Origin of the sequence: uncultured Microbacterium sp. (assembly GCF_913776565.1) — a bacterium.
Lineage (GTDB): Bacteria > Actinomycetota > Actinomycetes > Actinomycetales > Microbacteriaceae > Microbacterium.
Map to the genome: position 1 here is coordinate 1 of NZ_CAJYPF010000164.1, position 44,213 is coordinate 44,213.

Sequence of the window (44,213 nt, forward strand, 5' to 3'; positions counted from 1 at the left end):
AGCTCGCGGGTGAGGGTGCGGGAGTGGTCGAGCAGGTACAGCCGCACGAGGGTCGCAATCTGATCGTTGCGGCTGCGGCCGGCGCGCAGCTTGCCGCCCACCGCGGGGCCCACGGTCTCGATGAGCACGCGCTCGAGCGCACCGTGGACGTCCTCGTCGCTCGGAGCGGCGACGAGCGAGCCGTCCTGCACGCGCCGGGCGACCTCGTCGAGGCCGGCGTGCATCGTCGCCGCCTCGTCGGCGGTCAGATAACCGGCGGCCTCGAGGGCTGCGGCGTGGGCGTGCGAGCCCTGGATGTCGTAGAGCGCGAGATCCCAGTCGAAGTGCGTCGAGCGGCTCAGAGCGGCCAGCTCGGGAGAGGGCCCGCCCGAGAAACGGGCTCCCCACAGGGCGCCCTCGTTGGTCGACGAACCGTTCTCTTCGCTCATGCGACCAGCCTAGCGAGGGCCGCCGACGTCGCCGGATGCCACCGCACCCGCCGCCCCCGCCCCGGGCTCGACCGGGCCGCCCGGGCGGGCGACGGCATCCCGCCCCACAACGGCGCGCACGACCGCATCGACGATCGCCTCGAGCGGACCCCGACCGATCGTGAGGGCCCAGACGGTGCACCCGACGATCAGGCCCAGGGTGAGGGGGCCGAACAGGCCCAGCTCGCGGACGCCGTACAGGTCGGAGGTGTCGCCGAGAACGGCGAGCGCGACGATCGCCCACACCACCAGCTGCAGCACGTACGCCGTCAGCGGCATCGACCCCACGGCCCGCAGCGGGACCGCGAGCCACCGCAGCGGCGTCCGGCACAGCAGCAGACACAGGCCGATCGTCGCGATCGCGAAGCCGCCCGAGCCGATGACCTCCCACAGCCCCGAGGAGTGGTCCTCGGCGGTCAGCACGGCGGCGAGGTAGCCCCCATCGGAGACGAGCGGTGCGGTCGCGAGGGCGAACCCGTACCCCGCCAGCATCAGCGAGACGCCGCCGAGGACGAGGAGCGCCTGCTCGGGTGCGCGCCGCAGATCGAGGCGGCCGACACCCATCCCCGCGAGCAGGAAGGCGATCCACACCGTGAAGGGGTAGTTCCACCCCACCAGGGCGGCCAGCTCCTCACCGCCCAGACCGGACCAGATCGGGGCGGCATCGAGGATCGGCTGGACCCAGGGCATGACCAGCGCGAGCGCCCCCGCGGTCAGGAACAGCCCGCGCGCGCCCATGCCCAGGAACGGCAGGGCGAGGACGAACAGCAGCGCGTACGCGGGCAGGATGACGTACACGGGCACACCGGTGAGCACGAGCAGCAGCCCGATGACCCACAGCAGCGCCCCGCGCATCGCCAGGCGTGCGGCCGCGCGAGGCCGGCGGGCGGGGTCGAGCGGTCGCGGGCCACCCGTCACGAGCGCGATGGACACACCGGCCAGGGTGGCGAACAGGATCGACGAGCGTCCGTTGACCACCGTGATCCAGGTCGCGGGATCGGGCGTGAGCACCCGCTCGGTGTCGAGCAGGTGCGCCGCGAGCATGCCGATGACCGCGAGGCCCCGCGCCAGGTCCACGCCGACCAGCCGCCCCGGCCCGTCGAAACGGGTCCAGGAGCGGCCGAGTCGGGCGATCAGTCCTGACGCAGGAGCCACACCAGCAGCGCCTTCTGCGCGTGGAGGCGGTTCTCGGCCTCGTCCCACACGACGCTCTGCGGACCGTCGATCACCTCGGCGTCGACCTCGTAGCCGCGGTCGGCGGGAAGGCAGTGGATGAAGATCGCGTCCGACGCCGCGCGCTGCATCAGCGCAGTGGTGACCTTGAAGCCGCCCAGGTCGCGGATGCGCGCGATCTTCTCCTCTTCCTTACCCATCGACACCCACGTGTCGGTGACGATCACGTCGGCTCCGGATGCCGCGGCCTCGGGGTCGGCGACCAGGGTCACCGAGCCCCCTGTCGCGGCGGCGATGCGTTCGGCATCCGCGATCACATCGCCGCGGGGCGCATACGCCTCGGGCGCGGCGACACGGACGTGCATGCCCGCGGTGACCCCCGCGAGGACGTAGGAATGCGCCATGTTGCTCCGGCCGTCGCCGAAGAACGACAGGGTCAGGCCCTTCAGCTCACCCTTGTGCTCACGGATCGTCAGCAGGTCGGCGAGCAGCTGGCACGGGTGGAAGTCGTCGCTGAGCGCGTTGACCACCGGGACGCGCGTCCCGCGCGCCATCTCTTCGAGCCCGGCCTGCGCGTAGGTGCGCCACACGATGGCCGCCACCTGACGCTCGAGCACGCGAGCGGTGTCGGAGGGGGTCTCCTTGCCGCCCAGCTGGCTGTTCGCCGTCGAGATGATCAGCGGCGAGCCGCCCAGGTCGGCGATGCCGACCGCGAACGACACGCGCGTGCGCGTCGAGGACTTGTCGAAGATCACCGCGACCGTCTGGGGGCCTTCGAGCGGCTTCTGCGCCCACCGGTCCTTCTTCAGCTCGATCGCGAGGTCGAGGATCTCGGCCTGCTCGGCCGGGCTGAGGTCATCGTCGCGCAGCAGGTGGCGGGTCACGCGGGGGCTCCTTCGAGGATGAGGGCGTCCGAGACGGTGGCGAGCGCGGCGCCGAACAGGCGCAGGAACTCCTGGACCTCGGCATCCCCGATCGTCAGCGGCGGGGCGATGCGGATGGTGTCGTCGTTCGCGGCGTTGACGATGAGACCGTGCTCCTGCGCGGCGGACACGACGGCCTTCGCGACCGGGCTGGTCAGCGCGATGCCGAGCAGCAGCCCCTTGCCGCGCACGCCGCCGATGAGCGGCGAACCGAGGGCGGCGATCCCGTCGCGCAGCTGGGTCTCGCGCCGGGCGGCGTTGTCGACGAGTCCGGCGGACTCGATCTCGGCCAGCACGGCCCCGCCGACGGCGGTGCCCAGGGCGTTGCCGCCGAAGGTCGACCCGTGCGTGCCGGGGAAGAACAGCTCGCTCGCGGCACCGAAGGTGACGAGCGCACCGATCGGGAAGCCGCCGCCGATCCCCTTGGCGACCGTGATCGCGTCGGGGACGATGCCGGCGTGCTGGAACCCGAACCACGCGCCGGTGCGACCCGCACCGGTCTGGATCTCGTCGACGATCAGCAGGGCGCCGTGGCGCGCGGTGATCTCCCGCGCCGCCGCGAGGTACCCCTCGGGCAGCTCGACGACGCCCGCCTCGCCCTGGATGGGCTCGACCATGAGGGCGGCGACGCGCTCGTCCATCGCGGCCTCGAGGGCCTCGACGGTCGCGTCGATGTGCTCGACGCCCGGCACCATCGGCAGGAAGTCCGCCTGCAGGGCGGGCTTGCCCGTCAGTGCGAGGGCGCCCATGGTGCGGCCGTGGAAGCCGCCCTTGAGGGTCAGGATGCGCGTGCGGTCGGTTCCGCGGCCGTGCAGGCGCGCGAGCTTGAGCGCGGCCTCGTTGGCCTCGGCCCCCGAGTTGCCGAAGTAGACGCGACCGGACTCGCCGGTACCGGCGAGGCGCTTGAGCCGCGCGGCCATCGCCAGCTGCGGCGGCGTCGCGAAGTAGTTCGACACGTGCGCCAAGGTCGCGGCCTGCGCCGTGATCGCCTCGACGAAGACCGGGTGGGCGTGCCCGAGGGCGTTCACCGCGATACCGGCGAGGAAGTCGAGGTACTTCTTGTCGTCGCCGTCCCAGACGTAGGCGCCCTCACCGCGCACGAACAGCGCCATGCGGTCGCCGAAGCTGCGGACGAGGTCGCGTCCGGCGTCGTCCTGCCACGCGGCGCGCGTCGCGGCGGGTTCCTGAGTCGTGTCCGCGTTCACGCGACCACCTCCGTTCCGATTCCCTTGCTGGTGAACAGCTCCACGAGCACCGAGTGCGGCACCCGTCCGTCGATGATGGCCGCCGTCGGCACTCCCCCGTCGACCGCGTCCAGGCACGCCTGCATCTTGGGGATCATGCCCGACTCGAGCGAGGGCACCATCCGGCGCAGCTCGCTCGAGGTCAGGTGCGACACGAGCGAGTCCCGGTTGGGCCAGTCGGCGTACAGGCCCGGAACGTCGGTGAGCACGACGAGCTTCTTGGCGTTGAGGGCCACCGCGAGGGCGGCCGCGGCGGCATCCGCGTTGACGTTCAGCGACGCCCCCGGGTGGTCGAGGTCGGGGGCGATGCTCGACACGATCGGCACGCGGCCCGCCGCGAGGTGGTCCAGCACCGGCTGCGGGTCGACGGTGACGACGTCGCCGACGCGGCCCAGATCGTGCTCCACCCCGTCGACGACGACGCCGCGGCGGCGGCCGCCGAACAGACCGGCGTCCTCACCGCTCAGGCCCGTGGCCAGGGGCCCGTGCGCGTTGACCTTGGCCACCAGTTGAGGGTTGATCTGGCCCGTGAGCACCATGCGGACGACGCCGATCGCCTCGGTCGAGGTGACGCGGTACCCGCCGCGGAACTCGCTGGGGATGTCGAGACGGTTCAGCATCGACGAGATCTGGGGGCCTCCGCCGTGCACCACGACCGGCTTCACGCCGACGTAGCGCAGGTAGGCGATGTCGGCCGCGAAGGCGTCCTGCAGCTCGTCGCTGACCATCGCGTTGCCGCCGTACTTCACCACCACCACCTGGTCGCGGTACTTGCGCACCCAGGGCAGCGACTCGACGAGCGTGACCGCCCGTTCGCTGGCCGCGGCGGGATCGGTGTCTTGCAGATCGACGTGGGTCATGAGGAGTAGGCGCTGTTCTCGTGGACGTAATCGTGCGTGAGGTCGTTGGTGCGGATCGTCGCGGTGGCTTCGCCGACGCGGAGGTCGATGACGAGGTCGGTCGCCCGGGGCGTGAGATCGACGTCCTCGCGGGGGCGGTCGGGACCGCCGGCGGTGCACACGCGCACGCCGTTCATCCACACGTCCACGTCGTAGGGGTCGAAGGCGGCATCCGTCGTGCCGATCGCGGCCAGAACGCGCCCCCAGTTCGGGTCGTTGCCGAAGATCGCGGCTTTGAAGAGGTTGTTGCGCGCCACCGAGCGTCCCACCTCGACGGCGTCGTCCTCGGTCGCCGCGTTCGTCACGCGGATGGTGATGTCGTGGCTCGCGCCCTCGGCATCGCCCTGCAACTGGGCGGCCAGGTCGTCGCAGACGCCGGCGAGGGCGGCCGCGAACTCCTCGGCATCCACCCGGATGCCGCTCGCCCCGCTGACCAGCAGGGTCACCTGGTCGTTGGTCGACATGCAGCCGTCGGAGTCGAGGCGGTCGAAGCTGGTGCGGGTGGCCGCGCGCAGGGCCGCGTCGGCCTCACCGGCGTCGAGGACGACGTCGGTGGTGATCACCACGAGCATGGTGGCCAGGCCGGGCGCGAGCATCCCCGCGCCCTTGGCCATGCCGCCGATGCTCCAGCCCGCACCGACGTGCGCGGCGCGCTTGGGTCGCGAGTCCGTCGTCATGATGGCGAGCGAGGCGTCCTCACCGCCCTCGACCGACAGGGCGGCGACACCCTTCTGGACCCCGTCGAGCACCTTGGCGCGGAAGACGTCGTCGCCCGTTCCGATCAGGCCGGTGGAGCACACGACCACGTCGCCCGCGCCCACGCCCAGCAGTTCGGCGGCGCGCTCGGCGGTCTGGTGGGTGGTCTGGAAGCCGAAGCTACCCGTGAAGCAGTTGGCCCCGCCCGAGTTGAGCACGACCGCTTCGATGACGCCGTCCTTCACGACCTGCTCCGACCACAGGATGGGATTGGCCTTGGCGCGGTTCGAGGTGAACACGGCAGCGCCGACCTTGAGCGGGCCGCGGTTGACCACCACGGCCACGTCGCGCGCGCCGGTGGACTTCAGACCGACGGCGACGCCGGCCGCCTCGAAACCTGCGGGGGTGGTCACGCTCACGGAGCGACTCCGTTCAGGGGAAGGGCGGTGGTCTCGGCGAGGCCCAGCGCGATGTTCATGGACTGCACGGCGGCACCGGCGGTGCCCTTGACGAGATTGTCGACGGCGGCGACGACCGTCACCCGGTTCGCGGCGCGATCCACGGCGACTCCCATCGAGGCGACATTGGCGCCCAGCACGTCGGCCACCCGGGGGAAGACGCCCTCGGGCAGCAGCTCGACGAAGGGTTCGTCGGCATAGGCCTCGACCCAGGCGGACCGGATCTCGGCATCCGTCGCATCGCCGCTGATCGGCGCCGACGAGGTGGCGAGGATACCCCGGGCCATCGGCACGAGCACGGGGGTGAAGGAGATGCGGATGCCGTCGCCCGGCGCGCCCGCCGCGGCCAGCGCCTGGCGGATCTCGGGGATGTGGCGATGCGTGCCGCCGACGGCGTAGGGGTTGGCCGTGCCAAGGATCTCGCTGGCGAGCAGGTTGGTCTTGGCCGCCTTGCCGGCGCCGCTGGGGCCGACGGCCAGCACCGAGACTACGTCGCCGGGGTCGATGACACCGGCCGCGACGCCCGGGGCGAGCGAGAGCGCGACGGTCGACGCATTGCACCCGGGGGCGGCGATGCGGCGCGCCCCGCGCAGCTTGTCGCGCTGCTTTCCGCCCGAGATCGGGAGCTCGGGAACGCCGTAGGCCCACGGCTCGGCGTGCGCTCCGCCGTAGAAGGCCGCCCAGTCCTCGGCGGACGTGAGGCGGTGGTCGGCCCCGGCGTCGATCACGAGGGCGGTGTCGGCGAGCGCCTCGGTGTACTGCGCCGACTGCCCGTGCGGCAGCGCGAGGAAGACGACGTCGTGCCCCGCCAGGACCTCGGGGGTCGTCGGCTGCAGCTCGAGGTGCCCGAGCGAACGCAGGTGCGGCTGGTGGGCGATGAGCCGCTGGCCCGCGCTGGAGTGCGCGGTGACCGTGCGGATCTCGACATCGGGATGGTCGGCGAGGAGGCGGAGGATCTCGCCGCCCGCGTAGCCGGAAGCGCCGGAAACGGCGACCGAGAGGGTCATACATCTACCTTACGAGTCGGGGCTGATGCTGCACGCAGCAGGAAGCGGGGCGGCGACGCCCGTATGCCCGACCGATGGCGGGTTACGAGGTCGCCGAGAATCGGCGCTCGACCCGACGTCGACGCGCAGCACCGGTGCTCACGGAGAGCTCCTCGGCGCGCACGGTGATCGACGACATGACGCGAGGGTATCGGCCGCGTCGCCGAAGGAGCAAATCGCGTGGTGCCGCGCGGCCCGTCATGCCCGGGGACGGCGCGTCCCGGGCTTGTCCCCCATTTGGGGGACACAGATCGCGTATGCTGTGGATCCTGCCCTCATCGCCGGGCACTTCCGACTGCCCCCCTTACCGGCGATGAGGGCAGACCTCTGCTCGCCGCTCGGTCGCCGCGAACGCGCGCCGTCGGTCCGCCCCGCGCAAGCGCCGACACGCGAAGAGCGCCGTACAGCATCGGCTGCGCGGCGCTCTTCGTCATCGAGGTCAGTCGCGGATCGCGGCCCCGAAGCGCTCCGCCGCGACGGCGACCCCGGCGAGCTTGGCCTCGGTCGCCTCGGCCGCGGTCAGCGTGCGGTCGGGCGCGCGGAAGCGCAGGGCGAACGTGAGGCTCTTCGTCCCCTGGGCCAGCCCCGGCCCGCGGTAATCGTCGACGAGTCGCGCCCACTCGAGCAGGGGCGCGCCCCCCTCGACGAGCGCCCGGCGCACGTCGCCCGCGGCGATCTCGGCGGGCACGGTCAGCGAGACGTCCTGCGTGGCGGCGGGGAATCCGGACAGGGATGCCGCGACCACACGCGACTGCGCCAGCTCGAGCATCGCGTCGAGATCGAGCTCGGCCACGAGCACGCGACCGGGCAGGTCCGCCGCGGCCGACACGGCGGGGAGCACCTCGCCCACGTAGCCGATGTCCTGACCCGCTGCGAGCACGCGTGCCGTGCGCCCGGGGTGCAGCGCGGCGCGCTGGGCCTGGACCAGCTCGATATCGAGACCCGCGGCCGCGGTCAGCACGCGCACCGCGTCGACGGCATCCGCGAGATCGGCGGCGAGCGCCGCCTGCCCGGGCTGCTTGGCGACGGAGTGACCGGCGAGCAGGATCGCCACGTGACGGCGCTGCGGCGGGATCGACGCATCGAGGGCGGTCAGCGTCGCCGCGTCAGGGCGCACCGCGAGCGGCGGCACCGACGGCGTGCCGTACGGCACGCCCGGCTTGGGCAGGAAGACCGTGCCCGTCTCGAAGAGGGCGAGGTCGACGATGCCGCGCGAGACGTTACGGTGCGCCACCTGCAGAAGCGCCGGGACGAGCGAGCGACGCAGGAAGGGCGACAGCCCGTCGAGCGGGTTGGCCAGTTTGACGCTCGGCAGCTTCTCGCCCGAGGGCGAGCCGTGCAGCGCGTTCTGCTCCTCGGTCGTGAAGGGGAACGACGGCGTCTCGACGAAACCGGCCGAGGCCAGGGCGTTCGCGACCCGACGTCGTCCCTGCTGCGCCGAGGTCAGGCCGCGGCCCGACGGCGGGCTCGGCAGCACCGAGGGGATGCGGTCGTATCCCTCGATGCGGGCCACCTCTTCGGCGAGCGTCCACTTGTCGGTGAGGTCGGGACGCCACGAGGGCGCGGTGACCGACCAGCCGGCGTCACGCTGCTGAACCGCGCACCCGATCAGCTCGAGCGCCGACACGGTCTCGTCGTCGGTGTAGTCCACGCCGATCAGACCCGAGACGAACCCCGCGGGCAGGGTGATCGCGTCGCGACGGTACTCGGCGGACAGCGATCCCCCCAGCTCGGTGTCGAGTGTGCCGCCGGCGAGTTCCACCATCAGCGAGGCGACGCGCTCCGCGGCCACGAAAGGAACGAGGGGGTCGACACCGCGCTCGAAGCGACGCGACGCCTCGGAGGGCAGCTTGTGCCGCCGCGCGGTGCGCGCGATCGAGACCTGGTCGAAGGTCGCCGCCTCGATGAGGACGTTGCGCGTGGCGTCGCTCATCTCGGTCGGGCCGCCGCCCATGACGCCGGCCAGGCCGATCGGCCCCGACTCGTCGGTGATCAGCAGATCTTCGGCGTTGAGCGTGCGCACCTGCCCGTCGAGGGTCTCGAGCTTCTCGCCCTGCTCGGCGCGCCGCACCGTGATGCCGCCCTGAAGGCGGTCGAGATCGTAACCGTGGATCGGCTGACCGAGTTCGAGCATCACGTAGTTGGTGATGTCGATCAGCACGCCCAGCGAGCGGATCCCGGCGAGCGACAGTCGCGTGATCATCCACGGCGGGGTCGGGCGCGAGGGGTCGACGTCGCGCACGATGCGCGCCACGAACTCACTGGCCCCCGCGCGCCCGCGGATGGGCGCGCGGTCGTCGACGGCGAGGGGGAAGCCCGTGGGCGTGCGCGAGGCCGCCTCGTCGTGTCCGGTCCCCGGGTCGCGGAACGCCGCGCCGGTGGCGTGGGAGTACTCGCGCGCGACGCCGCGCAGCGACAGGGCGTAGCCGCGGTCGGGCGTGACGTTGATCTCGACGGCGATGTCGTCGAGGCCCAGCAGCGCGATGGCATCCGTTCCCACGGGAGCGTCGATGCCGAGTTCGACCAGGCGCAGGATGCCGGAGTGCTCGCTGCCGAGGCCCAGCTCCTTCGCCGAGGCGATCATGCCGTCGGACACGTGCCCGTAGGTCTTGCGTGCGGCGATCGGGAAGGGGCCCGGCAGGACCGCGCCGGGCAGGGTCACGACGACCTTGTCACCGGCGAAGAAGTTGCCGGCGCCGCAGACGATGCCCCGCACTCCCCCGTGCTCCGCACCGACGTCGACCTGGCACCAGCGGATGGTCTTGCCGTTGGATTGCGGCTCGGGGGTGAACTCGATCACCTCACCGACGACGACGGGACCGGTGAGTTCGAAGCGGTGCACGTCTTCTTCTTCGAAGCCGACGGACACCAGGGCGGCGAGGACGTCCTCGGGGGTGGCCTCGGCGGGTACGTCGACGTACTCGCGCAACCAGGAGAGCGGGACGCGCATCAGACCACCATTCCGAACTGCTCGCTGAAGCGGACATCGCCCTCGGCCATGTCGCGCATGTCTTGCACGTCGCTGCGGAACATGAGCGTGCGCTCGATGCCCATGCCGAAGGCGAAGCCCGAGTACTCTTCGGGGTCGATACCCGCGGCACGCAGGACGTTGGGGTTCACCATTCCGCAGCCGCCCCACTCGATCCATCGCGCCCCGCCCTTGAAGGTCGGGTGCCACAGGTCGAGCTCGGCGCTCGGCTCGGTGAACGGGAAGAAGTTGGCGCGGAAGCGCGTCTTTGCCTCGGGTCCGAACAGCACGCGCGCGGCGTGGTCCAGGGTGCCCTTGAGATGGGCCATGGTGATGCCCTTGTCGACGACGAGGCCTTCGAACTGCGTGAACACCGGCAGGTGCGTCGCGTCGAACTCGTCCGTGCGGTACACCCGGCCCGGGCACAGCACGTAGATGGGCAGGTCGCGCTCGAGCATCGAGCGCACCTGCACGGGGCTGGTGTGGGTGCGCAGCACGAGGTGACGCGCGACCGGGTCGACGAAGAAGGTGTCCTGCATCTGACGCGCCGGGTGGTCGACGTCGAAGTTCAGCGCGTCGAAGTTGAACCACTCGTGCTCGAGCTCGGGACCCTCGGCGATCTCCCACCCCATGCCGACGAAGATGTCGGACACCTGCTCCTGCAGGAGGGAGATGGGATGCCGTGCCCCGACGCGGGCGCGCTGCGGCAGCGCGGTGACGTCGATGCGCTCGGCCTCGAGCTGCGCGGCCGTCTCGGCCTCGGCGAGTTCGGCCTCGCGTGCGGCGAGGGCCTGGTTCACCTGCCCGCGCGCCTGGCCGACGAGCTTGCCGAAGGAGGCCTTGTGCTCGGGGGCGACGTGGCGCATCTGGGCGTTCAGGCGCGCGAGCGGCGACTGGTCTCCCGTGTGCGCGGAGCGGGCGGCTTTCAGGTCGGCCGTGGTCGCGGCGGCGGCGATGGCGGCATGAGCCTCATCGACCGCGGCGGCGACGGCCTCGGGGGTGATCTCGGGTGCGTCGGACACGAGATGAGAGTCTACCGACGGGCGGGGACACTCCCCCGCCCGTCGATCGCTCACAGTCCGTGGGAGTCGTGCTTGCCGAGGCCGCGCTGGGCGACGATCAGCTCGGTGTCGGTGCCCGCCTGCCCCGTGGGCTCGGCGGGGGCGACGGCGCCCGCCTTCGGCGACGTGCGCAGGCGCACCTCGACGCGGTGCGCCGCGAACGACAGGGCGAGGCACATCGCGACGTAGATGACGCTCGCGATCATCGCGGCGGGGATGAGGGGCGAGCCGTACTCGCCGTTCGAGCCGAGCAGGCGAGCGAAGTAGAGCAGTTCGGGGTAGGTGATGATGAAGCCGAGCGCGGTGTCCTTGAGGGTCACCACGAGCTGGGCGATGATGACGGGGAGCATGGCGCGGATCGCCTGCGGCAGCAGGATCAGGCGCATGACGCCCGACTTGCGCAGCCCCACGGCGTAGCCCGCCTCGCTCTGGCCCCGAGGAAGGGCCTCCACACCGGCGCGGATGACCTCGGACAGCACGGAACCGTTGTAGAGGATGAGCGCGATCACCACGGCCCAGTAGGACGACATCTTGATGTCGATGACCGGCAGGCCGTAGTACAGCAGCAGCATGAACACGAGCACGGGGACGGCGCGCAGGATCTCGACGATCCACCCGACCGGCAGACGCACCCACCGGTGGTCCGAGAGGCGACCGATCGCGAGCACGAAGCCGAGGACGAGGGCTCCGACCGCGGCGACGACGAAGGCGGCGAGCGTCGCCAGCGTCGCTTCGCCGAAGCGCTGCCAGATGGCCGAGTAGGTGAAGACGTTCCACTTCGCCGCCGAGAACTGGCCGGTGTCGATGAAGCGCCAGATCACGAAGCCGATGACGGCCGCGACGAGCAGCAGCGTGACCACGCCGATGATGCGGTTGCGCAGCTGTGCGCGCGGGCCCGGAACGTCGTACAGGACGGAGGAGCTCATCGGGCGACCTTCCACTTCTTCTCGGCGGCGTTCTGCAAGGCGGCCAGCAGCAGCACGAGGATGACGAACACGACCATCACGAGCAGGATCGTGACGAGCTGGTTCTCGCCGTTCTCGCTCATGGCCGCGCGGATGTTGCCGAGATTGACCACCGAGAACCCGGCGGCGACCGTGGTGTTCTTGAGCAGGGCGATGAACACGCTCATCATCGGCGGGATGACCGAGCGGGTGGCCTGGGGCAGCACGACGAGCGACATCACCTGGCCGAAGCCCAGGCCGAGGGCGCGGGCCGCTTCGGCCTGGCCCACCGGGACGGTGTTGATGCCCGCTCGGATGGTCTCGGCCACGTACGTGGCCGTGTACACGCCGAGGCCGCACACGGCCAGGGGCAGGAAGCTGCCGCGCGGCACGTCGATCAGCAGCGGCACGCAGAACGCGAAGAAGAACAGCACCAGCGTCAGCGGGGTGTTGCGGATCCAGTTGACGTAGACCGCGCCCACGCCGCGCGCGATCGGGACCGGCGAGACCCGCATGGCCGCGACGATGAAGCCGAGCACGAGGGCGATGAGTCCGCCGCCCACGAAGAGCACGACGGTCCCCCACAGCGCCTGCGCCCACAGGTCGGGATAGTCGAAGATCTGATTCACCGGAAGCTTTCCGTTCTTTCGCGTCGTGCTCGGGAGAGTGCGGGCGGCGCCGGAGCGCCGCCCGCACGGGGATCAGCTGACGGGGTCGACCGCCGGCTGCTCGCCGGAGACGCCCGAGGCGCCGAGGTTCTTCTCGAAGATGGCCTGCCAGGTCTCGCCGCCGTCGGTGAACATCGTGTTCACGAACTCCTGGAAGGCGGTGTCGCCCTTGGCGAGGCCGACGCCGTAACGCTCCTCGCTGAAGGGCTCGCCCGCGATCTTGAGGTTGTCGGGATCCTGGGCCGCGTAGCCGAGGAGGATGGCCTCATCGGTGGTGACGGCATCCACTTCGCCGTTCTTCAGCTTCTCGACGCACTGCGAGTAGGTGTCGAACTCGACGACCTGGGCGGGAGTCTGCTCGCGGATGCGCTGGATCGGGGTCGACCCGGTCACCGAGCACACCGTGGTCTCGGCCGTCAGCGAATCCTTGCCCGTGATGGTGTCGTTGTCGGCGGCGACCAGCAGGCCCTGACCCGTCAGGAAGTACGGGCCGGCGAAGGAGATCTGCTCCTTGCGCTTGTCGGTGATGGAGTAGGTGCCGACGTAGTAGTCGATGTCGCCGTTGATGAGGGCCTGCTCGCGGTTGGCCGAAGCGATGGCCTTGTACTCGACCTTCGAGGTGTCGGCCGGGTCGTAACCGAGGGATGCCGCGATCCAGCGCGCCACGTCGACGTCGAAGCCCTTGCGCTCACCGGTCACGGGGTCGAGGTAACCCAGGCCCGGCTGGTCTTCCTTGACGCCGACGACGACCTTGCCCGCCGACTGGATCTTGTCGAACGTGGGGCTGTTCTCGATCGTGACGTCGGTCGCGACCGCGCCGTAGACGGGAGCGTCGCCGCTGCCGCCCTCGGAGCCGCCCTCGGCGCCGGGGGTGCCGCTGTTGCAGGCCGTCAGGGCCAGCAGGCCGGCGGCGATGATGCTCGCGCCGGCGAGAAAACGTGTCTTACGCATGTGATGTCTCCTTGGTTACGTGTGCTGTGCGGATGGATGAGTCGTCGGGACGGCGCGCAAGATCGACCGGGGGGAACGGTGGATGAGCGGTCGGCGGAGAACCTCCTCGTTCGGCGCCGTCGGGCAGGTCAGTGCGTGATGAGCTTCGAGAGGAAGTCCTTCGCGCGGTCGGATTCCGGACGGGTGAAGAAGTCCTCGGGCGCAGCCTGCTCGACGATCTGCCCGTCGGCCATGAACACCACGCGGTTGGCCGCCTTGCGGGCGAAGCCCATCTCGTGCGTGACGACGATCATCGTCATGCCGTCCTTGGCGAGGCCGATCATCACGTCGAGCACCTCGTTGATCATCTCGGGGTCGAGAGCCGACGTCGGCTCGTCGAACAGCATGACCTTGGGCTTCATGGCGAGGGCGCGGGCGATCGCGACGCGCTGCTGCTGCCCGCCCGAGAGCTGGGCGGGGAGCTTGTCGGCCTGGTGCCCCACTCCCACGCGCTCGAGAAGGGCGCGCGCCTCCTTCTCGGCATCCGCCTTCTTCATCTTGCGAACCTTGATCGGGCCGAGCGTGACGTTCTCGAGGATCGTCAGGTGCGCGAACAGGTTGAACGACTGGAACACCATGCCGACGTCGGCACGCAGCTCGGCCAGGCCCTTCCCCTCTTTGGGAAGCTCCTTGCCGTCGATCGTGATCGAGCCGCTCGTGATGGTCTCGAGACGGTTGATGGTGCGGCACAGGGTCGACTTGCCCGACCCCGAAGGACCGATCACGACGACCACCTCACCGCGGTCGACGGTGAGATCGATGTCTTTCAGCGCCTGGAACTGCCCGTAGTGCTTCTGCACATCGGAGACGACGACCAGGGGCTCGGAGAGCGTCGGAGGAACGGATGACATGGCTTCACCCTATGAGGGTGGCCGCCGTGCGACCACATTCCCGCGCAGGCCTTAACCGTTCTGTAACAGCCGCCCTCAGCCGGCGCGCTGCGCGAAAGCCGTCTCGTACAGGCACACGCTCGCGGCGGTGGCGAGGTTGAGGGACTCGGCGCGGCCGTAGATCGGCAAGCGCAGAGCCAGGTCGGCGTGCGCCAGCGCGGCCTCGTCGAGACCGCGCGCCTCGTTGCCGAACAACCACGCCGTGGGCTGGGCCAGAAGATCGCGGGATGCCAGGAAGTCCGCCCCGTCGACGTCGGCGGCGACCACGCGCAGGCCCGCCTCGTGCACCCGCTCGACGACGTCGGCCAGGTCGAGATCGACCGCCACCGGGACGTGGAACAGCGACCCGGTCGTGGAACGCACCACCTTGGGGTTGTAGGGGTCGACCGTGCGCCCCGTCAGGATCACGGCGTCGGCACCCGCGGCGTCGGCGGCGCGGATGATCGTGCCGAGATTGCCGGGATCGCGCACCTCTTCGCAGATGGCGATCAGCCGCGGCCCGCCGGACAGGATGTCCCTCAGGGCCGTGAGGGCCTGCCGGGCCACCGCGACGATCCCCTGCGGTGTGACGGTGTCGGCCATGGCATCCAGGACCGCCTCGGTCGTGAACTGCAGGTCGACGCCCGCTCGCTCGGCGGCGTCGCGCACGTCGGTGTGCTTCTCCATCGCGGTCGGCGTGGCGTACACCTCGAGGACCGTCTCGGGCGCCCACTCCAGCGCCTCTCGGGCGGCCTGCGGACCCTCGAGCAGGAACAGACCGGTCTCTTGCCGGGCGGCGCGCCGGCTGAGCTTGGCCACGGCGCGTACCCGCGGCGAACGGGGGTTCTCCAGCACGGTCCGAGTGTATGACGGCGCGGGAATGAAACCCGGCAGGCCGCGCGCGAATGACGGAACGGGCGCCCTCCGAGGAGGACGCCCGTTCCGGGAGAAGTCGCGACTTACGCGGACTTCGGAGCGTTGACGTCGCTGGGCAGGGCCGCCTTGGCGGTCTGCACGAGCGAGGCGAACACGGCCGGCTCGTTCACGGCGAGCTCGGCGAGCATGCGGCGGTCGACCTGCACGCCCGCGAGGCCGAGGCCCTGGATGAAGCGGTTGTACGTGAGGCCGTTCTGGCGCGACGCAGCGTTGATGCGCTGGATCCACAGACGACGGAAGTCGCCCTTGCGCTTGCGACGGTCGCGGTAGGCGTAGACCAGGGAGTGGGTGACCTGCTCCTTGGCCTTGCGGTACAGACGCGAACGCTGTCCGCGGTAACCGGAGGCGCGCTCGAGGATGACGCGACGCTTCTTGTGGGCGTTTACCGCCCGCTTGACTCTAGCCATTTCTGTTTCTTCCTAACGTGCGTCGGCGCTCAGAGACCGAGGAGCTTCTTGGCGACCTTCGAGTCGCCCTTGGCCAGGACCTGCTCCTGGTTCAGGCGACGGGTGCGCTTCGAGGCCTTGCCTTCGAGGTTGTGGCGCATACCGGCCTGCTGCTTCATGAGCTTGCCGCTACCGGTCAGCTTGAAGCGCTTCTTGGCACCCGAGTGGGTCTTCTGCTTCGGCATCTGTCTTCCTTCGTTGGTGTTCCCGGCGGAGCGGGAGTCTGGGGGCTTTACTCGGCGGGGGCCGAGGTGGGCTTTTCTTCCGGGGCCGCCTCGCCACGAGCGGCGTTACGCGCCGCCTCGCGGTTCGCCGCGCGCTGCGCGTTCTGCTCGGTCTTGACCTCGGACTTGTTCTTGTGAGGAGCGACCACCATCACCATGTTGCGGCCGTCGATCGTGGGGTTCGACTCGACGGTTCCGAACTCGGCGACGTCTTCGGCGAACTTGCGGAGCAGGCGCACACCCTGCTCGGGACGCGACTGCTCACGGCCGCGGAACAGGATCATGGCCTTGACCTTGTCACCCGCCTGCAGGAAGCCCTCGGCGCGCTTGAGCTTGGTGATGTAGTCGTGGGCTTCGATCTTCAGACGGAACCGGACCTCTTTGAGGACGGTGTTCGCCTGGTTACGACGCGTCTCTTTGGCCTTCTGAGCGGCCTCGTACTTGAACTTGCCGTAATCCATGATCTTGACCACGGGCGGCTTCGAGCTCGGCGCAACCTCGACCAGGTCGAGGTCCGCTTCCTGGGCCAGGCGCAGCGCAGCTTCGATTCGGACGATGCCGACCTGCTCGCCGTTGGGTCCGACGAGACGGACCTCCGGGACTCGGATGCGCTCGTTGGTGCGGGGATCGCTGATGCGGAACTCCTCTTGTGTGCGGGTGGTGGCCGCCGCGATCCGATCGGACCACGGGCGAAGAGGAGTACACACGCCACCCGGCACGGTGCTGTCAGCACCGGCTTCTGCACCCTGGCAACCCCGTACGACACGGAGCGGAGTGCGGGAACCCGGTAGCCTGGAACGGCAAGCGCGGGTGGGATGTGATCCTCTTTCGTACGGAGTGAATCACTCCGAAGCCCGCCATAGTCTAGCAGAGAGATTCACGTGGACACGATCCCCTCCGACCAGCCCGCCGACGACCACGCCCCGCACCGTCACGGAGCAGAAGACGAACGCCTCGCCCGCTGGGAGGAGCAGGAGCGCGCCTCCGCCTCGGCCACCCGCGACATCGCCGACGTCCCCGCCGTCGAGGTCATCACCACAGCCGCCGTCCATCTGATGAGTGCCGCCGCCGTCAAGACGGGTCTGGCCGACAACCCGGCCGAACAGCTCGACCTCGACGAGGCGCGCAAGCTCATCAACTCCCTCGCGGGGCTCATCACCGCCGGCGCCCCCGAGATCAGCGACATGCACGCTCGCTCCCTGCGCGACGGACTGCGCTCGCTTCAGCTCGCGTTCCGCGAGGCCTCTGTCATCCCCGATCCGATCGGCAAGGGCCCGGGCGAGAAGTGGACGGGTCCCGTCACCTGAGTCTGTCGTTCCGGGGTACCGGGCCCGGGACAGCTCCCCCGCGACAACCGCGGGCATCACGTGTCATGAGGACAGGGGATGCCGCGAGAACAGGCAGATCACGCGCAGATCGGCCTGTTGCCGTGGCATCCCCTGTTCTGATGGCCTCGAACGAGCGGCGGTCAGGCGTCGGCGCTGCGGTGCAGCTTGACCGTCAGGGAGTCGACGAGCACCGCGATGCGGTCGTCGGCGGCCCAGCGGCGCGCGATGCGGGCGAGCACGGCATCCAGTTCCTCCTGCCCCAGACCCGACATCAGCTGCAGGTGCACGACCAGCTCGGGACCGCGCAGCCGTCCGGTGGGGTCGCCGGGCTCGACGGCGAGGTCCAGCACGGCCAGCTCGCCCGAGATGCTCTGCTGCAGGCCGGTGAAGATCGTCGGCGAGATGTGGGCGGGTTCCCAGGGCTCGCCCTGCGCGATGGCCCACACGGCGGGACGACGGATGACGAACTCGGTCTCGGAGGCCGGATCGATCACGATGAGCTCGGTGTCTTCGGACGCCGCGGCGAGGGCCGTGCGTCGACCATCCGCGGGGACCGGGCGGGCCGTGGCATCCCATGCCTGCATCGCCGTGACCGAGGTGAAGACGGGCAGCACCTTGCGGCCGTCGGGAGCCGCGACGGTGACGATGGACAGCTCCTGCGTCTTGTCGACCTCGAGGCCGTGCGCGCCGACGCCGTGGTCGCCCTTCTCGGCGACGAGCGGGATCAGCAGCCGGGCTTCACGGTAGGCGTCGATCACCGCGCGCGCGTCGGCGTCCCCCGCACGGAACGCGACGAGAGCGGCGAGCAGGGCCGGGTCGGCGGAACCGTCGTCGCCCGCGTGCCGGTTCGACTCGAAGCGGCGCCCCTCCCAGGGCACGCCGGCCGAATCCGCGCCCACGCCGTGGTGCGCCGCGTCACGCGCATCGCGGGCGTGGTGCGCCGCGTCGTCCCGCGCCCCGCCGAGCGACCCCTGCGGATCGCCGTCAGTGTCCGGCGACATCCAGTGCCTCGGCGAGCGTGAACTGGCCCGCGTAGAGGGCCTTGCCCACGATCGCCCCCTCGACGCCGAGGGGCACGAGCTCGCGCAGAGCCGCGATGTCGTCGAGGTTCGACACGCCTCCCGACGCGACGATCGGCTTGGGGGTGCGCTGCGTCATCTCGCGCAGCAGTTCGATGTTGGGACCGCGCAGCGTGCCGTCCTTGGTGACGTCGGTCACGACGTACCGGCTGCACCCCGCGTCCTCGAGGCGCTCCAGCACCGTCCACAGGTCGCCGCCGTCGCGGGTCCATCCGCGTGCCGCGAGGGTCGTTCCGCGCACGTCCAGGCCGACGGCGATCGCCTCGCCGTAACGGTTGATGACGTCGGCGGCCCACTCCGGGTTCTCGAGAGCGGCGGTGCCCAGGTTGATGCGGCTCGCACCGCTCTCGAGCGCGGCCTCGAGCGAACGGTCGTCGCGGATCCCGCCCGACAGCTCGACCTGCACGCCTTTGACCTGCTTGATGACCTTGCGCATGACGCCCGCGTTGCTCCCGCGTCCGAAGGCCGCGTCGAGATCCACCAGGTGGATCCACTGCGCGCCCTGCCGGGCGAAGTCGGCGGCGGCATCGACCGGGTCGCCGTAACTGGTCTCGGTGCCGGCCTCGCCCTGGGTCAGACGGACGGCCTTGCCGTCGGCGACGTCGACCGCGGGAAGCAGCACCAGTTCGGGCGTGGACGCGAAATCGTTCATGGCTCCTCGCACCCCTCGGCGCATCTCGCCGAGCCGGGGCACGAGGTCACACAGTAGTCGCGCGCAGCCCGTCGATCCAATTGGACAACAGCCGGATGCCGGCTTCGCCCGACTTCTCGGGATGGAACTGCGTGGCCGCGAGGGGACCGTTCTCGACGGCGGCGATGAACGGAGCGCCGTACGTGCACCACGTCACCGCCGGCTGCGGGAACGGCGGCGTGACCTCGAGCGACCAGTCCTGTGCGGCGTAGGAGTGCACGAAGTAGAAGCGTTCGTCCTCGATGCCCTCGAACAGGCGGGAGCCCTCGCCGACGTCGACGGTGTTCCACCCCATGTGCGGCAGCACCGGGGCCTGCAGCTCAGCGACGGTACCGGGCCACTCCCCCAGTCCCTCGGTGTCGGTACCGCGTTCGATACCGCGGTCGAACATGACCTGCATGCCCACGCAGATGCCGAGCACCGGACGGCCGCCCGCGAGTCGGCGGTCGACGATCTCGCCTCCGCGGCTCGACGCGAGGGCGCCCATCACCGCGCTGAACGCGCCGACTCCCGGCACGAGCAGACCGTCGGCGTCGAGGAGCAGTGAACGATCCGAGGTCAGGCGCGCGTCGGCCCCCGCCTCGACGAGAGCCTTGACCGCGGAGTGGACGTTGCCCGACCCGTAGTCCAGAACCGCGACGACGGGCTTGCTCACAGGGCTCCCTTGGTGCTCGGGATGCCGTCGACCAGCGGATCGAGGGCCTTGGCCTGCCGGAAAGCCCGGGCGAGCGCCTTGTACTCGGCCTCGGCGATGTGGTGGGGATCACGCCCACCGACCACCCGTACGTGCACCGTGAGACCGGCGTGGATCGAGATGGCCTCGAACGAGTGACGTACGAGCGAGCCCGTGAAGTGGCCGCCGATGAGGTGGTGCTCGAAGCCCGCCGGCTCGCCCGTGTGCACGAGGTACGGACGACCGCTGATGTCGACGACGGCCTGCGCGAGGGCCTCGTCGAGGGGGACGAGCGCGTCACCGTACCGCGCGATGCCGGACTTGTCGCCCAGGGCCTGGCGGATCGCCTGTCCGAGCACGATCGAGGTGTCCTCGACGGTGTGGTGCGCATCGATGTGCGTGTCACCCGTCGCGCGCACGCGAAGGTCGGTCAGCGAGTGCTTGGCGAACGCCGTGAGCATGTGGTCGAAGAAGGGCACGCTCGTGGAGATCTCGCTCGCGCCGCGCCCGTCGAGGTCGAGCTCGAGTTCGACGCGCGACTCGCTCGTCTCACGCGTGATCGAGGCGGTGCGGGGAGTGGCGGGGCCGGTCATGCTCGGGATCCTATCGAGGCGAGGGCATCGAGGAAGGCGGTGGTCTCGTCGGCCGTCCCGGCCGAAACCCGCAAGTGGTGGGGGATGCCGACGTCGCGGATGAGCACTCCCCGGTCGTAGAGTGCCTTCCACGTCGCGGCCGGATCGTCGACTCCGCCGAAGAGGACGAAGTTGGTCCAGGATTCGTGCGCGGTGTAGCCGAGGGCGGCGACGGTCGCCGAGATCCGGTCGCGCTGCGCGACGATCTCGTCCACCATCGCGAGCATCGTGTCGGCGTGGCCGAGCGCGGCGGTGGCGGCGGCCTGCGTCAGCGCGCTCAGGTGATAGGGCAGGCGGACGAGACGGAGCGCGTCGACGAAGGCGGGGTCGGCGGCGAGGTATCCGACGCGGGCGCCCGCGAAGGCGAAGGCCTTGCTCATGGTGCGCGATACGACGAGCCGCGGTCGCCCCGGCAGCAGCGACAGAGCCGACGGCTCGTCACGGGGCGCGAACTCCTCGTAGGCCTCGTCGACGATGACGACGCCGTCGGTGGCGTCGTAGACCGCCTCGATCACATCGAGGTGCAGCGGGGTGCCGGTGGGGTTGTTGGGCGCGCAGAGGAAGACGATGTCGGGGCGTTTCTCGCGCACCTGCGCGGCGGCGGAGTCGGCGCTGAGGGTGAAGTCGTGCTCGCGCTCCCCCGCGATCCAGCGCGCGCCGGTGGCCCGCGTAAGGATGGGGTACATCGAGTAGGTGGGGGCGAAGCCCATCGCGGTGCGCCCCGGCCCCCCGAACGCCTGGAGGATGTGCTGCAGCACCTCGTTCGAGCCGTTGGCGGCCCAGATCTGCTCCGGCGACAGACCGTGACCGAGATAGGTCGCGAACGCCTCACGCAGCGGCGTGAACTCGCGGTCGGGGTAGCGGTTGACGTCACGCAGAGCACGGGCGACGGCATCGAGGATGTCGTCCGCGACCTCGGCGGGAACGGGGTGCGTGTTCTCGTTGACGTTGAGAGCAACAGGCAGGGCTGCCTGCGGGGCCCCATAGGGGGTCATTCCCCGGAGATCGTCACGAAGAGGGAGGTCGTCGAGGCGTACGGTCACCTCACCCATCGTAGGCGGCGACGCTCTCTCCGGATTGCGGCGGCATCCGTCGCCAGGCGGCGACCTCAGTCGGCGGGAGCGTACGCGACCGGGATGGCGATGCGCTGGCCGGCCGCGACCGATCCGCCCGGCAGGGCGTTCAGGCGCGTGATCTCGGCCACGACGTCGCGAGGATCGACCCCGGGGGCGAGGTCTTCGGCGATCGACCAGAGGGTCTCGCCGTCCATGACGGTGATCTCGGTGAAGGAGCCGGCGGGGGCGCCCGCCTCACTGGAGGCGAGAGCGGATCCGCCGCTCAAGGCGGCGATGCCGATCGCCGCGGCGACCGGGAGGGCGACCAGGAACGCCACGACGCGACGCCCGCGGGCGGTGATGCGCAGGCGGGTGGTCGGGGCGGTGAGGGCGATGCTGCTCATGGTGTGCTCCTTGACGGGGAGAGATTCGCACCCCGATCTCGGCCGGGAGGCCGGGGTGCGAATCTGTATTCCGAATCTATCTTCGATAGTGCAGGGGTGTCAACAATCCGTGAGTCGCAGAAGAATCGAACGCGACACGCGCGGAGGTCCGTGCGTTCCGCGTCGATCACCGGATACGGTTTCGACACGGAGACCTCATCACCAACCTCCGACATTCGAAGATCCGCCGTCTTTCCGCGGCGCGAGGGGAGCCCAGATGACCGACGCGACGACCGCCGCCGGCCGCGAACGACCGCAGACGCGGCGACGCAAGAACCTCAGCGACAAGCAGCTCGCGATCCTCGAGGTCATCCAGCGTTCGATCGCCCGGCACGGTTATCCGCCGAGCATGCGCGAGATCGGCGACGCGGTGGGGCTGAAGTCGCTGTCGAGCGTCACCCATCAGCTCAACCAGCTCGAACTCAGCGGCTACCTGCGACGTGATCCCGGCAAGACCCGCGCGATGGAAGTGCTGATCGACCTTCCGGGGGTCGCTGCCGAGAACCCCGCCGACACGGCACCTGCGCTGGGGGACGCCGCCCTGGTCCCCCTGGTCGGCCGCATCGCCGCGGGGGTGCCGATCACCGCCGATCAGCAGGTCGAGGAGATCTTCCCCCTCCCCCGACAGCTCGTCGGCAAGGGAGAGCTGTTCATGCTGAAGGTGTCGGGTGACTCCATGATCGACGCCGCGATCTGCGACGGCGACTGGGTCGTCGTGCGCTCGCAGGCGACGGCCGAGAACGGTGAGATCGTCGCCGCCATGCTCGACGGCGAGGCGACCGTCAAGACGTTCCGTCGTCGCGACGGTCACACCTGGCTGCTGCCGCGCAACAGCGCGTTCGAGCCCATCCTGGGCGACGAAGCGGTCGTCCTCGGTCGGATCGTCGCCGTCCTGCGCACGGTCTGAGGCGCGGCGGGGTATCGACTCGTCGGACCCGTAGCGCTGTCGGAGCCCCTGCGTAGGGTGGATGCCATGGCTCGCACGCTCCCCTTCGGATCCTGGCCCTCCCCCGTCACCGCCGAGGCGGTGGCCGAGTCCTCGCCGCGCATCGACGGCGCACTCCTGGTCGGCGACGAGGTGTGGTGGGGTGAGTCCGTCCCCAGCGAGGCCGGTCGCGTCGCGGTCAAGCGCCGCGGCGCCGACGGGCGGACCGAGACCGTCCTCCCCGCTCCCTTCAACGCCCGCTCGGCCGTGCACGAGTACGGCGGCGGTGCGTGGGCGGCGTCGCCCGACGGTGAGCTCTACTTCGTCGAGAAGAGCGATCAACGCGTCTACGCGCTGACCCCGGGCGGGCAGCCACGCCCGCTCACGGCCGTCGACGAAGCGGTGCGCCACGGCGGTCTGCGCTTCGATCGCGGCGTGCTCCTGGCGGTGCGAGAGACGCACGGCTCCGCCCGCGTTCCGGCGCGTGCGATCGTCCGCATCGCGGTCGACGGGTCGCCGACGGTCGACGTGCTCGCCGAGGGCAGCGATTTCCTCGCGCAGCCCTCCCTCTCGCCGGACGGTCGACGCCTCGCGTGGGTCGCGTGGGATCACCCGGCCATGCCGTGGGACCGCACGTCCATCCGCGTCGCCGACCTCGAGACCGGCGAGATCGTCCAGGTGGCCGGCGGCCCCGAGCGCGCTCCCCTGCAACCGGTGTGGATCGCCGACGACGAGCTCCTCTACGCCGACGACCCGGACGGCCGGTGGAACCTGTTCCGCCACCCGCTCGGCGGCGACGCGCAGCCCCTCGCTCCGGCGGACGCCGACACGGGAGGGGGCCTGTGGGTGCTCGGCACCCGGTGGTTCGGCGCCACCGACGACGGGCGCGTGGTCGCGGTCCGCACCCACGGCGCCGACGAGATCATCGAGATCTCGCCGTCCGGCGTGCGTCCTCTCGCCGTCCCCTCGGTCGCCACCTCGTCGGTCGACGACGTGCGGGGCACGCGAGCCCTGGTGTCGGGCGCGGACGCCGGTGGTCGTGCGGGCCTCTGGCTGGTCGACCTCGGTTCCGGCGAGGTCGATCTCGTCACCGGTGGCGCCGGCGCATGGTCCGCGGGGTGGATGCCCACGGCCCTCGCCCTCGAGACGGCCGGTCCGCACGGTCCCGTCCACGCTTTCGCCTACGCCCCCACCAATCCCGATGTCGTCGCGCCCGACGGCGAGCGTCCCCCGTACGTGGTGATGGTGCACGGCGGGCCGACCTCCCACGTGGGCCCGGCCCCGTCCGCCAAGACGGCGTTCTTCACCAGCCGGGGCATCGGCGTCCTCGACGTCAACTACGGCGGGTCGACCGGCTACGGCCGCACGTACCGCGAGCGGCTCGCGGGTCAGTGGGGCGTGGTCGATGTCGACGACGTCGCGGCCGCGGCATCCGCCCTCGCCCAGGCGGGACTCGCCGACCCCGACCGCATCGCCATCGCGGGCGGCTCCGCGGGCGGGTGGACGGTGCTCGCCGCGGTCACCACCACCAACGTCTTCGGCGCGGGCATCTCGCGCTACGGCGTGGGCGACGCGCGCGCCCTGGCCGAGGACACGCACGACTTCGAGGCGCGCTACCTCGACGGGCTGATCGGCCCGCTGCCCGAGGCCGAGGACGTCTACATCGAGCGCTCTCCGCTCAGCCATCCGGAGCGCTTCCGCGTCCCGCTGCTCATCCTGCAGGGCTCCGAGGACCGGGTGGTCCCTCCGGCGCAGGCCGAGGCGATCCGCGATGCTCTCGTGGCGCACCGGGTCCCCCACTCGTACGTGCTGTACGAGGGCGAGGGGCACGGTTTCCGCCGTGCCGAGACGGTCATCGACTCGCTCCACCGCGAGCTCGGCTTCCTCGGGGCGGTGTTCGGTTTCGACACCCCGGGGGTGCCGCCGCTGGCGTTGGCGGGCGGCCCCGCCGCGCACTGACGGTGAAGGCCCCGCCGACGCGATGTCGGCGGGGCCTTCACGTGGCCTCGACAGCCCAGGACGATCGGACTCAGGCGGCGAAGGGTGCCAGCTCTGCCGCGAGTCGAGCGCCCACGTGGGCGTGCAGGAACGTCCCGCTCTCGCGGTGCTCCTGCGCGACGATGAGTCCGCTCTCGTGCACGGCCGACACGAGGTCGCCGCGGTCGTACGGGACGACCGCCTGCACCTCGACCGCGGGGAGCGGCAGAGCGTCCTCGATCGCGGCGCGCAGCTCGTCGATGCCCTCTCCCGTGCGCGACGAGACGAACTTCGCCTGCGGTGCCAGTCCGCGCAGCACCAGACGATCGTCCTCGCTCACCAGATCCGCCTTGTTGAAAACGACGATCTCGTGACCGAAGTCCGCGTTCACGTCGCCCATCACGTCGCGGACCGTCATCAGCTGCGCGGCCGGGTCGGGGTGCGACGCGTCGACGACGTGCAGGATGACGTCGGCGTCGCCGACCTCCTCGAGCGTCGAACGGAACGCCTCGACCAGCTGATGCGGCAGGTTGCGCACGAAGCCGACCGTGTCGGTCAACGTGTACACGCGACCGTCGGTTGTCTCGGAGCGGCGGACGGTGGCATCCAGGGTCGCGAACAGCGCGTTCTCGACCAGCACCCCGGCACTGGTCAGGCGGTTCAGCAGACTGGATTTGCCGGCGTTGGTGTACCCGGCGATCGCGACCGAGGGGATGGTGTGCCGCTTGCGCTCGGCCCGCTTCGCCTCACGGGCGGGAGCGAAGTCGCGCAGCTGCTTGCGCAGCAGCGCCATCTTGGTGCGGATGCGGCGGCGATCGAGCTCGATCTTGGTCTCACCGGGACCACGCGAGCCCATGCCCGCGCCGCCCGCTCCGACCTGTCCACCGGCCTGACGCGACATCGAGTCACCCCAACCGCGCAGGCGCGGCAGCAGGTACTCGAGCTGCGCGAGCTCGACCTGCGCCTTGCCCTCGCGGCTCTTGGCGTGCTGGCTGAAGATGTCGAGGATGACGGTGGTGCGGTCGATGACCTTGACCTTGACGACGTCCTCGAGCGCACGCCGCTGGCTGGGCGCGAGTTCCGTATCGGCGATCACGGTGTCGGCGCCGACGGCGGCGACGATGTCGCGCAGCTCAGCCGCCTTGCCGCGCCCGACGTAGGTCGCCGGGTCCGGGTGGGGACGACGCTGCAGCACACCGTCGAGCACCACCGCTCCGGCGGTCTCGGCCAGCGCGGCGAGTTCGCGCAGCGAGTTCTCGGCATCCGCCTGCTCACCCTGGGGGTGGACGCCGACCAGCACGACGTTCTCGAGGCGCAACTGGCGGTACTCGACCTCGGTGACGTCCTCGAGCTCCGTCGACAACCCCACGACGCGGCGCAGTGCGGCGCGCTCCTCGCGATCCCACTGGTCGCCGTCGGCGTCTCCGCCGTAGGCCGTCGTGGCGTCCTGGAGCGCCTGCGCCGCACCGAAGACCCGGACCCCGCGGTGCGCTTCGGCGCGCGAGAGCACGCGGTCCACCGGATCCACGGCGGGCGCGTCGATGCTCGGGGGTGTGGTCTGTTCGGTCATGTGTTCCTTTCGTCGCGGGCGATCCCGCGTGTTCTGGCACTTTATCCGCCCCGGTGGGGGCGACGGCCGTCCGATATCCTGGAGGCATGGGGAGCGAGCACTATTTCAGCGCGTCGCCGTCGAGTCCCGAACAGCTCCGCCGCATCCGTGCGACGCTCGCCGGTCGTGAACTCGAGCTCGTCACGGCGGGCGGCGTCTTCAGTCCGGACCACGTGGATGCCGGCACGTCGGTGCTGCTCGCCAATACGCCTCCCCCGCCCGCCGGCGGGAACTTCCTCGACCTGGGATGCGGGTGGGGTCCGATCTCGATCTCTCTCGCGCTCGGGTCACCGCGCGCGACCGTGTGGGCGGTCGACGTCAACGAGCGCGCCCTCGATCTCGTGAGGCGCAACGCCGAGTCACTCGGCCTCATGAACGTCAACGCCGTCCGACCCGAGGATGTTCCCGACGACGTCACGTTCCGCACGATCCGCTCGAACCCGCCCATCCGGGTCGGCAAGAACGAGCTGCACGGCATGCTGCAGCACTGGATCCCCCGCCTGTCGGAGCGTTCCGACGGCTGGTTCGTCGTCCAGCGCAATCTCGGCTCCGATTCGCTGCAGCGGTGGCTCGCCGCGACCTTCGCCGACGGCTACGGCGTGCAGCGAGCCGCGACCGGTCGCGGTTTCCGGGTGCTGCGCGTGCGCCGACACGGCTCACCGCCGAGCGAGCTCATCGACATCGTCCGCTGACCGCGGCACGGGGCGTGGGATGCCACGCGCAGCCGCCCCGGTCTTGCCGGGCTCTCAGGCGAGGGCGACCTCGCCCGTGAACACGAGGGATGCCGGCCCCGACAGGTACACGTGGCCCTCGGACACTCGAACGCCCAGAGTTCCACCCGGGGTGTCGACGATCCAGGAGTCGGGTGCCGCAGCCCCGGCCCAGTGACGCACCGCGAGAGCCGCCGCGGCGACGCCCGTGCCGCAGCTGAGCGTCTCGCCGACGCCGCGCTCGAACACGCGCAGACGAATCGCTCCGACGCCGTCGCGCACGAGCGGATCGGCCGGGACGACGAACTCGACGTTCGCGCCATGGCGGGGCGCGGGGTCGAGCACGGGCTGGAACGTCAGGTCGAGCCCCTCGAGCTCGGCATCCGACGACAGGGCGACCACCACGTGCGGGTTGCCGACGTCGATGCCCACACCGGGGCGTGCGACGCTCAGGCCCTTGGCGCGCACCAGGGTCTCGGCGGCGTCCACGGCGAAAGCGCCCAGATCGACCTCGAAACCGCGGTCGCTGCGCGTGAGGGTCTTCACTCCCGCCCGGGTGCCGATGCGCAGGCCCGCCTCGATCGCGGCCAGACCGGTGTCCGTGAGGTAGCGCGCGAACACGCGCGTGCCGTTCCCGCACATCTCGGCCTTCGACCCGTCGGCGTTGCGGTAGTCCATGAACCACTCCGCGCCGGATGCCGCGGCCTCCGCGCCCTCGCTGAGCGCGGCCGAGCGCACGACACGCAGCAGGCCGTCGGCGCCGATCCCGAAGTGACGGTCGCACAACGCCGCGATCTGGGCGTCGGACAGGTCGAGCTCGCCGTCGGGATCGGCCACCACCACGAAGTCGTTTCCGGTGCCATGACCCTTGGTGAACGCGAGAGAGGACATGGCATCCAGTCTAGGGACCCCTCTTCGGCTCAGTCGGACGCCGGGACGTGGCGCCCCGCCGGTGCCCATGGCCTCAGGCGGGTCGCCCCGGGCCGTCGACGATCAGGCGCTTGCCGGTCGCCCACGTCTCGAACGGCTCGTACGCGAGCGCGTCGTAGAAACCGCGGGCTCCGGCATTGTCGGGGCGCACCATGAGCTGCACCTTGGGGCAGCCCATCTGCTCGAGCAGCCTCTCGGCCTCGGCCACGAGCGCGCGCCCCACGCCGCGCCCGCGGTGCGACGGCGCCGAAGCGAGGTAGTACAGCCATCCGCGGTGGCCGTCGTACCCGGCCATGACGCTGCCGACGACGCTGCCGTCGTCGACCGCGACGAGGAAGAGCTCGGGCTGCACGGTCAGCTTGCGCCGGATGTCGGCGCGCGGGTCGTTCCACGGACGAGTCAGTCCCGCCTGCTCCCATAGAGCCACGACGGCGTCCTCGTCGGAGGGCGCGAAAGCGCGGATGCCGATGGTCATGCGTCTTCACCTCCTGCCGCGCGCACGAGCTGCGCGGCATCCGTGGTTCGGGCGTCCACCCACCGCGCGTCGGCGTAGCGTCGGAACCACGACACCTGCCGTCGTGCGTAGCGCCGCGTGAGCGCCTGGGTCTGCGCGACGGCGTCGTCGCGCGTGATCTCGCCCTTGAGCTGCGCGAGCGCCTGGGCGTAGCCGATCGCGCGCGACGCCGTGATACCCCGCTCGAGGCCCTCACCGCGCAGACGCTCGACCTCGTCGACGAGTCCCGCCGCCCACATGTCCTCGACGCGCGCGTCCAGCATCTCGACGAGCTGCGCGCGCTCCACCTGCGTCGCGAGGATGCGCGTCGACGGATGCCACCACTGCGGGGCCTCGGGAAGGGCGCCGCCGTGGGTCTCGCCGCCCTGCGCCAGCACCTCGAGGGCGCGGACCACGCGTCGACCGTTGCGCGGATCGATGTTCGCCGCCGCCACGGGATCAGCCGCGCGGAGTCTCTGGAAGAGGACGCCCGCCCCCTCGCTCTCGAGCTCCGCTTCGAGCCGGGCGCGCAACGCCTCATCCCTCGGAGGGAAGCGGAAATCCCACAGAACGCTCGAGATGTAGAGTCCCGATCCCCCGACGAGGATCGCGTCCGCACCGCGGTCGTGGATCGCGCGGATGGCCGTGCGGGCGGCATCCTGGTACCAGGCCACCGCGGCCTCGTCGGTCACCGCGAGCGCGTCGAAGAGGTGATGGGGGATGCCGCGTCGCTGGCCGACCGGAATCTTGGCCGTGCCGATGTCCATCCCGCGGTACAGCTGCATCGCGTCGGCGTTGACGATCTCGGCGGGACGGCCGTTCGCGGCGAGGGTCTCGGCCAGGTCGAGCGAGAGCCCGGTTTTGCCGGTGCCCGTCGCCCCGACGACGGCCCACAGGGCCGGGGCGGTCACACGCCGACGCGGAGCGTGGGCAGCCCGAGCGAGACGGCCCGCGTCGCACCGGCGTCCCCCGCGGGCGTCGGCACACCGCACGACTCCGCCTGCGAGCGGTCCCACGCGTCACCGGCCCGGGTACGGCGGATGCGAAGCGGCGCGCCGTCGGGAGCGTCGGCCAGCAGGTGGAACGGCGCAGCGTGCGTCACGGTCACCGAGACCACGTCTCCGGGGCGGGGCACGGCCGAGCCGGCGGGCAGTTCGAAGTGCACGAGGCGGTTGTCTTCGGCGCGACCGGTGAGGCGGTGGGTCTCGGCGTCCTTCTTGCCCTCGCCCGTCGAGACGAGCACCTCGAGAGTGCGGCCGAGCTGCTTCTGATTCTCTTCGGCCGAGATGCGGTCCTGAAGGGCGATGAGTCGCTCGAAGCGCTCCTGCACGACCGCCTTGGGAACCTGGTCCGCCATGGTGGCCGCGGGTGTGCCCTCGCGGATCGAGTACTGGAACGTGAAGGCGCTCGAGAAGCGCGACGCCTCGACCACGCGCATGGTCTCGGCGAAGTCCTCCTCGGTCTCTCCGGGGAAGCCGACGATGATGTCGGTCGTGATCGCCGCGTTCGGGATCCGCTCGCGCACCCGGTCGAGGATGCCGAGGAACTTCTCGCTGCGGTACGAACGGCGCATCGCCTTGAGGATGCGGTCCGAACCCGACTGCAGCGGCATGTGCAGCTGCGGCATGACGGCGGGGGTCTCGGCCATCGCGGCGATGACGTCGTCGGTGAAGGCGGCCGGGTGGGGGCTCGTGAAGCGGATGCGCTCGAGCCCCTCGATCTCACCCGCGGCGCGCAGCAGCTTGCCGAAGGCCAGACGGTCGCCGAACTCGACCCCGTAGGAGTTGACGTTCTGGCCGAGGAGCGTGACCTCGATCGCGCCGTCGTCGACCAGCAGGCGGATCTCGTTGAGGATGTCGCCGGGACGACGATCCTTCTCTTTGCCGCGCAGGCTCGGAACGATGCAGAACGTGCAGGTGTTGTTGCAGCCGACCGAGATCGACACCCAACCGCTGTGGACCGAATCCCGCTTGGTGGGCAGAGTGGAGGGGAAGATCTCGAGCGACTCGAGGATCTCGAGCTCGGCCTCGCCGTTGTGGCGGGCGCGCTCGAGCATGCCGGGAAGCGAGCCCATGTTGTGCGTGCCGAAGACGACGTCGACCCACGGCGCCTTCTGCTGAACCGCGTCCTTGTCCATCTGCGCGAGGCAGCCGCCGACCGCGATCTGCATGCCCTCGTGCGCGTCCTTGCGCGACTTGAGATGGCCGAGCGTGCCGTAGAGCTTGCCGGCGGCGTTGTCGCGCACGGCGCAGGTGTTGATCACCACGACGTCGGCCTCGATCCCCGCCTCGGCACGAACGTACCCCGCGCTCTCGAGCGACCCGGACAGTCGCTCCGAGTCGTGCACGTTCATCTGGCACCCGAAGGTGCGGACTTCGTAGGTGCGGGGTCCCGCATCGCCCTGCGCGGCGGCGGACGGCGCGATCAGTGTGGGGGTGGAAACGGGGGTCGTCATGATGGATGCCAGTCTAAACGGCGCCTCCGACACCCGCCTCCGGCCCCGGACCGATGCGGATTCGAGGGGGGCTGGACACCTGCCCGGCACACCTCGCTATGTTGGAGCTGTGCGCCGCCCGTCGAACCTGACGGGTGACTCCGGGGGGAGCTGTACATGGGGAACGAACGACCGACGGTGCCGTCGGGTCATCTGGTGGGGGCGGATCGGGATGCCGTCTCGCTCGCCGAAAGCGCGCGGGCGGGCACGTCGCTGCTGATCGCGGGGCCGCGTGGCTGCGGGCGCAGCTATCTACTGCGGGCCATCACCGCCGAGCTGCAACGGACCGGGACGCGGACCGCGGTCGTCCGGCCGTGCTCCGCCTTGACGCGGGTGCCCTACGGCGCTCTCGACGCGGCCGGCGATCCCTGCCTCGACGACGTGCGCGAGCTGACCGGCGACGCCGTCGTCGACGGCGTCATCGTGGTCGACGACGTCGATGCGCTGGACACGGCATCCGTGCGGGCGCTGGAGCGTGCCGTGGCCACGCGCCGCACGACGGTGATCTTCGCGATGCGCACCGCCCGACCGCGCGCGATCGACCTCGGCGACGACGCGAACGAGGTGCGGCGCGCCGTACTGGGGTTGTGGCTGGATGGCATCCTGCGCCGTGTCGACCTGCGCGAGCTGTCGGACGACGACGCCCTCCGGATGATCGACCTCTTCCCCGACGCGCCGCTCCTCGACAGCGCGACGCGCGCGGCGCTCGCGTGGCGCGCGGACGGGTCGCGCGCCCTGCTGCGTCAGCTCGTCCTCGAGGCCACCGGCGCCGCCCGTGCCGGTCGCGATCCGCTCAGTCCTCTGCGCGCGATCGCCCGGGACAGCAGACTCGCCGTCGCGCTGGAGCGTCACGTCGCGGAGATCACGCGCCCGGACCTGGAATGCCTGGCGGGCGTTTTGCGCCTGCCCCACCTCGAGCTCGCGGCCGCGACGCGGCTCTTCAGCGCCGAGAGCGTGCACGCTCTCCTGGCGAGTGGGCTGCTGCACGCCGACGCGTCGAGCGAGCGTCGTCTGACCGTGAACGACATCGTCGCCCAAGAGGCCCGGCGCCAGCTGGGCACCGCACACGTCGACGAGCTCATCCGCTCCGCCGGCTCACGGATGCTGGCGGAGGATGACGAATGGTGGAGTCATCCCATCGCCGTCGCCGTCTCGGAGCGGTGGCACCGCCACGGCGCCGAGTCCGACGAGAACGCCTATCCCCCATCCACCCGGGTGCGCGTGGCACTCGCCGGTGCGCGGGCCGCCAACGACCGGGGCGACACCGCGCACGCCGTCGCGCACGCGCTGCGCGGTCTGCGCGCGAAGGAAGACCCCGCACTGCGGCTCGAGGCAGAGCTCGCGGCATCCGGACCCACCGAGAACGACGGGGACATCGACCTCGGCGCCCGTCGACGCATCGCACGCGCTGCCGCCGAGAGACGCGGCGCGCCCTCGGTCTCGTCGTCGGCGACCGACGCCGACGCACGCGTCGAGGGGCTGCTCGCCGACGCGCTCCGCGCGGGCGCCCAGCTCGACTGCGCACGGGCGGCCGAGGCCGCTGCGCGCGCCGCCGCCGAGACCGACGCGTCGCCGGCCGCCCGCCTGCGCGCGACCGTGGCGGCCGGCACCGCCGAGGCCTACCGCGGCCGATGGAAGGTCGCCCAGCACTACTACCGCGAGGTGCAGCGGACACTTGATGCACGCCGCCGCGCGGACGGCATCGGCCCCCGGGAGCGGATGGCTGCGGTGATGTCGATGCTCGCGGGACACCAGATCGCGGGAGCAGACGGTGCATCCGTGCGCGCGCGTCTCACCGCCGAGGTGGCGATGACGGCCCGTGAGGGCGATGCGGCCGAACTCACGCGCGCCGGAGCGGCGGGAGCGATCGCCTACGCCGGCGCGGGGCGCCCTGTCGAATCCGCGCGCGAGCTCACCTCCGCGCTCTCGCGTGAGCCCGCGGCCGTCGCGGCCATGTCGACCGCGATGATCGAGCTCGGCGTCGCCGAGGAGCTCGCCCTCGCGGGACGACTCGACGAGGCGCGAGCGATCATCGCTCATGTCGACGATCGCGGTGCCGCCCTCGTTCAACGGAGCAGGTTGTACGTGCAGACCACCGTGCGGGTGGCAGAGGGCAGTCCTGAGGCTGCTCGCGCGACGGCGCGTGCTGCCGCGGAGCTGACGCGCGGTACCGCCGCGGCCGCGCTGCGCATCCGCGACCTCTCCCGGCTCGCGACCCTCGGCATCGCGTCGACGGACGAGATCGATGAGCTCGTCCAGCTCGCCGCGACGACGGATCTGCCGATCGCGGCCGAAGCCGTGCGCCGCGCTGTCACTCACCCCCAGGACGACGATGACGCACTCGTGGACGAGCTGCGACTGCATGCCCTGTGGTCCGGCGGCGACAGTCTCACCGTCGGCCCGGTCGTGCCGGTCCCGCCCCTTCCCCCGCGGGGCGACACCGCCGACCGCGGCGAGGAACTCACTGCCCGCGAGCGGGAGATCGCCCTGATGGCGAACGAGGGCCTCACGAACCGCGAGATCGCGACGCGCCTGTTCCTGTCCATTCGAACCGTCGAGTCGCACGTCTATCAGGCGCGGATGAAGGTGGGCGCCGCAACCCGGCGTGAACTCGGACGCCTCGTCGCGGCCGGTGCCGCCCACCGCGGCGATGCCACGGTGGGCGCGCGTTCACGCCCCGCCGAGGACGCCATACGTCCGGGCGGGGATGCGCGAGCGCCGAGACCCTGAACAGGGAAACGGGCTCGAGCGGCCGCTCTGCGCGAGCTCAGTCGTCCGGCGTGAAGCGGACGCCCGAGGTGGGCCGCGCGTACGAGCGCCCGATGCCCGCCTCGCCGAGCGCCGTGCGGGCGGCCGTAAGCGCCACCGACGAGGGATACCCACGGCGAGCGAGCTGACCGGAGAGTCGACGGAGAGCGGCGTCGTACTCGACGCCCTCCACGCCTCGGACCTTCGACCGGGCGAACTCCAACGCGCGTTCCGCGTCGTCGTCGGGCAGCGCCTCGAGAGCCGCCTCGGCCACGTCGCGGGGAATACCCCTCTTGCGCAGCGTCTCGGCGACGACACGTCGGCCCTCTTTGCGTTTGTCCATCGCCGACATCACGAGCTGCTCGGCGAAAGTGACGTCGTCGAGGTAACCCAGGTCGACGAATCGATCGACAAGTTCTTCGCAGATGATCTCGTCGACACCCTCGACCCCGCGCAGCACCGTGCGCGCCTCGCTGAGCGACAGCGACCGCGACCGCAGCTTGCGCAGCAGAACCGCCTCAGCGCTCTCTCGTACCTGCTCGACCGACGGCTCTGCGCTCACCAGCTCGTCTTCGGAGGAGCGGAACCCCTTATGTGGGGAGGACGCAGGCTCGACCGGCGCCAGCGGGCGGGTTCGTCGGCCGGACGCCACCGGAGGGTGCCAGTCGTCCGCGTCCGAATGATCGACGGAAGCCCTGGCCCGCGCGCCGCCGTCGCCGCGTGGCACCGCCACCGTCGGCCGTACGGAGCGATCGCCGAAAAGCGGGATCACGGGAGCGAGGCCGTCGGGACCGTCACCCGGCGTGGCGCCGGAGTGACGATCCCGACCGTCTGGTGCCGTCATCAGGCGGGGCGACGCGCGGCCAGCTCGTCGTCCGCCGCGGGGGCCTCGGCCGCGCCGGGTCCGCCGATGCCCATCTTGGTCTTGATCTTGGACTCGATCTCGGCGGCGATGTCGGGATTCTTGATGAGGAAGTTGCGCGCGTTCTCTTTACCCTGACCGAGCTGCTCGCCCTCGTAGGTGTACCACGCGCCCGACTTCTTGACGATCGCGTGCTCCACACCGAAGTCGATCAGGCTGCCCTCGCGCGAGATACCGACGCCGTAGAGGATGTCGAACTCGGCCTGCTTGAAGGGCGGCGCCATCTTGTTCTTGACGACCTTGACGCGCGTGCGGTTGCCGACCGCCTCGGTGCCGTCCTTCAGCGTCTCGATGCGGCGGATGTCGAGTCGGACCGACGCATAGAACTTCAGCGCCTTTCCACCGGCGGTGGTCTCGGGCGAACCGAAGAAGACACCGATCTTCTCGCGTAGCTGGTTGATGAAGATGGCCGTCGTCTTGGTGGTGTTGAGCCCACCGGTGAGCTTGCGCAGGGCCTGCGACATCAGGCGAGCCTGCAGACCGACGTGCGAGTCGCCCATCTCACCCTTGATCTCGGCCTCGGGGACGAGGGCCGCGACGGAGTCGATGACGACGAGGTCGATGGCACCGGAACGGATCAGCATGTCGGCGATCTCGAGCGCCTGCTCACCGGTGTCGGGCTGCGACACCAGCAGGGCGTCGATGTCGACGCCGAGCTTCTTCGCGTACTCGGGATCGAGCGCGTGCTCGGCGTCGATGAACGCGGCGATGCCGCCGGCACGCTGCGCGTTGGCGATCGCGTGAAGCGTCAGAGTGGTCTTACCCGACGACTCCGGACCGTAGATCTCGATGATGCGGCCGCGGGGAAGACCGCCGATGCCGAGCGCCACGTCGAGGGCGACGGAGCCGGTGGGAATGGTCTCGATCGGCGCACGGTCGTCGCTGCCCAGTCGCATGACCGAGCCCTTTCCGAACTGCCGGTCGATCTGGGCGAGGGCCGACTCGAGGGCCTTCTCGCGGTCTGCGGGTGAGGGCATGACGTCTTCTTTCTGCTCGCGTTCCGGTCGCCTATAGGCTGTCGCGGTCCCACCGACGGTGGGGGTGCCCGACAAGGCGTTCAGAGTGTCGTTCGACGTTCCCCACGTTAGGGAGGACCTCCGACATTGGGTTCGAAAGCTCCCCCGGATGGGGATGGATGCCACGAACACTCCGCTGGGAAGGACACTACGCCCGAATCGAACGAAGGTTCGACGACACGCCGAGAAGATCTCCGCGACTACCGAAAGACGCGACGCCGACGCGCTCAGGAGCGACGCGGCTCCAGTCGGCCGACGCCGTAGCGCCTGTTCTCCGGAACGTCGGTCTCCGCGCACAGCGCGAGCCACACGTCGCGCGGAGCGACACCCGCCGCCAGGGCGTCGACGCTCGTCCGCCCACCCACGGCGGACAGAACGAGATCGGTCAACAGGGAACCTCCGCGCGCGCCGAACTCGTCGGCGACAGCGCGATCGAACTCGCTTCGACGCACGAGGCGGGACTCAGCGGAGCGAGAGTTCGGGTTCGACGGCCGCGACGAGCTCGTCGGGGACCACATCGGGGAAGGTCTGCAGCCCCTCGAGAACCGAGAGACGGTCACCGACCTGACGCATGATGGTCGAGATGGGCACGTCGAGCGCCTCGGCGACAGAGGCGAGGATCTCGCTGGATGCTTCTTTCTGACCGCGCTCGACCTCGCTGAGGTAGCCCAGGGCGACACTCGCGCGGCTCGCGACCTGGCGGAGGGTGCGACCCTTCTGCTGGCGGAGGTCACGCAGGACTTCTCCGATCTCTTGACGAACCAGGATCATTTGGGGCCCTCCTCACTGCTGATTCCGTCGTGTCCGGTTGGACAACTGTGAAACACCGTCTGTGGTCACCCTAATGCCGCGCGCTGAGCACCGGATGGGAATCGCACAACGAAACCGGGATCTGCCATCATTTGTTCCCCCCTTCGGGTTGGAACACTTCGGCGTCGAAGTATCACAGCGCCGCGAGAGCCCGCCGGATCGCGAGATGGGCGGTCTCTCGCCGGATCCGCTCCCTGTCGCCGGCGATCACGAGGGAGTCCACTCGTGTGCCCAGAGGAGTGGAGACGGCGATGTGCACCGTCCCCACGGGTTGACCGTCCTGCTCGTCGGGACCGGCGACGCCGGTCGTGGCGATGCCGACATCAGCGGAGACGCCGTCGCGGCCGAGGACGTCGCGCACTCCCCTCGCCATCTGACGCGCCACGCGAGGATTCACCGCGCCGTGAGCGTCGAGAAGCGCCTGATCGACGCCGAGCACCCCGTGCTTGAGGTCGGTCGCGTAGGCGACCACGCCCCCGCGGACCGTGCGCGAGGCGCCCGGCACATCGACGAGGGACGACACGACGAGACCGCCGGTGAGCGACTCGGCCACGGCGACCGTCCAGCCCAGCTCGACGAGCCGATCCAGGAGCAGTGCCGCGCTCTCGCGCGGGGTGCGCACCAGCGTCTCGTCCAGGTCCTCGGGGATGCCGTCGATCACCGAGCGCCTCGGCTCCTGCGCGCCGCACGGACCTCGGTGACGACGTAGTCGATACCGGAGGCGATCGTCAGCATCACCGCGATGGTCATGGTGACGACCCCCGCCCACCACACACCGGACTGCCAGGCGGGGGCGTCCGAGAGTCCCGCGAAGGGGAGGAGAGCGATCGAGAGGGCGATCGCCTGGAACACCGTCTTGAGCTTGCCCATCCAGGCCGCGGCGAGGACGTGGTCGCTGACAACGACGAAGCGATACACCGTGATGCCGATCTCTCGGATCAGCACGACGATGGTGATCCACCACGGCAGCTCGCCGAGGATGGAGAGTCCGACGAATGCGACCCCCGTCAGGGCCTTGTCGGCGATCGGGTCGAGGAGCTTGCCCAGGTCGCTCACGATCCGGTACCGACGCGCGATGTAGCCGTCGACCCCGTCCGTGGCGATCGCGACGATGAACAGCACCGCAGCGGCCCAGCGCAGCCCGCCGCCGGCGCCGGCATCGGCGAGGAGCAGCCAGAGGAATACCGGGGCGCAGAGGATGCGCGCGATGGTGATCGCGTTGGGCAGCTGGGGGTGAACGGCCATCAGTCGCGTCCCGTCAGCTGCCACGCGTCTTCGGAGCCCTCGTCGTCATCCGCGTTCACGACGGGCAGACCGTCGAACTGCGCCTCGATCGGGTCCTCACCGTACCGGTCGTCGTCCGCCACCTCGGCGGCCGGCGGCGCGTCGTCCCCGCGGAGGCGGGCCATGACGGCCGGCAGCTGCTCGTTGGTGACGAGCACGTCGCGAGCTTTCGACCCCTCGGAGGGCCCGACAATCTCGCGGGATTCGAGCAGGTCCATCAGGCGGCCCGCCTTGGCGAAGCCGACGCGCAGCTTGCGCTGCAGCATCGAGGTCGAGCCGAATTGCGTCGAGACGACGAGCTCGGCGGCCGCGAGGAGCAGCTCGAGATCGTCGCCGATGTCGGCGTCGATCTCTTTCTTCTCGGCCGCGGCCTGGACATCGGAACGGTATTCGGGTCGCGCCTGCTGGGTGACGTGCGCGACGACCTTCTCGATCTCCTGTTCGCTGACCCACGCCCCCTGAACGCGGAGAGCTTTAGAAGCACCCATCGGGAGGAACAGCCCGTCGCCCTGCCCGATCAGGCGGTCGGCGCCGGGCTGATCGAGGATCACGCGGGAGTCGGTGACGCTCGTCACGGCGAAGGCGAGGCGCGAGGGCACGTTCGCCTTGATGAGGCCGGTGACCACGTCGACCGACGGGCGCTGCGTCGCCAGGACGAGGTGGATGCCGCTGGCACGGGCGAGCTGGGTGATGCGCACGATCGAGTCCTCGACGTCGCGCGGCGCGACCATCATGAGGTCGGCGAGCTCGTCGACCACGACGAGGAGGTACGGGTAGGGCTTGAGCACCCGCTCGCTGCCGGCGGGCAGCTGGAGCTCCCCCGCGACCACGGCGCGGTTGAAGTCGTCGATGTGACGGAATCCGAACGACGCGAGGTCGTCGTAGCGCATGTCCATCTCTTTGACGACCCACTGGAGAGCCTCGGCGGCCTTCTTGGGGTTCGTGATGATGGGGGTGATCAAGTGCGGGACGCCCGCGTACGAGGTCAGCTCGACACGCTTGGGGTCGATCAGCACCATGCGGACGTCGGAGGGCTTCGCCCGCATGAGCAGGCTCGTGATCATCGAGTTGACGAAGCTGGACTTTCCCGAACCGGTCGAACCGGCCACCAGCAGGTGGGGCATCTTCGCGAGATTTGCGACGACGAAGCCGCCGCCTACGTCTTTGCCCACGCCGATCGTCATGGGGTGGGTCGAGGACGTCGCCGCCTCGGAGCGCAGGATGTCACCCAGCGTCACGATCTCGCGGTCGGCATTGGGGATCTCGACGCCGATCGCGCTCTTGCCGGGGATCGGCGCGAGGATGCGGACTTCATTGGAGGCCACCGCGTACGCGATGTTGTTGGTGAGCGCGGTGATGCGCTCGACCTTGACGCCCGGACCGACCTCGATCTCGTACTGCGTCACGGTCGGTCCGCGCGAGAACCCGGTCACGCGCGCATCGACCTTGAACTGCTGCATGACGCTCTCGATCGCCGCGACGACGGCGTCGTTCGCGGCCGACCGCTCCTTGGGCGGCGTGCCGGCGGCGAGGGCCGTCACCGAGGGCAGCCGGTAGTTCGCGGACGGAGGCGCCCCGGCGTGGTCGCCGCCGAGCCCCGAGATGCCCGGCAGGTCGTCGGCCTCCTCGGCCGCGACGAGCGGAGAGTCGTCGTGCAGACCGCGGCCGGCCGCGGCTCCGGCGAGAGCGCGCGCGTCGAACACCTCGGTGAGCGCTTCGGACGCGGGGGCGGGGGGCACGGGCGGGGGCGTGAGCGCGGCGGGCTTGGCCACCGGCTCGGGCGCCACGACGGGAGAGTCGAATCCGCCCTGGGGCTTCCCGGGCGAGAGCAGCTCGGTGAGGTCATGGGAGCCGAGCGACCCGTCGGACTCCTCTTCTCGGCCCGTCTTGTTGCGTCGCCACCACGGCAACGACTTCTCGGGCGCGTCATCGTCGTCGGTCGACAGGACCTTCGTCGCCGGGTCGGGACGCTCGACGCGTTCCGCGCCGAACATCCAGGCATAGAGGTCTCCGAGGCGCCGTCCGATGCGATTGGGCGGGGTCTTGGTGAGGATCAGGACGCTCAGCACGGCGAGGAGGGACAAAGCGATGTAGGCCCCGATGTCGGTGAGCACCGTCGCGAGCGGCTCGCCGACGATCCAGCCCGAGATCCCGCCGGCCAGGCTGAGCACGGGAAGACCTTCGTTGGGCGCGGGCCCGCCGTTCGCGACGTGGCAGAAGCCCGCGACCGTGACGACGAAGAGTCCGAAACCGATGCCCACACGCCCGTTGTCATGCACGGACGCGGGGTGCCGGAACAACCACCCGGCCAGCAGCAGCAGGAGGACCGGCAGAACGAAGGCGACCCGACCCACCAGGGCGCCGAAGCTGTAGGCGCTGATGAGGGCCGCGGCATCCGTCCCGATGAAGAACCACTCCACGACCGCACCGAGGACGGCGAGGACGACGAGGAAGAACGGGAAACCGTCGCGTCGCTGCTCGCGCTCGAGCGTCTCGGGACCGAAGGCCCGGAACATGCCGCCCACCCCGTGAGCGACGGCCATCCACGCCCGGACGGCGACCGGGGGCTTCTCGGGCTCGTCGACGTAGCGTTTGGGCGCCGGAGCAGAGGCCTTGGATCGCGTCGACCCCTTCGCGGGGGCGCGACCGCCGGACGGTGACGAGGTGCGGGCCATCCCTCCACGGTAGGCGGGACCGCCGACATTCGCTCGGACCGACGCGGGGTTCAGCGCAGTCGCTTCACCATCACGTCGCGCCCGATCCCCCGCCGCACCACCGCGAAGCCCTCGGAGCGGTACAGCGACACGGCGTAGTTGTCGCGCTCGACGCTCAGGCTGATGCGGGCGAACCCCTGGCTGCGCGCGTGGTCCACGAGGCGCTGGAGCAGCGCGCGCCCGGTCCCGTGCGCGCGCCAGACGGGACGCACCCCGATGATCAGCTCCGGCACGCCCGTCCCCACCCACCCGAAGCCCGGTTCGTCGCGCGGGAGCATGCGATACCAGGCGGCCCCGATGGACTCCCCGGTGGGCGACTCCGCGACGAAGCCCGCGTCGCCCGGACGCATCCACCCGGCGATGTAGCGGCTGTGCTCGGGGCTGCTGAGCACCTCGTGGCGTGGGCGGACGGCTCCGGCGCGCCAGGTCGCGGCTTCGACCGTCATGTCGGCGAGGAAGGCTCCGTCGGATCGGACAGCCGCGCGGATCGGGAGAGCGGACATGCCCGCATGATAGCGACCAGCGCGCACCGCCGCGGATCCCGGAACGACGAAGCGCCGCGGGCGGACCCGCGGCGCTTCGACGGAGGGCTCAGGCCTCGATGACGAGAGGGACGATCATCGGACGACGGCGCAGCGACTGATTGACCCAGCGACCGATGGTGCGGCGGACGACCTGGGACAGGGCGTGATTGTCGCGCACGCCCGAGGATGCGGCCTCGGTGAGCGCCTTGGCGATCTTGGGCTTGACGCTGTCGAAGACCTTGTCGTCCTCGGCGAAGCCGCGAGCGTGGATCTCAGGGCCCGAGACGATTCTGCCGGTCGCCGAGTCGACGACGACGATCACCGAGATGAAGCCCTCTTCGCCGAGGATACGGCGGTCCTTGAGATCGGCATCCGTGATCTCTCCCACCGACGAGCCGTCGACGTACACGAAACCGATGTCGACCTGACCGACGACCTCGGCGACGCCGTCGCGCAGATCGACGACCGTGCCGTTCTCGCCGAGGATCGTGTTCTTCTCGGGGATGCCGGTCTCGCGCGCCAGCTTGGCGTTCGCCATGAGGTGACGGTATTCGCCGTGCACGGGAAGGACGTTCTTGGGCTTGAGGATGTTGTAGCAATACAGCAGCTCGCCGGCCGCGGCGTGACCCGAGACGTGCACCTTGGCGTTGCCCTTGTGGACGACGGTCGCGCCGAGCTTGGTGAGACCGTCGATGACGCGGTAGATCGCGTTCTCGTTGCCGGGGATCTGGCTGGACGCCAAGATGATCGTGTCGCCCTCGCCGGGCTCGATCGCGTGGTCGAGGTTGGCCATCCGGCTCAGCACGGCCATCGGCTCGCCCTGCGATCCGGTCGACATGTAGACGATCTTGTCGTCGGGCAGGTCGCGCGCCTTCTTGTAATCGATGAGCACGCCGTCCGGCACATTCAGGTAGCCGAGATCGGCCGCGATACCCATGTTCCGCACCATGCTGCGACCGAGCAGCGCCACACGGCGCCCGTTCGCGTGCGCGGCGTCCAGCACCTGCTGGACGCGGTGCACGTGGCTCGAGAAGCTGGCCACGACGACGCGACGCGGCGCCTTGGCGATCACCTGATCGAGGACGGGACCGATGCCGCGCTCGGTGGGGGTGAATCCGGGGACGTCCGCGTTCGTGGAGTCGACGAGGAACAGGTCGACGCCCTCTTCGCCGAGGCGGGCGAACGCGCGGAGGTCGGTGATGCGCCCGTCGAGCGGCAGCTGGTCCATCTTGAAGTCGCCGGTGGCCAGCACGAGACCCGCGGGCGTGCGGATGGCGACGGCGAGGGCGTCGGGGATGGAGTGGTTGACGGCGACGAACTCGAGGTCGAACGGACCGACCTGCTCGCGCTGCCCCTCCGCCACGGTGAGCGTGTAGGGACGGATGCGGTGCTCTTTGAGCTTGGCCTCGATGAGCGCGAGCGTGAGGCCCGAGCCGATGAGAGGGATGTCGCCCTTGAGCTTGAGCATGTAGGGGACGGCGCCGATGTGGTCCTCGTGACCGTGCGTCAGCACGACGCCGACGATGTCGTCGAGGCGGTGCCGGATCGGCTCGAAGTCGGGCAGGATCAGGTCGACACCCGGCTGATGCTCCTCGGGGAAGAGCACGCCGCAGTCGACGACGAGCAGCTTGCCGTCGAATTCGAAGACGGTCATGTTGCGACCGACCTCGCCGAGGCCGCCGAGCGGGATGACCCGGAGGGTGCCGGCGGCGAGCGCCGGCGGGTCGTAGGGGATCGTGGGCATTGGAGCCTCCTCGGATGCCGCGGGGCGGCATCCCTTCGTCTCGGATGCCGCTACCCGGCATCCTGTGGTGTGGCGTCCCGGGCCGTGGATCGGCGGACGCCGATGCTCATCTCGTCGTGCCGTGCACCTTCGGCAGCGCGCCGCCGGCGGCCGCATTGCGGTCGGGGCGGAAGTTGGAGAAGTCGGCTCCGGCCACGTTCTTCACGAGCGCCAGTTCGTCTTCGATGACAGCCGCCTCCCACTCCTCCGGCCCGACCAGGGGCAGGCGGACGCGGGGGCTGCCGATACGGCCGAGGCCGTGCAGGATGTACTTCGCCGCGACGGTGCCGGGCACGTGCGTCATGACGGCACGCACGAGCGGCTCAAGGCCCTTGTGCGCGGCGGTGGCCGAGGCCAGATCGCCGGCGTTCACGGCATCCACGATCGTCCGGTAGGGCGCGGCGGCGATGTTCGCGGTCACACCGATGAGCCCGGACGCCCCGATCGACAGGTGCGGCAGCACATTGGCGTCGTCGCCGGAGAAGTACATCAGGTCGGTCTGGTTGAGCACACGGCTGACCTCGCTGAAGTCGCCCTTGGCGTCCTTGATCGCGAGGATGTTGGGGTGCTTGGCCAGACGCAGGATCGTCTCGTATTTGATCGGCACGCCGGTGCGACCGGGGATGTCGTACAGGATGACCGGCAGGTCGGTGGCGTCGGCGACGAGACGGAAATGGGTCAGGATGCCGGCCTGCGTGGGCTTGTTGTAGTACGGCGTGACGATCATGATGCCGTCGGCGCCGGCCTTCTCGCTGGCCTTGTACAGCTCGATCGCGTGGGCGGTCTCGTTCGACCCGCCGCCGGTGATGATCTTGGCGCGGCCGGAGGAGACGCTCTTTCCGACCTCGACCAGACGCAGCTTCTCGGGGTCGGTGAGCGTCGAGGTCTCGCCCGTGGTGCCGGTCACGACGATGCCGTCGGCACCGGCCGTGATGACGTCGTCGATGTGCTTCTCGGTGGCGGGCCAGTCGACCTCGCCGTCGGCGGTCATCGGGGTGATGAGCGCGACGAGCACCTGACCGAAGGGATTGCCGGAGTGCGTCATGCTCCCAGGTTATCGGTTCACGACGCGCCGTCCCCGGCACCGATGTGCACGATCGGTGTGACACGAATGAACAGAGGGGCGCCGTCGACGACCGATCCCGCGGTCCGTCATGCAGGTCGACCACGTCGCCGTGCCAGGACGGCGGCCTCGACGAGATCCCACTCGTACAGGACCATTGCGTAATCGAACCGGAGAGTCGTGAACCCCTGAGCTGCAGCGAGGGCGTCGCGGCGGAGGTCCTTGTGGCGCAGCGACGCCCCGTCGTGGTTCTCACGCCCGTCGGTCTCCAGAATGATCCACCCGTCGAGGACGAAGT

The 44,213-nt window shown here is 70.5% G+C and carries 44 protein-coding genes; 5 read left to right on the top strand and 39 right to left on the bottom strand.

Features of this window, described 5'->3' with window-relative positions; genetic code table 11:
• The 17 genes from QZ433_RS09020 to infC all read right to left on the bottom strand — a co-directional run.
• Nucleotides 1-428, bottom strand: a 428-nt coding sequence (locus QZ433_RS09020) for a lyase family protein (protein ID WP_295782205.1), incomplete at its 3' end; no start/stop codon positions are given.
• 9 nt (nucleotides 429-437) lie between these two features.
• Complete coding sequence (locus QZ433_RS09025) at nucleotides 438-1,622, bottom strand: heparan-alpha-glucosaminide N-acetyltransferase domain-containing protein (RefSeq protein WP_295782208.1); 1,185 nt, start codon at nucleotides 1,620-1,622, stop codon at nucleotides 438-440.
• A complete protein-coding gene (argF, locus tag QZ433_RS09030; protein WP_295782211.1) occupies nucleotides 1,601-2,524 on the bottom strand; it encodes an ornithine carbamoyltransferase in 924 nt (307 codons plus the stop codon). The genes QZ433_RS09025 and argF overlap by 22 nt, the downstream gene beginning before the upstream one ends.
• On the bottom strand, nucleotides 2,521-3,768 hold the full coding sequence (locus tag QZ433_RS09035; RefSeq protein ID WP_295782213.1) for an acetylornithine transaminase: 1,248 nt from the start codon (nucleotides 3,766-3,768) through the stop codon (nucleotides 2,521-2,523). The genes argF and QZ433_RS09035 overlap by 4 nt, the downstream gene beginning before the upstream one ends.
• Nucleotides 3,765-4,667: an acetylglutamate kinase gene (argB, locus tag QZ433_RS09040; protein WP_295782217.1), complete on the bottom strand. Its 903-nt coding sequence runs from the start codon at nucleotides 4,665-4,667 to the stop codon at nucleotides 3,765-3,767. The genes QZ433_RS09035 and argB overlap by 4 nt, the downstream gene beginning before the upstream one ends.
• Entirely contained in the window at nucleotides 4,664-5,821 is a 1,158-nt protein-coding gene (argJ, locus tag QZ433_RS09045) for a bifunctional glutamate N-acetyltransferase/amino-acid acetyltransferase ArgJ (RefSeq protein ID WP_295782219.1), read from the bottom strand. Before argJ ends, argB begins: the two co-directional genes overlap by 4 nt.
• Complete coding sequence (argC, locus tag QZ433_RS09050) at nucleotides 5,818-6,867, bottom strand: N-acetyl-gamma-glutamyl-phosphate reductase (protein ID WP_295782222.1); 1,050 nt, start codon at nucleotides 6,865-6,867, stop codon at nucleotides 5,818-5,820. The genes argJ and argC overlap by 4 nt, the downstream gene beginning before the upstream one ends.
• A 478-nt stretch (nucleotides 6,868-7,345) precedes the next feature.
• Nucleotides 7,346-9,856, bottom strand: coding sequence for a phenylalanine--tRNA ligase subunit beta (gene pheT / locus QZ433_RS09055; RefSeq protein WP_295782224.1), 2,511 nt, complete (start codon nucleotides 9,854-9,856; stop codon nucleotides 7,346-7,348).
• Nucleotides 9,856-10,896 (bottom strand): phenylalanine--tRNA ligase subunit alpha, encoded by a 1,041-nt coding sequence (gene pheS / locus QZ433_RS09060; protein ID WP_295782227.1) that lies wholly within the window; start codon nucleotides 10,894-10,896, stop codon nucleotides 9,856-9,858. The genes pheT and pheS overlap by 1 nt, the downstream gene beginning before the upstream one ends.
• Nucleotides 10,897-10,946: 50 nt before the next feature.
• Nucleotides 10,947-11,861, bottom strand: a complete 915-nt coding sequence (locus tag QZ433_RS09065) for an amino acid ABC transporter permease (protein WP_295782230.1) — start codon at nucleotides 11,859-11,861, stop codon at nucleotides 10,947-10,949.
• Nucleotides 11,858-12,508 (bottom strand): amino acid ABC transporter permease, encoded by a 651-nt coding sequence (locus tag QZ433_RS09070; RefSeq protein WP_295782232.1) that lies wholly within the window; start codon nucleotides 12,506-12,508, stop codon nucleotides 11,858-11,860. Before QZ433_RS09070 ends, QZ433_RS09065 begins: the two co-directional genes overlap by 4 nt.
• Before the next feature lie 72 nt (nucleotides 12,509-12,580).
• On the bottom strand, nucleotides 12,581-13,498 hold the full coding sequence (locus tag QZ433_RS09075) for a glutamate ABC transporter substrate-binding protein (RefSeq protein ID WP_295782235.1): 918 nt from the start codon (nucleotides 13,496-13,498) through the stop codon (nucleotides 12,581-12,583).
• A 128-nt stretch (nucleotides 13,499-13,626) separates the two neighbouring features.
• Nucleotides 13,627-14,355, bottom strand: coding sequence for an amino acid ABC transporter ATP-binding protein (locus QZ433_RS09080; protein WP_295782320.1), 729 nt, complete (start codon nucleotides 14,353-14,355; stop codon nucleotides 13,627-13,629).
• Between the two features lie 108 nt (nucleotides 14,356-14,463).
• Entirely contained in the window at nucleotides 14,464-15,261 is a 798-nt protein-coding gene (locus tag QZ433_RS09085) for an RNA methyltransferase (RefSeq protein ID WP_295782237.1), read from the bottom strand.
• Nucleotides 15,262-15,365: 104 nt separating this feature from the next.
• Complete coding sequence (rplT, locus tag QZ433_RS09090; RefSeq protein WP_058232312.1) at nucleotides 15,366-15,749, bottom strand: 50S ribosomal protein L20; 384 nt, start codon at nucleotides 15,747-15,749, stop codon at nucleotides 15,366-15,368.
• Nucleotides 15,750-15,778: 29 nt separating this feature from the next.
• Nucleotides 15,779-15,973 (bottom strand): 50S ribosomal protein L35, encoded by a 195-nt coding sequence (gene rpmI, locus QZ433_RS09095; protein ID WP_013583375.1) that lies wholly within the window; start codon nucleotides 15,971-15,973, stop codon nucleotides 15,779-15,781.
• Between the two features lie 47 nt (nucleotides 15,974-16,020).
• Nucleotides 16,021-16,719 (bottom strand): translation initiation factor IF-3, encoded by a 699-nt coding sequence (gene infC / locus QZ433_RS09100; protein WP_295782248.1) that lies wholly within the window; start codon nucleotides 16,717-16,719, stop codon nucleotides 16,021-16,023.
• A gap of 183 nt (nucleotides 16,720-16,902) precedes the next feature.
• Between infC and QZ433_RS09105 the strand changes: the two genes are divergently transcribed.
• Nucleotides 16,903-17,319, top strand: a complete 417-nt coding sequence (locus QZ433_RS09105) for a DUF1844 domain-containing protein (RefSeq protein WP_108317774.1) — start codon at nucleotides 16,903-16,905, stop codon at nucleotides 17,317-17,319.
• A gap of 161 nt (nucleotides 17,320-17,480) precedes the next feature.
• On the opposite strand, the gene QZ433_RS09110 is transcribed toward QZ433_RS09105, so the two are convergent.
• From QZ433_RS09110 to QZ433_RS09135, 6 genes are read right to left on the bottom strand one after another with little or no spacing between them, the layout of a single operon-like run.
• Nucleotides 17,481-18,341 carry an SseB family protein gene (locus QZ433_RS09110; RefSeq protein WP_295782251.1) on the bottom strand — a complete coding sequence of 287 codons (861 nt, stop codon included), beginning with the start codon at nucleotides 18,339-18,341 and terminating at the stop codon, nucleotides 17,481-17,483.
• On the bottom strand, nucleotides 18,325-19,071 hold the full coding sequence (gene priA / locus QZ433_RS09115; protein WP_295782254.1) for a bifunctional 1-(5-phosphoribosyl)-5-((5-phosphoribosylamino)methylideneamino)imidazole-4-carboxamide isomerase/phosphoribosylanthranilate isomerase PriA: 747 nt from the start codon (nucleotides 19,069-19,071) through the stop codon (nucleotides 18,325-18,327). Before priA ends, QZ433_RS09110 begins: the two co-directional genes overlap by 17 nt.
• A 46-nt stretch (nucleotides 19,072-19,117) precedes the next feature.
• A complete protein-coding gene (gene hisH / locus QZ433_RS09120; RefSeq protein ID WP_295782257.1) occupies nucleotides 19,118-19,765 on the bottom strand; it encodes an imidazole glycerol phosphate synthase subunit HisH in 648 nt (215 codons plus the stop codon).
• Complete coding sequence (gene hisB / locus QZ433_RS09125) at nucleotides 19,762-20,376, bottom strand: imidazoleglycerol-phosphate dehydratase HisB (RefSeq protein WP_295782260.1); 615 nt, start codon at nucleotides 20,374-20,376, stop codon at nucleotides 19,762-19,764. The genes hisH and hisB overlap by 4 nt, the downstream gene beginning before the upstream one ends.
• The gene (locus QZ433_RS09130) at nucleotides 20,373-21,467 is read right to left on the bottom strand and encodes a histidinol-phosphate transaminase (protein WP_295782264.1); all 1,095 of its coding nucleotides are present in this window, start codon (nucleotides 21,465-21,467) and stop codon (nucleotides 20,373-20,375) included. Before QZ433_RS09130 ends, hisB begins: the two co-directional genes overlap by 4 nt.
• Nucleotides 21,468-21,523: 56 nt before the next feature.
• Nucleotides 21,524-21,874, bottom strand: a complete 351-nt coding sequence (locus tag QZ433_RS09135) for a LysM peptidoglycan-binding domain-containing protein (protein ID WP_295782266.1) — start codon at nucleotides 21,872-21,874, stop codon at nucleotides 21,524-21,526.
• Between the two features lie 256 nt (nucleotides 21,875-22,130).
• Here QZ433_RS09135 and lexA point away from each other — a divergent pair, with 256 nt between their 5' ends.
• Both lexA and QZ433_RS09145 read left to right on the top strand, forming a co-directional pair.
• Complete coding sequence (gene lexA, locus QZ433_RS09140) at nucleotides 22,131-22,820, top strand: transcriptional repressor LexA (protein WP_295782269.1); 690 nt, start codon at nucleotides 22,131-22,133, stop codon at nucleotides 22,818-22,820.
• Nucleotides 22,821-22,886: 66 nt separating this feature from the next.
• The gene (locus QZ433_RS09145; RefSeq protein WP_295782271.1) at nucleotides 22,887-24,797 is read left to right on the top strand and encodes a prolyl oligopeptidase family serine peptidase; all 1,911 of its coding nucleotides are present in this window, start codon (nucleotides 22,887-22,889) and stop codon (nucleotides 24,795-24,797) included.
• Between the two features lie 70 nt (nucleotides 24,798-24,867).
• Here the strand turns inward: QZ433_RS09145 and hflX are convergent, their stop codons facing one another.
• Nucleotides 24,868-26,385, bottom strand: a complete 1,518-nt coding sequence (hflX, locus tag QZ433_RS09150; RefSeq protein WP_295782274.1) for a GTPase HflX — start codon at nucleotides 26,383-26,385, stop codon at nucleotides 24,868-24,870.
• Nucleotides 26,386-26,471: 86 nt separating this feature from the next.
• On the opposite strand from hflX, the gene QZ433_RS09155 reads away from it, so the two are divergent.
• Nucleotides 26,472-27,116, top strand: a complete 645-nt coding sequence (locus tag QZ433_RS09155) for a methyltransferase (protein ID WP_295782277.1) — start codon at nucleotides 26,472-26,474, stop codon at nucleotides 27,114-27,116.
• A gap of 54 nt (nucleotides 27,117-27,170) precedes the next feature.
• Here the strand turns inward: QZ433_RS09155 and dapF are convergent, their stop codons facing one another.
• The 4 genes from dapF to miaB all read right to left on the bottom strand — a co-directional run bounded on the left by dapF (nucleotide 27,171) and on the right by miaB (nucleotide 31,012).
• Nucleotides 27,171-28,025 (bottom strand): diaminopimelate epimerase, encoded by an 855-nt coding sequence (gene dapF / locus QZ433_RS09160; protein ID WP_295782279.1) that lies wholly within the window; start codon nucleotides 28,023-28,025, stop codon nucleotides 27,171-27,173.
• 73 nt (nucleotides 28,026-28,098) lie between these two features.
• Complete coding sequence (locus QZ433_RS09165; protein ID WP_295782281.1) at nucleotides 28,099-28,539, bottom strand: GNAT family acetyltransferase; 441 nt, start codon at nucleotides 28,537-28,539, stop codon at nucleotides 28,099-28,101.
• A complete protein-coding gene (gene miaA / locus QZ433_RS09170; protein WP_295782283.1) occupies nucleotides 28,536-29,468 on the bottom strand; it encodes a tRNA (adenosine(37)-N6)-dimethylallyltransferase MiaA in 933 nt (310 codons plus the stop codon). The genes QZ433_RS09165 and miaA overlap by 4 nt, the downstream gene beginning before the upstream one ends.
• Complete coding sequence (gene miaB, locus QZ433_RS09175; RefSeq protein WP_295782285.1) at nucleotides 29,465-31,012, bottom strand: tRNA (N6-isopentenyl adenosine(37)-C2)-methylthiotransferase MiaB; 1,548 nt, start codon at nucleotides 31,010-31,012, stop codon at nucleotides 29,465-29,467. Before miaB ends, miaA begins: the two co-directional genes overlap by 4 nt.
• 156 nt (nucleotides 31,013-31,168) lie before the next feature.
• Here miaB and QZ433_RS09180 point away from each other — a divergent pair, with 156 nt between their 5' ends.
• Nucleotides 31,169-33,781 (top strand): LuxR C-terminal-related transcriptional regulator, encoded by a 2,613-nt coding sequence (locus tag QZ433_RS09180; protein WP_295782287.1) that lies wholly within the window; start codon nucleotides 31,169-31,171, stop codon nucleotides 33,779-33,781.
• A 37-nt stretch (nucleotides 33,782-33,818) separates the two neighbouring features.
• On the opposite strand, the gene QZ433_RS09185 is transcribed toward QZ433_RS09180, so the two are convergent.
• The 11 genes from QZ433_RS09185 to QZ433_RS09235 all read right to left on the bottom strand — a co-directional run.
• Nucleotides 33,819-34,361, bottom strand: a complete 543-nt coding sequence (locus QZ433_RS09185) for a regulatory protein RecX (protein ID WP_295782290.1) — start codon at nucleotides 34,359-34,361, stop codon at nucleotides 33,819-33,821.
• 281 nt (nucleotides 34,362-34,642) lie between these two features.
• Nucleotides 34,643-35,698, bottom strand: a complete 1,056-nt coding sequence (recA, locus tag QZ433_RS09190; RefSeq protein ID WP_295782293.1) for a recombinase RecA — start codon at nucleotides 35,696-35,698, stop codon at nucleotides 34,643-34,645.
• Nucleotides 35,699-35,964: 266 nt separating this feature from the next.
• Nucleotides 35,965-36,189 carry a DUF3046 domain-containing protein gene (locus tag QZ433_RS09195; protein WP_295782295.1) on the bottom strand — a complete coding sequence of 75 codons (225 nt, stop codon included), beginning with the start codon at nucleotides 36,187-36,189 and terminating at the stop codon, nucleotides 35,965-35,967.
• Between the two features lie 10 nt (nucleotides 36,190-36,199).
• Nucleotides 36,200-36,508: a helix-turn-helix transcriptional regulator gene (locus QZ433_RS09200; RefSeq protein WP_108319449.1), complete on the bottom strand. Its 309-nt coding sequence runs from the start codon at nucleotides 36,506-36,508 to the stop codon at nucleotides 36,200-36,202.
• Between the two features lie 172 nt (nucleotides 36,509-36,680).
• Nucleotides 36,681-37,208, bottom strand: coding sequence for a CinA family protein (locus QZ433_RS09205; protein WP_295782301.1), 528 nt, complete (start codon nucleotides 37,206-37,208; stop codon nucleotides 36,681-36,683).
• Entirely contained in the window at nucleotides 37,205-37,792 is a 588-nt protein-coding gene (pgsA, locus tag QZ433_RS09210) for a CDP-diacylglycerol--glycerol-3-phosphate 3-phosphatidyltransferase (protein ID WP_295782304.1), read from the bottom strand. Before pgsA ends, QZ433_RS09205 begins: the two co-directional genes overlap by 4 nt.
• The gene (locus QZ433_RS09215) at nucleotides 37,792-40,506 is read right to left on the bottom strand and encodes a DNA translocase FtsK (RefSeq protein ID WP_295782306.1); all 2,715 of its coding nucleotides are present in this window, start codon (nucleotides 40,504-40,506) and stop codon (nucleotides 37,792-37,794) included. The genes pgsA and QZ433_RS09215 overlap by 1 nt, the downstream gene beginning before the upstream one ends.
• 50 nt (nucleotides 40,507-40,556) lie before the next feature.
• Nucleotides 40,557-41,048 carry a GNAT family N-acetyltransferase gene (locus tag QZ433_RS09220; protein ID WP_295782309.1) on the bottom strand — a complete coding sequence of 164 codons (492 nt, stop codon included), beginning with the start codon at nucleotides 41,046-41,048 and terminating at the stop codon, nucleotides 40,557-40,559.
• Between the two features lie 88 nt (nucleotides 41,049-41,136).
• Complete coding sequence (locus QZ433_RS09225) at nucleotides 41,137-42,813, bottom strand: ribonuclease J (protein ID WP_295782311.1); 1,677 nt, start codon at nucleotides 42,811-42,813, stop codon at nucleotides 41,137-41,139.
• Nucleotides 42,814-42,919: 106 nt separating this feature from the next.
• Complete coding sequence (gene dapA / locus QZ433_RS09230; protein ID WP_295782315.1) at nucleotides 42,920-43,897, bottom strand: 4-hydroxy-tetrahydrodipicolinate synthase; 978 nt, start codon at nucleotides 43,895-43,897, stop codon at nucleotides 42,920-42,922.
• A gap of 107 nt (nucleotides 43,898-44,004) precedes the next feature.
• Nucleotides 44,005-44,213: DUF559 domain-containing protein (locus QZ433_RS09235; RefSeq protein ID WP_295782317.1), on the bottom strand; the 209-nt coding region annotated here is incomplete at its 5' end.

Bases quoted from the DNA above. Each gene is read 5' to 3' on its own strand.
- argB (WP_295782217.1), bottom strand. From the start codon at position 4,667: ATGACCCACGTCGATCTGCAAGACACCGATCCCGCCGCGGCCAGCGAA.
- argC (WP_295782222.1), bottom strand. From the start codon at position 6,867: ATGACCCTCTCGGTCGCCGTTTCCGGCGCTTCCGGCTACGCGGGCGGC.
- pheT (WP_295782224.1), bottom strand. From the start codon at position 9,856: ATGCGCGTCCCGCTCTCCTGGTTGCGCGAGTACGTCGACGTACCCGCC.
- QZ433_RS09065 (WP_295782230.1), bottom strand. From the start codon at position 11,861: ATGAGCTCCTCCGTCCTGTACGACGTTCCGGGCCCGCGCGCACAGCTG.
- QZ433_RS09075 (WP_295782235.1), bottom strand. From the start codon at position 13,498: ATGCGTAAGACACGTTTTCTCGCCGGCGCGAGCATCATCGCCGCCGGC.
- rplT (WP_058232312.1), bottom strand. From the start codon at position 15,749: ATGGCTAGAGTCAAGCGGGCGGTAAACGCCCACAAGAAGCGTCGCGTC.
- rpmI (WP_013583375.1), bottom strand. From the start codon at position 15,973: ATGCCGAAGCAGAAGACCCACTCGGGTGCCAAGAAGCGCTTCAAGCTG.
- QZ433_RS09110 (WP_295782251.1), bottom strand. From the start codon at position 18,341: ATGTCGCCGGACACTGACGGCGATCCGCAGGGGTCGCTCGGCGGGGCG.
- priA (WP_295782254.1), bottom strand. From the start codon at position 19,071: ATGAACGATTTCGCGTCCACGCCCGAACTGGTGCTGCTTCCCGCGGTC.
- hisB (WP_295782260.1), bottom strand. From the start codon at position 20,376: ATGACCGGCCCCGCCACTCCCCGCACCGCCTCGATCACGCGTGAGACG.
- QZ433_RS09130 (WP_295782264.1), bottom strand. From the start codon at position 21,467: ATGGGTGAGGTGACCGTACGCCTCGACGACCTCCCTCTTCGTGACGAT.
- QZ433_RS09135 (WP_295782266.1), bottom strand. From the start codon at position 21,874: ATGAGCAGCATCGCCCTCACCGCCCCGACCACCCGCCTGCGCATCACC.
- lexA (WP_295782269.1), top strand. From the start codon at position 22,131: ATGACCGACGCGACGACCGCCGCCGGCCGCGAACGACCGCAGACGCGG.
- QZ433_RS09145 (WP_295782271.1), top strand. From the start codon at position 22,887: ATGGCTCGCACGCTCCCCTTCGGATCCTGGCCCTCCCCCGTCACCGCC.
- hflX (WP_295782274.1), bottom strand. From the start codon at position 26,385: ATGACCGAACAGACCACACCCCCGAGCATCGACGCGCCCGCCGTGGAT.
- QZ433_RS09155 (WP_295782277.1), top strand. From the start codon at position 26,472: ATGGGGAGCGAGCACTATTTCAGCGCGTCGCCGTCGAGTCCCGAACAG.
- dapF (WP_295782279.1), bottom strand. From the start codon at position 28,025: ATGTCCTCTCTCGCGTTCACCAAGGGTCATGGCACCGGAAACGACTTC.
- QZ433_RS09165 (WP_295782281.1), bottom strand. From the start codon at position 28,539: ATGACCATCGGCATCCGCGCTTTCGCGCCCTCCGACGAGGACGCCGTC.
- miaB (WP_295782285.1), bottom strand. From the start codon at position 31,012: ATGACGACCCCCGTTTCCACCCCCACACTGATCGCGCCGTCCGCCGCC.
- QZ433_RS09180 (WP_295782287.1), top strand. From the start codon at position 31,169: ATGGGGAACGAACGACCGACGGTGCCGTCGGGTCATCTGGTGGGGGCG.
- recA (WP_295782293.1), bottom strand. From the start codon at position 35,698: ATGCCCTCACCCGCAGACCGCGAGAAGGCCCTCGAGTCGGCCCTCGCC.
- QZ433_RS09200 (WP_108319449.1), bottom strand. From the start codon at position 36,508: ATGATCCTGGTTCGTCAAGAGATCGGAGAAGTCCTGCGTGACCTCCGC.
- pgsA (WP_295782304.1), bottom strand. From the start codon at position 37,792: ATGGCCGTTCACCCCCAGCTGCCCAACGCGATCACCATCGCGCGCATC.
- QZ433_RS09215 (WP_295782306.1), bottom strand. From the start codon at position 40,506: ATGGCCCGCACCTCGTCACCGTCCGGCGGTCGCGCCCCCGCGAAGGGG.
- QZ433_RS09220 (WP_295782309.1), bottom strand. From the start codon at position 41,048: ATGTCCGCTCTCCCGATCCGCGCGGCTGTCCGATCCGACGGAGCCTTC.
- QZ433_RS09225 (WP_295782311.1), bottom strand. From the start codon at position 42,813: ATGCCCACGATCCCCTACGACCCGCCGGCGCTCGCCGCCGGCACCCTC.
- dapA (WP_295782315.1), bottom strand. From the start codon at position 43,897: ATGACGCACTCCGGCAATCCCTTCGGTCAGGTGCTCGTCGCGCTCATC.